Genomic DNA, 57,671 nt, shown 5'->3' with positions numbered 1-57,671 from the left:
CACTGGGCAACCCAGCCAACCGTCCGGGCCAGAGCAAAGAGCACGGTAAACATGCTTGTCGGGAAGCCAAGCGCCTGTAGAATGATACCGGAGTAGAAATCAACGTTCGGGAAGAGCTTCTTCTCGATGAAGTATGGATCATTCAGGGCGATCTTTTCGAGTTCCATCGCGAGCTTGAGCATCGGCTCATCCTTGATGCCTAGCTCATCAAGAACATCATAGCACGTCTGCTGCATGACCTTCGCGCGCGGATCGTAGTTTTTATAGACCCGATGCCCGAAGCCCATCAGACGGAAGGGGTCGTCCTTGTCTTTTGCCTTGGCAATGAATTCCTGCACCCGATCGACGCTGCCAATCTGCCTGAGCATGGTGAGCACAGCCTCGTTTGCGCCGCCATGAGCCGGGCCCCAGAGACAGGCGATACCCGCCGCGATACAGGCGAACGGATTGGCACCAGATGATCCGGCAAGACGCACCGTCGACGTGGAGGCGTTCTGTTCATGGTCCGCATGGAGGATGAAAATTCGGTCCATGGCCCGGGCAATGGTGGGCGACAGCTTGTAGCGCTCTGCGGGTACGCTGAACGTCATATGCAGGAAGTTTTCCGCATAGGACATGTCATTGCTCGGATAGATAAAAGGCTGGCCAACGGAGTATTTATAGGCCATTGCCGCAATTGTCGGCATCTTCGCGATCAGGCGGTAGCTGGCGATCATCCGCTGTTTCGGGTCCGTAATATCCGTGCTGTCATGATAGAAGGCGGACAGGGCGCCAACCACACCGACCATAATGGCCATCGGATGCGCATCGCGACGGAAGCCGCGATAGAACTGTGTCAACTGCTCATGCAGCATCGTATGATAGGTGATATCGTGGGAAAATTTATCCTTCTGCGGCTGTGTCGGCAATTCGCCTTTCAACAGCAGATAGCAGACTTCCATAAAGTCACTTTTCTCCGCCAGTTCCTCGATCTTGTAGCCACGATGCATCAGTATGCCAGCATCACCGTCGATATAGGTAATTGCGGAGTCACAGGATGCCGTCGACGTAAAGCCTGGATCATAGGTGAAATGACCTGTATCGGCATATAGCTTGCGAACGTCAATAACAGACGGTCCAACGGTGCCCGCAATCAGGGGCAGGCTGAGCGTGTCGTCGCTCCCTTCTGACAGGGTGACGTTGCCGGTAACAGTAGAGCTACTCATTCATCCACTTCCTTTATATTTTTCAGGCTGGGTGCGCCCGTAATATTGATAAAATTCCGGGTGGAATTTTTTCTTTTTTTTATGACGTTTTCACTGGAGCGCTTGCCCCCGGCGCAGTATCTCAAGTGATAGCCGCATCCCGAATACGTCCGATTGACTGCTCCCGTCCAAGGACGTCCAGAACGTCAAAGATACCGGGCGAAACTGTGGTTCCTGTCAACACTGCCCTCAAGGGTTGCGCGATTTTCCCCAGTTTGAGGCTTTCCGCCTCTGCCGTCGCCCGAACGGCCGCTTCCAAGTCCTCTGCGTTCCAGTTCTCCAGCGCCTCCAATCGATCCGCCAGCCGCATCAGAACAGCGCTGGCTTCTTCGGTTATCAGGCTTTTGGCTTTCTCGTCCAGCGCAAGTGGCCGCTCGGCGATGAGGAACAGGGAACTCTCCGCTAGGGAGTTTACAGATTTTGCGCGTTCTTTCAAGCCATTCATGGCTTTTTCTATTAATTTCAGTTGATTAGAGCTTATATCCTGACCGGTTTTTTCGGCTAGTATCGGCGCCACGAGCCACGTCAGATAGGTGTCATCTGCCTCTCGAATATAGATGCCATTAAGGTTTTCCAGCTTTGCAAAATCGAAGCGGGCCGCCGATTTTCCAATATTTTCAAGGTTGAACCAGTCAATCGCCTCGGCCGTCGAAATCACCTCATCGTCTCCGTGGGACCAGCCCAGCCGCAATAGGTAATTCCGTAATGCCTCGGGCAAATATCCCATTTCGCGATAGGCATCAACGCCGAGTGCGCCATGCCGTTTTGAAAGCTTCGCGCCATCCGGACCGTGAATCAGCGGGATGTGGCTATAGCGGGGAACAGACCATCCGATCGCCTCGATCAATTGCTGCTGCCGCGCCGCGTTGGTGAGGTGGTCGTCGCCGCGGATAATATCTGTGACTCCCATGTCATGATCATCCACCACCACGGAAAGCATATAGGTCGGCGTTCCATCTGCCCGGAGCAGGATCATGTCATCAAGCTGTGCATTGGCGAAAGTAACGTCACCCTGAACGAGATCCCTGACCACAGTCTCGCCGTCATTGGGGGATTTGAACCGGACGACGGGATCTACACCCGCTGGCGCCTCTGCCGGATCCTTATCCCGCCAGCGTCCGTCATAGATTGGCGGGCGGCCTTCCGCCCGTGCGGTTTCGCGCATTTCAGCGAGCTCTTCACGGGAAGCATAGCAATAATAGGCTTTTCCTGTGGCCAGCAATTCTTGCGCAACCTCCGCATGACGCTCCCGCCGGGAAAACTGGAATACCGGCTCCTCGTCCCAATCGAGCCCGAGCCAGGCCAGGCCATCCAGAATAGCCTCGATTGCGGCATCAGTTGATCTTTCCCGATCTGTATCTTCGATCCGGAGAAGAAATTTTCCTTTGTGATGGCGGGCATAAAGCCAGTTGAAGAGGGCCGTCCGGGCGCCGCCTATATGCAGGAAGCCAGTGGGTGAGGGAGCGAAACGTGTTACGACAGTCATAAGAATTTACTTTACATTCCGTTCGATTATAAATTTGAGCCGGATGATCACAAAAAACAGGCTTTTGTACCCTTTGTCATGGCGGAGGGCAAGTATGCCGTTGGAAGGTTCGCGCCGTGGCACTGTTGAGTAGGCACAATCTGGAAGAGCTGCCCGACCAGTTTCGGCGCGAACGGTCGCGCTGGTTTCTCTGGTTTCCAGTGGCCATCGGTTTCGGCATCGCCTTTTACTTTGCACTTCCGGCGGAACCGGACCCTGTATGGCTGGCGGTTCCCCTCCTGCCGGGGCTCGGCTTGCTTTGGCTGAGGGAAAGACCAGAAAGTGGATATGTCTGGATCCTCGGTATATTTTTGCTTGTCTCACTCGGCTTTTCAGCGGCGATCATCCGGACGCAGATCGTTGATGCGCCGATCTTGCAGAAAAAAGCAGTGACGGAGCTGCGCGCGAGCGTGCTCGAAAAATCGACCGGGTATAACGCAGCCCGGTTTCTCCTCGGGGACATTATTCTCTCGGGCCAGGAGGATTTTCCCAAGCTCCACCGCATCCGGCTTTCGTCGCGTACCAACTTCGAGGAAGTCAGGCCGGGGCAGATCATTCGCGTAAAGGCGGTGCTATTGCCCCCACCGGAGCCAGCCTATCCCGGCGGCTATGATTTTCAGCGTCATTCCTATTACCAATCCATCGGCGCGGTCGGGTATAGCATCAGCTCTTTTGAAATACTCGGGGAGAAACGCGATTTTTTCTCGCGCATTCGCCAGCTATCCTCTGGGATTCGGGCGCGAATCGCTGATTTTGTTATGGACAATGCCCCGCAACAAAACGCCGGGTTTATCATTGCCATTATGACAGGAGATAAGTCGGCGATCCCGGAGGAGCAGCTCGACAACATGCGCTTTTCGGGACTGGCGCATTTGCTCGCAATTTCCGGGATGCATATGGGGATGATTGGCGGACTTATTTTTTTCGCTGTTCGCCTCTTGTTGGTGCTTATACCCTATGTAGGGCTTCATTATCCGATCAAGAAGATTGCCGCAATAGTCGCTCTTCTGGGGCTTGCCGGATATCTGTTCGTAAGCGGGATGAGCGTTTCAGCCGTTCGGGCCTTCATCATGATCTCCGCGCTGTTTGTTGCAATCTGCTTTGACCGGACAGCCCTTTCGTTACGCATGGTGGCGATGGCGGCGGTGATCATCCTGATTTTATATCCGGAAAGCCTTGTCACGGCGAGTTTCCAGATGTCCTTTGCCGCCGTCTTCGCCCTTATCTCTCTCTATGAGCAGCTGGGCCCCTGGCTTGGCCGGGTTGCAAGAAGCGGCGGGATCATTCGCCGCAGTATTGCGTATCTTATCGGCATTGTCCTGACATCCCTTGTGGCCGGGCTTGCGACAGCGCCCTTCGCGCTCTATCACTTCGGGCAAGTGGCCGCCTACAGTCTGATTGCCAATTTTCTCGCCGTTCCCTTGATGGGTCTGTGGGTGATGCCGGGTGTTATCCTCGCCTTTATCTGCTATCCGTTTGGCTTCTCTTTTCCGCTTGTTATCGTTGGAAGTGGCGTTGACATGATCCTGCGAGTGGCGGCGGAGACCGCCTCCTGGCCCGAGGCAGTGCAGTTTCTGGGCTCCTTCTCTGTCGTGCAGCTGATTGCGATTACCGTTATTGGTCTCTGGTATATCATCTGGCGTCAACCGATACGCTGGCTCGCGCTCCCGATGCTGGGGATACTTTTTCTCTCCTTTCTGTTCAACCGTTCGCCGGATATCCTGATTTCCGAAAGCGGCAATCTCTACGCAGTTAAGAATGTGGAAGGAGAAACCTATCTTTCCACTCGCCGGGCCGATCGGTTTGAAGCAGAACGCTGGCGGCTGGTGATGGGGGAGGAAGTCGCAGACGAGCCATTGCCGGAACTCTCTTGTGATCCCTATGGATGTGTCTATCGGAAGGGGGCCGATGTCATCGCCTTTCCGGTAACGATGGCGGGCGTTGAGGCGGATTGTAAACGGGCCGATATCATCATAAGCCGCATCCCCGCGCCGGAGGATTGCAGCGCGGCACGATTGATCATCGACAAGTTTGATTTATGGCGGAACGGGGCACATAGCCTCTATTTTGATCCATCCGGACAAATCCTTGTCGATACCAATAATGGACTCCGGGGGAACAGGCCGTGGGTACCGCTCCGTTATCGCAAGAGCCCGGAGAGCAAGGCGGACTAAATCACGAAGGTTTAGTACTTTCGGAAGAGGCCAACAAGATGGCCCTGCACCTTGACTTGATCCGGACCGAAGATGCGCGTTTCATAATCCGGATTGGCGGCCTCCAGAGCGATCGAGCCTCCCTTGCGCCGGAGCCTTTTCAGAGTCACTTCAAAATCATCGATCAGGGCGACGACAATCTTGCCATTTTCCGCCGTTTCGCTTTCGCGGATTATCACGGTATCGCCATCATGGATACCGGCATCAATCATCGAATCACCAGCCACTTCAAGGCAGTAATGCCGACCGGACGCCAGCATGCCTGCAGGTACATCCACAAAACTGCTCGGGTCGCTCAAGGCCTCGATCGCCGTACCGGCGGCAATCCGGCCATACAGCGGCAGGTTCAGGATACCTTCGCGTTCATTCTCGGGGGCAGGGGCCTTGTTGGCATTCGCCTGACGGCTCAGCCCTTTGGCGAAATTCACCTCAACAAGGTTGTCATCAGCAACGGCGTCCCGCTCATCGCTGGCGATCTTGTTCCTGAGGTCGTCGGGCAGCTTCAACACTTCAAGCGCGCGGGCGCGGTGAGGCAGGCGACGGATAAACCCGCGCTCCGTCAGCCCCGTGATCAAGCGGTGAATGCCGGATTTCGATTTCAGATCAAGCGCTTCCTTCATTTCATCGAAGGACGGCGAGACTCCACGACTTTCCAGGCATTCATGAATATAGAGAAGAAGCTGATGCTGTTTTTTTGTCAGCATGATCAAAACCACCGTAAAGAACAAATCAAAAACATTCCAAATGTTCTACAAAAGTTCTTTTCTCGCGTCAAGGGAAAAGCTCCCGGTTTTGCAATCGGTTCAGATGGACGGATAACGGCGGCTGAGCGGGATGATATCCACTTCGGACCCCTCAGGCAGCGCAGCCGCAAAAGGCGCACGGACAACCAGGCAATCGGCAAGAGACAGCGGCGAGAGCATGGAACTGTCCTGCTTGTCAAATAGCCGGATGACCGGCAGGCCGCTCGTCTCTTCGGTGATGACGGCACGCATATAATCTTCCCGCTGGTCATTTTCCTTCAACGCATGGGTGAGGATGGCGCGTTGGCGGGGAGGGGTCCGCGGGGTGAGGTCGTTTAACGCATCGATGGCGGGGATCAGGAAGAGAAAGCTGCAGATCAGGCTGGAAACCGGATTTCCCGGCATGCCCAGCATGGGTATCCCGGCAAAATTGCCAAACATCAGCGGTTTGCCGGGCCGCATGGCGATCCGCCAGAAATCAACACTTAAGCCCTCCTTGCCGAGCACAGGCTGGATCAGGTCGTGATCGCCAACGGAGGCCCCGCCGAGGGTGATGAGCATATCCGCTGACTTGGCGTTCATGACTTTTTCACGGAGGGACTCTGCGTTATCCTGCGCGATCCCGAGGTCGAGCGCTTCACCGCCGGCGGCCTCAATCAGGGCGGCAATGGCAAGGCTGTTGGAAGAAATAATCTGGTTAGGGCCAAGCGGCTCCCCGGGCCGGACCAGTTCGTCTCCCGTCGATAAGAGAGCGATTTTCGGCTTGCGCCTGACCGTGATCCAGGGAATATCCATCGCCGCCAGCAGCCCGATATCCCGTGGCGTCAGGATGGTCGGGGCCTTTATCCCAATGTCACCGGCGCTGAAATCAAGGCCCGCAGGCCGGACATATGTCCCCTTTGCCGCACCTTCCTTAACCGTCACGGTTTCGGCATCGAATTCCGTATCTTCCTGAATAATGATGGTATCGGTACCGGAGGGGAGCGCTGCGCCGGTGAAAATGCGGACTGCTTCGCCGGTCCCGACGGTATTATCGTAGGAGCCGCCCGCAGGCACTTCCCCGACAATTTTGAGGCTGGCCGGAATTGTTCCAAGATCGGCGGCCTTGACTGCAAAGCCATCCATTGCAGACAGGTCGGCAGGTGGTTGGGTCCGGCGAGAGCGAACATTTTCTGCCAGCACGCGCCCTGCGGCCGCCTGAAGGGAGATGACTTCCGTCCCGACAGCGCGGATCTCCTTCAGGATGTTCTTGCGGGCTTCCTCTACCGAGATCATGACGCGTTATAAGTTCCTGACTTGCCGCCACTTTTATGCAGTAGCTTCGTCTCGACAATGGTCATGCCGCGATCGACGGCCTTGCACATGTCATAAATGGTGAGGGCCGCGATGGAGGCAGCGGTGAGGGCCTCCATCTCGACACCGGTGCGGCCTTTAAGCTTGCAGGTCGCCTGTGTTTCGATACGGCTGTTGTCTTCATCGATAATAAACTCGACACTCACCTTGCTGAGCGCGAGTGGATGGCAGAGCGGAATCAGGTCGGCGGTTTTCTTGGCGGCCATAATGCCAGCGAGGCGGGCGACTCCCAGAACATCTCCTTTATTGGCCTTCCCCTCCCGAATAAGCGCCAGGGTTTCCGGCGCCATTTCAATGCTTGCTGTTGCCGTGGCTTCACGTTCGGTGATGTCCTTGTCACCGACATCGACCATTTGAGCGGCGCCTTTCTTGTCGAAATGAGTGAGACCGCTCATGGTACCTCCTTAACTCCGGGTCAGCAGGGACCGCACGGCGGCGGCGACATCTGCTTGCCGCATCAGGGATTCGCCGACAAGGAAAATACCGCAACCGGCCTTTTCCATCCGGGCCAGATCGGCGGGCGTATAGAGGCCGCTTTCACTGACCGCGAGACATCCCTCCGGCAGAGCTCCCGCCAGCTCCTCCGTCGTGGCGATATCCACATTGAGGGTTTTCAAGTTGCGATTATTGATGCCGATTAACGGACTTTTGAGCCTGACCGCACGATCGAGTTCGCTGCGATCATGAACCTCGATCAGAACATCCATGCCCCACTCATGCGCCGCCGCTTCCAGCTCCTGTGCCTCCGTATCGTCAAGGGCCGCCATGATCAAGAGGATACAATCCGCGCCGAGGGCACGTGCCTCGGTAATCTGATAGGGATCCAACATGAAATCCTTGCGAAGGACGGGAAGGGAGACAGCGCCGCGCGCCGTAACCAGATAATCATCCGAACCCTGAAAATAGGGAATATCGGTGAGCACCGAAAGGCAGGTGGCTCCGCCTTTCTCATAGGCTTTTGCGAGGATTGGCGGGTCAAAATCCTCGCGGATCAGCCCTTTCGAAGGCGAGGCTTTCTTGATTTCCGCGATCAGCCCATACTCACCGGCATCCCGGCGTTTCTTGAGGGCGCGAATAAATCCGCGCGGGGGCTCCGAAGCTTTCGCCGCTGCCTCGATGTCGGAGAGCATTACGCGATCCTTGCAGTCGCGAATATGCTGGCGCTTGTCATCACAGATTTTTGCGAGAATACTCATACCACTTCAACCGTTTCATTGGAAATCCGTTTTAGGGTTTCAAATGCGTTCAGCGCTGCGCCCGTATCAATTGACTGCCTGGCAAGCTCGATCCCCTCGGCCACAGTATCGCATTTTCCGCCGATCATAATGGCCGCGCCGGCATTCAGCAGGGCCACATCCCGATAGGGGCCGGGATCGCCGTTCAGCAATGCCGTCAGGGCTTCTGCATTTCTTTCCGGTGTTCCGCCTTTGAGCGCCTCGATCGGAACTTTTTTGAGGCCGAATTGTTCAGGAGTGACTTCAAATTCCGTTATCTCGCCGTTCTTCAACTCCACAACGTTGGAGGGGCCGGTGGTCGTCAGTTCATCGAGGCCGTCAGCCCCTTCCATGATCCAGACATGGGTCGATCCGAGTTTTCGGAGCGTCTCCGCCATCGGGCGCATCCAGCGCGGGAGATATACCCCGATCAACTGGCGTTTGACGTTGGCCGGGTTGGACATGACGCCGAGCAGATTGAAAATCGTGCGAATACCAAGTTCACTCCGCGTCGGGCCGACATGTCGCATGGCACCATGATGGCGATAGGCGACCATAAAGCCGATGCCGGCTTCACGTATCGCGCGTTCGGTCAAGGCGAAGTCGCATTCCGTATTGATACCGAGAACAGCCTGCACATCCGCGGTACCCGAGCGGGAAGAGGCAGCCTTGTTGCCATGCTTGGCGACCGGAACTCCAGCGCCTGCTGTAACGAATGCCGCCGCTGTGGAAATATTGAGGGTGCCGTGGCCATCACCGCCTGTTCCGACCACATCGACGGCATTTTCTGGAGCTGTGATATAGGTGGCTTTCTCACGGAGAACGGAGACGCCGCCGACCAATTCCTCCACGGTCTCGCCGCGCAGATGCAGGCCCATCAGGAAGGCGCCCATTTGCGCAGGCGTGGCATCGCCGGACAGGATGATGTTAAAGGCAGTTTTCGCCTCATCCACGGTCAGGGTTTTGCCGGACGCGATTTTTGCAATCAGCGTCTTGAACTCAGGCTGGACGCTGTTCATGCGGCCGCCTTGCTGTCCGGTCGCGTCAAGTTCAGGAAATTCTGCAGTAATGCATGGCCATGCTCGGATGCGATGCTCTCGGGATGGAACTGCACACCGTGCAGCGGCAGTGCTTTATGGCTGAGCCCCATGATGACGCCATCTTCGGTGGTTGCCGTGACCTCCAGAGTATTCGGGACCGTCGCTGGATCAACGGTAAGGGAGTGATAGCGTGTTGCGATAAAGCGGTTCGGGAGTTTCTCAAATAGGCCGGAACCGGAATGCACAATCTCGGACGTCTTGCCATGCATCAACTCATTGGCGCGAACGACCTTCCCTCCGAACACCTGGCCAATAGTCTGATGGCCGAGGCAGACGCCCAGAAGCGGCGTTCCGCTCATGCTTGCCCGTTTGACCACCTCAAGGCAAATGCCCGCCCTGTCCGGATCACACGGACCAGGAGAGAGAACAATCCCTTCCGGATTTTCATCAAAGACTGCATCTACAGAGACGACATTATTTCGGTAAACTTTTACGTCCGCGCCCAATTCTCCAAGAAAATGGACCAGATTATACGTAAAGCTATCGTAGTTATCGATTAACGTAATCATATCAATATTATATCATACTTTCTTATTGTCATGGCGGAGTTATTTGCCGTCACAGTCAACGATCCCGCAGGTTCGACTAGCAGTTTCTCCTTTTTCGCCATAAAATCAAGAGAGCAAAAGTCCTTTTCCGTTTTCATATCGCCATTTTTATGCCTTGTTTACCATATTGAAGTAGAATTAACATAAGCAAGTAACGGCATCGTATCGCGAAGGGGTCATTTTTCATGCCATCCCGGAATATGGGAAAAAGCAAGCCGACATTATTGTCGTGGGCGAGCCGTGTGACGGAAGCTCCGGCGCGGATCGCCATTCTGTGCGTGGCGGTGCTGTTCATCAGTGTCAGTGGCGGCATCCTGATCGGCAAGCTTTTTGGTCCCCAATCTCAAGAAATCGAGTTGCAGGTGGTGAACGCTCTCGCGATGCCAATTGAGGCTGAGAAGCCGGTTGCCGCTACTAGAGTGTTTGTACCGGAAAGTCCGTATGCCTATAATGACTACCCGGTTGAGGCGAGAACAGAAGAGATACCACTGGTAACGGCAGCGCTTCCTATCGAGCGCGAGGCCGTAGAGACGATGAAGCCCGATCCCGTAATTGAAACGCTAGCGGTCGAAAAGTTAACCTCAGAGCAGCCAGCCTGGAAACGGTATGCTGCCCTTGCACCGCCCTTGCAGGACAAACCGCTGATCGCCATTGTTATCGACGATGTCGGCCTGAGTCACCAGCGCGTGGAAGAACTGAATGCGCTTCCGGCGCTATTGACCCTTGCTTATCTGCCTTACGCACCGTCGCTTCAGAGGAAGGTTGAATTGACCCGCCGGGAAGGGAATGAGGTCATGCTGCATCTTCCGATGGAGCCATCTTCGCCTGATGCAGACCCGGGCCCGGATGCTTTACTGACGGGTCTTGATATAGAGGAACTCCGCCGGAGAACCATCCGTAATCTGGACAGCTTTAGCGGTTATGTCGGCGTTAACAACCACATGGGGAGCCGCTTTACAGCCGATGGCGAGGCTATGGCTGTCGTTATGGACATTATGGCGGCCCGGGGATTGCTGTTTCTCGATTCCAAGACGACCTCTGCCTCCACCGGATACCGTCTCGCCGTCGAACGGGGTATGCCGTCCGTTAAACGGGATATTTTCATCGATCACGTTATTGAGGATGAGGCGATCCTGAAGCAGCTTGCGAAAGTGGAGGTTATTGCAGAACGTTCCGGCGTCGCGATTGCCATAGGACATCCACATCCGGCAACAATTCGGGCTTTAAAAAAATGGTTGCCGGAGGCGAAAAAGAAGGGCTTTCTTTTTGTACCGGTGAGCGCCGTTACAGCGCTCACCTTCAAAGGATAACGCGCTGAGCTGTCCTAACGGTTTCGGCCGCTACTGGAGGCATAGCGCACAGCCTCCTGTGCGGCACGGACAAGAGCCTTGGCCTTATTGACGGTCTCCTGATACTCAGCTTCCGGATCGCTATCGGCAACGACACCGCCGCCCGCCTGAATATAAACCTTGTTGTCTTTCACCAGCGCTGTACGTAGTGCGATACAGGTATCCATCGAACCGTTGGCGGAGATATAGCCGACAGCGCCCGCATAGATACCGCGGCGGCTTTTCTCAAGCTCGTCAATAATTTCCATTGCCCGGACCTTGGGCGCGCCGGAAACGGTGCCTGCCGGAAAACCGGCTTTCAGCGCATCGATTGCAGTCAGCCCTTCGGCGATCTCCCCTTCCACGTTGGAGACGATGTGCATGACATGGGAGTAATTCTCGATGTCCATCTTCTCCGTGACTTTTACGCTTCCGATCTTGGCGACACGTCCAACGTCATTACGACCCAGATCGAGTAGCATGAGATGCTCGGCCAGCTCTTTTGGATCCGATAGCAAATCCTCGGCGAGTGCGGCGTCCTCGGCGGCGGTGGTCCCGCGTGGGCGTGTGCCGGCAATCGGCCGGACTGTTACCTTGCCATCGCGCAAGCGGACAAGGATTTCCGGACTTGATCCGACAATCGAGAATTCCCCGAAGTTGAGGTAGAACATAAAGGGGGAGGGATTTGTGCGTCTTAGCGCCCGGTAAAGCGCGAGAGAGGGAAGCTCGAACGGTAGCTCGAAGCGCTGCGACGGCACAACCTGGAAGATGTCTCCGGCGCGAATATATTCCTTCGCCCTCTCGACCATGTCGTAATACTCGGCCTTGGTCGTGTTTGACGTTGGTTCGGGTAGATCGAGATTTCCAGCATCGAGAGACGCCGCATGCGGCAAGCTGCGCTCGAAATCCTGTACCGCATCGGAAAGTCGCTCCGCGGCGTGGTTATAGGCATTCTGCGCGGATCGATCGTCCCCAGACCAGATCGGCGTAATGATCGTGACCAGATCGAGGATGGAATCAAAGATCGCCATGACCGTCGGGCGAATGAACATCCCTTCCGGTACTTTCAGGTGGTCAGGGTTGCCATCCGGTATCTTCTCCATTAGCCGGACGGTGTCATAAGACATATAGCCTACCAGACCGGCCGCCATCGGTGGCAGGTTCGGTGGCAGGTCAATATGGCTTTCGTCGATCAGCGCCTGCAGGTTTTCCAGTACTGGCTGATCGCAGGCGACGAAAGCGTCGGGATCGAAGCGGGCCATCCGGTTGATCCGTGCCTCATTCCCGTCACAGCGCCAGATCAGGTCCGGTTTGAGGCCGATGATTGAATAGCGTCCACGGACGGCACCGCCTTCAACGGATTCGAGCAGGAAGGAGTTGGCCTGTCCTTCGGCGAGCTTCATCATCGCAGAGACAGGGGTTTCAAGATCGGCGACCAGCGTCGTCCAGAGTATCTGGGACTGCCCGCTGTCGTGTTTCTCCTTGAAGTCGGCAAAGCTGGGTTGGATGGACATCTTTTAAAAATATTCCTGGATCAGCTCTTCCTTGACGGAAATACCGATATCTTTTTGAAGGTAATTTTCATATTCCGTCAGAATGCCGGTCTTTATGCTGGCTGTGATCTGCTCGGTCATCTGTGTGAACGCGTCTTGGTCGGTTGCAGGATCGGCCGGAATGATATCGGCAACGCCATAAACAAGAGTACCATCACCTGCCTTGTTAGCATTCACGCCATAGGCGCCGGTCTGAAGGTCGAACAGTCCGTCACGGGCAATTGGGGATAATTCCTCGGCGCTGCCAACTCTCAGAATGGGCTTTGATGTCTGGATCGTCAAACCCTGTTCATTCGCCACAGTCTCGAGCGTTTTACCGCCATTAAGCTCGACGAGGAGAGCTTCTGCTTTCTTTCTGGCTTCCTCATGCCGCCAGTTGTCCTGCCAATCCTGTATTGCCTGCTCCCTGACTTCAGCAAGGGACTTAACAGCAGCGGCCTCGATGTCCGTGACAGTGACCGCGTAGTATCCGCCCCCGTTGGCCTCGCTCACTTCCGGCTCATCCTGTGGACTGCGGGCGAAGGCTTCCGTCAGGAACCCCGTAACGTCGGGCAGCTCTGCGGCTTTCCCGGATTTGTCATTGCCGCTGGCATCAATCCAGTCGGTTGTGATGATATTAAGGTCGAGCGTTTTCGCCGCTTCATCGAGTTTAGAGCCGCCTGCGAATTCATCTTCAAGCCTGGTGGCCCGTTCATACAGCAATTCCTGAGCCTGTCCGAGCTGGATATCTTTCTTCAATTGTTCCTGGACTTCCGCGAACTCACGGGTTTCGCCGGGCTGGATTTCAGACACTGTCGCGAGATGCCAGCCCAGAACCGTTTTTATCGGCGCTGTCACGCCATCCTTTTCAAGGCTGAAAATCGGATCCTGCAATTCGGGCAGAAGATCGGTAGGTGCCATCAGGCCAAGATCAATATCGGCGGTCGTCAGTTGTAGATCCGCCATGGCCACATTGGCGAAATCCTCGCCTTCCGCAATTTTCTTGCGAGCAGCGATAGCGGCTTCCTCGGTTTCGAAAATCATTTGCTGGACATGCCGTTGTTCCGGCGTGTCCAGCTGATCTTTGCGGGCTTCGAACTCTGCTCTGAGTTCCTCCTCCGAAATATCCGTTGCCGCTGCGACGGCTTCTGGGGTGAGAAGGACATAGCTGAGTTTGCGATACTCGGGCGCGGAGTAATTTTCCGGCGCTGCTTCGATTAATGCCTCGAGTTCCTCATCCGTCGGGGCCGGGGCGAAGCCGATGCTGCTATCTTTAATGTCGATATATTCCGCTGTCCGCTTTTCTGCAAGAAACGCATAAAAGGTATCGACAAGGACATCCGGAGCCTTGCTGACACCCAGCGGGAGTGTACCGAAAAGCTGATCGCCGGTGATATCGTTGCGGACAATCTCGATATACTCTCCCTCGCTGTAGCCATTGCGGGAGAGGAACTGCTCGAATAGAAAGCGGTCAAACTGTCCTGCCTGGTTCTGGAACGCAGGTTGACTCTGGATCATCCTGCGCACGGCTTCATCATTGGCGCTGAGACCGAGCGTCTTGGTCTTCTCATCGACGAGGGCGCGGGAGGCGATCTGATTGATTGTCATCTGCGCGAGCCCGAACTGACGCGCCTGCTCCTGTGTAAGCTGCGTATTAAAACGCTGCGACAGCAGATTGAGATTGCGCTGGTAGTCGCGCTGGAACTCACCAAGGGAGACAGAGGTATCGCCGACCTCGATCACATTGCCGCCGACGGAACTGGACAGCATATCACCGCCAATTCCCCAAACGCCGAAACTCGCGACAAGAAGAAGTAACAAACCTTTTGCGAGCCATCCGCTGGCTCCTTTTCGCATCGCGTGAAGCATATTTGTTGTCTACCAAAACCAGTTCGAATTAAAAATTACATATCCAAGGCCGCACCTCCGGCACAGCGCGCCAGATTATAGGGACGGGGCGGGGCGGGGCAACATGGAATTTTGCAAAGCGGTATCTTTCTTGGATAAAAAATGGCATATGATCGTGAAAATGCAATAATTACCCCTATATGTTTCATGTTTCGAGGAAAATAGATGTCAAAGCAAAGACGCCCGTTGATTGCCGGGAACTGGAAAATGAATGGTCTGGTGGGGTCCGCCACACCGGAATTGCAGGAACTTGTAAAGCGCGCGGGTGACCATCCTGACCCGAAGTGCGATATACTGATCTGCCCGCCTGCCACCCTGCTTTATGAAATGGTGTCCCTTGCGGAGGGAAGCGCCGTCAAAATTGGCGGTCAGAATTGTCACGCAAATGAGAGTGGCGCCCATACCGGCGACATCTCCGCTGAAATGCTGAAGGATGCCGGCGCGGAATATTGCATTGTCGGTCACTCCGAACGCCGCGCCGATCACGGTGAGAGCAATGCGGTAGTAAAAGCGAAGGCGGAGGCGGCCTTGCGCGCTGGCCTGATTGCCATTGTCTGTGTCGGCGAAACCCTGGTTGAGCGGGAAGGGGACAAGACCCTCGACGTTATCAGTGACCAGGTCCGGAATTCCCTGCCCGGCGGTGCAACGGCAAGCAATACCGTCATTGCCTATGAGCCGGTTTGGGCAATCGGCACGGGCAAGACACCGACGCCGGAGAATGTTGCCGACGTTCACGCCCATATCCGCAAGGAACTGGGATCGATGATGGGCGATTCGGATTCTGTCCGTGTGCTTTATGGCGGGTCGGTCAAGGGCAGCAATGCGGCGGAACTGATGGCGGTTGAAAATGTCGATGGAGCATTGGTCGGCGGCGCGAGTTTGAAGGCGGTTGATTTCTGGCCGATCGTGAGTACCTGTATTTGAGATTCAACCGTCTGGATTGAATTCAATCTGTTCAATACTACATGTCACTGGTCCTGCTATAACCCAAGGGGAATCAGAGAATGAAGATTTTCAGTCGGATTACGGCTATAGCACCTCTTCTTGTCATCGCAATTTTCGTAAGCGGGATGACGCCAAAGAATACGGAGAACAATAAGTTTCTGCCAGATGGTGAAGTCAAGGCGGAATCTTTGATCGGCGCTCCGCCGGAATTAGGGTCGCCGGAATTCAATCAGCAGATGGCTGTCGTGATGTGGATGCAGAAGATTCGCACGCCGGAAGAGGTTGCCTTTGTTGAAAAGCCTCTGAATTTCGACCGGTTCGCACCAATTCTGGGGCATGATCTCGATAGTGTTGATCGGGTCGCGCTTGAAGAAACGCTGGATAAGGCCATCGATCAGGTAAGGCAGGACTATGATGCGGTCAAGGGCAGGTATGATTATCCGCGTCCCTTTCAGGTCAGCGATGCAGTGACTCCAGTTGGCGATGCACGGCCTGTCGCCTCCTATCCAAGCGGGCACGCCATACGGGCAACAGTCTATGCGCGCCTGCTGGCATATATTTTTCCGGAGCGTGAAGCGGAACTATCGGAGTTAGCCAGACAGATTGGTTATGGGCGCGTTACTGCCGGCGTACATTATCCGATGGACATCATTTCGGGTCAGTTGCTGGGCAATGCCTATGCGGACGTCATATTGAGGCAGCCATCCTTCCAGGAAGCGGTCATGCGGATTCGCGGCATAAAGGAGTAGGGCTCTTGTTCCTTTCTGATGAGTACGCGTAACTAGTCTCTGGTAATCTGGTTGAGTTTCGTGTAGAAGCCCAGCAATTGTTGATGAAACGGGCGGCGAGGGCCGCCGGAATATCGGGATTTTAGAAGTATGGAAACTGTCCTGCTGGTCATTCATGTTATGATCGCGATCGTTTTGGTCGGGGTAGTCTTGTTGCAACGGTCCGAAGGCGGTGCACTGGGTATCGGCGGCGGTGGCGGCGGAGGCGGCGCGATGAGCAGCCGCGGAGCTGCCAACCTGCTGACCCGGACGACAGCCGTCCTCGCGGCTGGCTTTATGCTGACAAGTGTCCTGCTCGCGATCGTGAGCGGTACGCATTCAGAGCCGACGTCCATTCTCGATGTCCCCGCGACAACCACGGACGCGCCGGAAAGCACGGCGCCCGCCGTCCCGGCGGCCCCGGCTGAGCCCTCGGCTCCATTGTCCGAATAATCGGACATTTTACAAAAAATATCGGAGGCGGCGTAAAAGCCGCCTCTTTTACTTCACGGCGAATAAAGAATTGGTTATAACGTAACTCCATGGCTCGGTTCATTTTCATTACCGGTGGTGTGGTTTCCTCGCTCGGCAAAGGCCTTGCCGGGGCGGCGCTGGCTTCTCTCCTGCAGGCGCGCGGCTTCAAAGTACGGCTTCGGAAACTGGACCCCTATATCAACGTCGATCCCGGCACCATGAATCCTTACGAACATGGTGAATGCTATGTCACCGACGACGGGGCTGAAACGGATCTCGATCTCGGTCATTATGAGCGATTCACCGGTGTACCCTCCCGCCAGAGCGACAATGTGACGACGGGGCGGATATACCAGACGGTGATCCGCAAGGAACGTCGCGGGGACTATCTCGGCGGAACGGTTCAGGTCATTCCCCATATCACCAATGCGATCAAGGAATTTGCGACGGATAACCTTGAGGATGAGGATTTTGTCCTTGTCGAAATCGGCGGCACCGTCGGCGATATTGAGGGGCTGCCGTTTCTGGAAGCTATTCGTCAGCTGGGGTATGAGCTGCAGAATGATGCGGTCTTTGTACATCTGACACTGGTGCCGTACATCGCCGCTGCGAAGGAGCTCAAGACCAAACCAACACAGCATTCGGTAAAGGAACTTCGCTCAATTGGCATCCAGCCGGACATCCTTCTCTGCAGGAGCGAGCAGCCAATCCCTGCCGGTCAGCGCCGGAAAATGGGGCTCTTCTGTAATGTTCCGGAAGAAGCGGTTATCCAGGCGCTGGATGTGCGCACGATCTATGAAGTGCCGCTCAGCTATCACAAGGAAGGCTTTGATGAACAGGTGCTGAAAGCGTTCGGGATTGATGATGCGCCGCAGCCCGACCTTTCAAAGTGGGAGAATATTGTTGATCGCGTCCTGCATCCGGAAGGTGAGGTGACCATTGCGGTTGTCGGTAAATATATTGAGCTTCAGGACGCCTATAAATCCCTGACCGAAGCGTTGATCCATGGCGGGATCGCAAACAAGGTGCGGGTCAAGATTACCTGGCTGGAATCAGAATTGTTTGAAGCCGACGGTGTGTCCCCGGCCAGCGTTCTTGAAGATGCGCATGCCATTCTGGTGCCCGGCGGATTTGGTGAACGCGGCGCGGAGGGAAAAATCCGCGCGGTCCAATATGCCCGCGAAGAGAATATTCCCTACTTCGGAATATGCTTTGGAATGCAGATGGCGGTCATTGAAGGATGCCGTAATCTTGCTGGAATGCCGAATGCAGGCACGTCCGAATTTGGCCTGTATGAGCCCAATGTCGTTGGCCTGATGACGGAATGGACGCGCGGAAACGTAACGGAGACACGCAGTGCCGATGACGATCTCGGTGGGACCATGCGGCTCGGCGCTTATCCTTGCGATCTTGTCGCCGATACAAAAGTCAGCGAGATTTATGGCGTGTCCCATATCGATGAGCGTCACCGTCATCGTTTTGAAGTCAATATCGCCTACAAGGATGTTCTGGAGAAGGTGGGATATAAATTCTCCGGCCTTTCGCCAGATGGGGAATTACCAGAGATCGTCGAAATTACAGATCATCCTTGGTTTATTGGCGTTCAGTTCCATCCAGAGTTAAAATCAAAACCCTTCGCGCCGCATCCGCTGTTTGAGAGTTTTATCGAGGCGGCGGTCAAGAAATCACGATTGGTATAGACATGACTGAAACCCATCACGTCCAGATTGGCGACTTTACCGTTGGCAACGATTTACCCATCGCCCTGATCGCGGGACCATGCCAGATGGAAAGCATGATCCATGCGATGGATATGGCGGGCCGCCTGCATGAGATGACACAGAAACTCGGCATCCCATTGGTTTACAAAACCTCCTTTGACAAGGCGAACCGCACATCGCATACGGCGGAGCGCGGCCTTGGCCTCGAAGGCGCGATCCCGGTCTTTGAAAGAATTCGCAGTGAATTCGGCATTCCCGTGCTGACGGATGTGCATCTGCCGGAACATTGTGCGGCCTTGGGCGATGCGGTGGATGTTCTGCAGATACCGGCCTTTCTGTGTCGCCAGACGGATCTTCTTGTTGCTGCCGCAAAAACCGGCAAAGTGATCAATGTCAAAAAGGGTCAGTTCCTGGCCCCATGGGATATGAAGAATGTTGCGAACAAGTTGATCAGCGCCGGGAACAACCGGATCTTGCTGACGGAACGCGGCGCGAGCTTCGGCTATAACACACTTGTCACGGACATGCGCAGCCTTGCCATTATGGCAGAACAGACCGGTCAACCTATTGTTTTTGATGCGACCCATTCCGTGCAGCAGCCGGGCGGGCAGGGCACGACATCGGGCGGCCAGCGGGAATTCGTGCCGGTGCTGGCGCGGGCCGCTGTCTCCGTCGGCGTTGCCATGGTTTTCATGGAAACCCACCAGGACCCGGATAACGCACCCTCCGACGGACCAAATATGGTACCCATCGACCAGATGGAGGCCCTGCTTACCACACTGAAAAAATTCGATACTCTTGCCAAAAATCTCTAAAAAATACAGGAACCCAGTCGTATGAGTGCAATTCTTGATATTACCGGTCGTGAAATTCTGGACAGCCGCGGCAACCCTACGGTTGAAGTCGATGTTCTTCTGGAAAGCGGGGCATTTGGCCGTGCGGCGGTGCCCTCTGGTGCGTCGACCGGCGCGCATGAGGCCGTGGAGCTGCGCGATGGCGACAAGTCCCGCTACGGCGGCAAGGGCGTCCTGAAGGCGGTTGAGGCTGTTAATGGCGAGATATTCGATATTCTCTCCGGCCGCGATGCGGATGACCAGATTGCACTCGATAGGGCGATGCTGGCGCTTGACGGGACCGAGAACAAGGGCCGCCTTGGGGCGAATGCGATCCTTGGTGTCAGCCTCGCGCTTGCTCGCGCTGCGGCGGAAGATTGCGGATTGCCGCTTTATCGCTATATCGGTGGCGCCTCGGCCCGGACATTGCCGGTGCCGATGATGAATATCATCAATGGTGGAGAGCATGCAGATAACCCCATCGATATTCAGGAATTCATGATCATGCCGGTTTCCGCCGACACCTGCGCGGATGCGATCCGGATGGGATCGGAAGTGTTCCAAACCCTTAAGAAGGAACTTTCCAAGGCAGGCCACAATACCAATGTCGGCGACGAGGGTGGCTTCGCACCGAATATTGCAAGTACGCGCGATGCCCTTGATTTCATTATGAAATCCATTGAAGGTGCGGGTTACAAGCCGGGTGAGGATATTTATCTCGCGCTGGATGCGGCCTCGACCGAGTTCTTCAAGGACGGCAAGTATCACCTCAAGGGTGAGGATAAAATTCTTTCGTCGGGTGAAATGGCGGACTACTATGCGGCGCTGGTCGGTGATTATCCGATCATCTCGATTGAGGACGGCATGAGCGAAGATGATTGGGCAGGCTGGAAAACGCTGACCGAGAAAATCGGCAGCAAGGTTCAGCTTGTCGGGGACGATCTATTCGTGACCAACCCGAAACGGCTCGCCGACGGCATTTCGCAAGGCGTAGCCAACTCCATCCTGGTGAAGGTCAACCAGATCGGCTCGCTCACGGAAACGCTGGAAGCGGTCGAAATGGCCCACAAAGCGCGTTATACGGCGGTGATGTCGCATCGCTCCGGCGAGACGGAAGACTCCACCATCGCCGATCTCGCGGTTGCCACCAACTGCGGGCAGATCAAGACGGGCAGCCTCAGCCGCTCTGACCGCCTTGCAAAATACAATCAACTCATCCGAATTGAAGAAGAGCTTGGCGATGCCGCGGAATATGCGGGCCGCAGCATTTTGAAAGGCTAGAAGTCAGCCACCGGATAGCTTTTACCGGCGGATATCGCGAAAACCACGCAGGACCACTATGTATGCCATGCGCCCCGTTTCGACGCGGAACGGGCAATGGTATGTGCCTGTTCTATTTTACAATTCAAAATTGAAAAATAGATATTTAAAGCTATCTAATATAGATATTTAAAACTTTGATATTTGGAGGCTGATGATGACGCATGAACTCTCTTCGCAGGGCGCAAATTTCATTAAGCATTTCGAGGGGGAACGGCTAACCGCCTATGATGACGGAACAGGGGTCATGACCATCGGTTATGGCCATACGGGTGATGTAAAGGTCGGAGAGACGATCACCCAGGCCCAGGCGAACAGCTATTTCACGGAAGATGTGAAATGGGCGGTGGATACGGTCAATAATGCGGTGAAAGTTGATCTCAAGCAGAGCCAGTTCGACGCTTTGGTATCCTTTACCTACAATGTCGGGGAGGAAGCTTTTAAATCGTCAACATTACTCAAAAAGCTGAATGAAAGCGATTATAACGCTGTTCCAGCGGAACTAGATCGATGGATTTATGCGGGGGATAAAAAAGGCGCGTTAGCCGATATTGCGCGTTGGACCCATCTCGGTAGTGGTAAAGAGGTCTCGCCCGTCCTAAAGGAACGGCGGGAGAAAGAGGGTAAGCTTTTCGCCGAGGGGAAATATACTTGAGGGTATCGTCCCTAATTTCCGCAATTTCAGTCTATTATGATGTTTTTCGCAACTAAATTGTCCGGAGGGCAATTTAACGGTTGACCTCGACTCCGCTATTTGATTCACTCACTTCATGAACGTCAGCCATGAAATACGCAAGCGCGCGAAAGCCGGAGCCGGACCCATACTGGGAATACTTGCTGTTGCCTATTTCAGCTATCATCTTGTTGAAGGGGATCGGGGCCTTTTCGCCTATCTGAAACTTCAGCATGCGATTGACCGGGCGGAAGCCATTTACCAGCTTACCGAGAACGAGAAACAGGCGCTTGAAAAGCGGGTTGCCTTGCTGCGACCGGAGAATCTCGATGTCGATATGCTGGAAGAGCGCAGTCGTGACGTTTTAGGGCTTGCTCACCCTGACGAGATCGTCATTTACAGAAAATAGTCAGGCGATAGTCTGTTTTGTTTTTTTTATATCCCGTTTTATATTTATTATTATTATTGTTTATTGCGTGCGTTCAGTTGAAATTTTGCATTTCGTGCGCCTGAAAATATTAACTGATTTTCGGTTTATTTTGCATGTGCGAAGTAATTTTCTAAAATATTAACTGATATAAAGTTAATCTATAAATACAGCTTGTCTAAGTCGACCTGTTCATACACATTCTGATGCAGTCACAACGCGCATCGGACAGGGCAGGGATACCTTCGATGCCCACATCAATGGGAGACACCATGGCACGTCAAGCTGCGAAGAAGCCTGCGCCTGCGACCAAGAAGTCGAGCACAGGTGCCCGCAAGGCCAAGCCGAAATTCTCAAAAGAGGTCATTGAGAAGTTTTACTGGGACATGCTTCTGATCCGCCGGTTCGAAGAGAAGGCCGGACAGATCTATGGCATGGGCCTGATTGGCGGCTTTTGCCACTTGTATATTGGGCAGGAGGCCGTTGTCGTCGGTATGAAGTCGGCGATCACGGATGATGACGCGGTCATTACCTCTTATCGCGATCACGGCCATATGCTGGCCTGCGGCATGGATCCGAAAGGCGTCATGGCCGAGCTTACCGGACGCGAGGGCGGCTATTCCAAAGGAAAGGGCGGCTCCATGCATATGTTCAGCAAGGAAAAGAACTTTTATGGCGGCCACGGTATCGTCGGCGCCTGTGTGCCGCTCGGGACCGGGCTCGCGTTCAGCCAGAAATACCAGGGCACGAAAGAAATCACCCTCTGCTATATGGGCGATGGCACGGTCAACCAGGGCCAGGTCTATGAGAGCTTCAATATGGCGGAACTTTGGAACCTGCCGGTGGTATATGTCATTGAAAATAACGAATATGCCATGGGAACATCGGTCAAGCGGTCTTCCGCGCAGACAGAGCTCTATAAGCGCGGTGATAGCTTTAATGTTCCCGGCGAACAGGTTGATGGCATGGATGTTTTCGCCGTCGCTGAGGCAGGAAAGAAAGCCGTCGACTGGGTTCGTTCCGGAAAGGGGCCTTATATTCTTGAAATGAAAACCTACCGTTATCGCGGACATTCCATGTCTGATCCGGCGAAATATCGCTCGAAAGAGGAGGTCAACAAGAAACGCGCGGAACATGATCCGATAGATCACCTGCGCCAGACCATTCTCGATGACAAAATCCACACCGAAGATGAGCTCAAGGAAATCGACCGCGAGATCAAGGCAATTATCGCTGATGCTGTCGAATTTGCCCAGGACAGTCCGGAACCGAAACCGGAAGAGCTTTACACGGATGTTTTGGCATAAGTGCCGATCAGGTTGGGAAGGACGAGATAAATGCCAACAGAAATTTTGATGCCCGCGCTATCGCCGACGATGACCGAGGGCAAACTGGCCCGCTGGATGGTTAAGGAGGGCGACACGGTTAGTTCCGGGGACGTGCTGGCCGAGATCGAGACCGACAAGGCGACCATGGAAGTGGAAGCGGTCGATGAGGGAAAAATCGGCAAGATCCTGATCGAGGGAGAGACGGAGAATGTTGCCGTCAATACCCCGATTGCGGTTCTCCTCGAAGAAGGGGAGGATGAAAGCGATCTTGATGATTTCACTCCCAGTGCCCCGTCCTCTGCGTCCAAATCATCTGACGAGGAGGAAACGGAGGAGGATAGCGACGGGAAGGAAGAAGAGGAGCGTGCTCCGTCTCCGGCCTCACGCGGGGGTTCGAAAACGCCGGACGCCTATGATGCCAGCGGGGAAATCCCGGAAGGCACCGAGATGACCAAGATGACGGTCCGTGAAGCGCTTCGCGATGCCATGGCGGAGGAAATGCGTGAGGATGAGCGTGTTTTCGTCATGGGTGAGGAAGTCGCCGAATATCAGGGCGCCTACAAGGTGACGCAAGGGTTGCTCGATGAATTCGGCGCGCGCCGCGTGATTGATACCCCGATTACCGAGCATGGTTTCGCCGGTGTCGGTGTCGGCGCGGCCTTTCATGGGCTGCGGCCCATCGTTGAGTTCATGACATTTAACTTTGCCATGCAAGCCATTGACCAGATTGTCAATTCCGCCGCCAAGACCCGCTATATGTCGGGCGGACAGATGGGAAGCCCGATCGTGTTCCGTGGCCCCAATGGGGCGGCATCTCGCGTGGCGGCGCAGCATTCCCAATGCTATGCGTCCTGGTATTCCCATGTGCCGGGGCTGATTGTGATTGCGCCGCATACGGCGGCGGATGCCAAGGGTCTCCTGAAGGCCGCCATCCGCAATCCGAACCCGGTGATTTTCTTGGAGAATGAAATTCTCTACGGACAGAGTTTCGAGGTGCCGGTGATGGATGATTTTGTTTTGCCCATCGGCAAGGCGAAGATTGAACGCTCCGGTGACGATGTGACTATTGTCTCCTTTGGCATGGGAATGCGGTATTCGCTGGAGGCAGCGGACAAGCTCGCTGAGGAGGATATCTCGGCCGAGGTGATCGACCTTCGCACCATCCGGCCGATGGATATGGACACCGTGCTGGCCTCGGTTCGCAAGACGAACCGGTGTGTCACGGTTGAGGAAGGCTGGCCACAGAGTGGCGTTGGCGCGGAAATCACGGCGCAGATCATGCATCACGCGTTCGACTATCTTGATGCGCCGGTTCTTCGCGTGTCGGGAAAAGATGTGCCGATGCCCTATGCCGCCAATCTTGAAAAACTGGCGCTTCCGCATGCCGATGAGGTTGTGGCGGCGGCTAAATCTGTCTGTTATCGCGATTAAAGGGGGCGAAAATGCCAATTACCATCACCATGCCAGCCCTCTCACCGACGATGACCGAAGGGACGCTGGCCAACTGGCAAATGAAAGAGGGCGATACTGTCTCCTCCGGGGACGTGTTGGCTGAGATTGAAACTGACAAGGCGACCATGGAAGTCGAGGCGGTGGACGAAGGAACGCTCGCCAAGATCCTGATTGAGGGCGGCACCGAAAATGTTGCCGTGAATACGCCGATCGCAATCCTGCTGGAAGAGGGGGAGGATGAATCCGCCCTTGACGACTTCGATGCAGGATCGGCACCGGCGCCGGAGAAGGAGGCATCGGACGAACCCGAAAAGGAAGAAGCGCCAAAGAAGAAGGCTGGCGAAGATAAATCCGAACCGGCGACGGATGAAGCCGCGCCGGAAGTCAAGGGTAGCAGTGGCCCGGCCCCGGTCTCAAAGAAAGGGGAGCGCATCTTTTCAAGCCCACTCGCTCGCCGGATAGCGGCGAATGAAGGGCTTGACCTCAAAGCAATCAAAGGAACCGGACCGCATGGCCGGATCGTCAAGGCGGACGTAGAAAAGGCAATTGCCTCGGGAACGGCCAAGGCAGACAAGGAGGCACCCAAGGCGGCTGCTTCCGCACCTGCCTCACAGCCGCAGGCAACAACACCGCCACCGGAAGGGAATTATGAAGAAATTCCGCTCTCCAGTATGCGCAAGACAATTGCCCGGCGGCTGAGCGAGGCCAAGCAGACGATCCCGCATTTCTATCTGACCATTGAATGCGAGCTCGAAAATCTGCTGGCGATGCGCAAGGAACTGAATGGCCGGTCTGATGAGTATAAGATCTCGGTCAATGACTTCGTCATCCGGGCGTCTGCGCTTGCGCTCAAGAAACTGCCTTCGGCCAATGCCATCTGGGGCGGCGACAAGATTCTTCAGTATAAGGACTTTGATATTTCCGTTGCCGTGGCGATTGACGGCGGTTTGATCACGCCGGTTGTCCGCCATGCCGACCAGAAAGGTCTCGCCGGGATTTCCAACGAAATGAAGGAACTTGCGGGCAAGGCAAAAGCAGGCAAGCTGATGCCGGAGGAATATCAGGGCGGCTGTTTCTCGATTTCCAATCTCGGTATGTACGGGATCAAGGAATTTTCTGCTGTAATCAATCCGCCGCAATCAGCAATTCTTGCGGTTGGGGCCGGAGAATTACGCCCGGTTGTAAAAGACGGAGCGCTTGCCATGGCGACGATGATGAGCGTGACACTCTCTTGCGATCATCGCGTCATTGATGGCGCCATGGGGGCGGAATTACTTAAATATTTCAAGGGGTATATTGAAGAGCCCCTGACCATGATGCTGTGAGGAGCCGGATATGAGCGAGACGAAATTTGACCTGGTCGTTGTCGGGTCCGGCCCTGGCGGATATGTGGCGGCAATTCGTGCGGCGCAGCTTGGGCTAAAAACCGCGGTTGTCGAGCGGGAACACCTCGGCGGCATCTGCCTGAACTGGGGTTGTATTCCCACAAAGGCGCTTCTGCGGACCGCTGATGTCTATACCCTGATCAAGCATGCGGAAACATTCGGCATCAAGGTCGAGGGCGCCTCCGTCGATCTCAAGAAAACCGTGGACCGGTCCCGTCAGGTGGCCGGTCAGCTTTCCGGTGGGGTCAAGCATCTTCTGAAGAAGCATAAGGTCACGGTCATCGATGGGCATGGTAAGCTGAAAGGCGGCGGAAAGCTCGAAGTGACCAAGGATGATAAAGTCGTCATAACGGTGGATGCCAAGCATATCATTCTCGCGACCGGCGCGCGGGCCAGGACATTGCCGGGGCTTGAACCGGATGGCAAGCTGATCTGGACTTATAAGGAAGCATTGGTGCCGGATGTTATGCCGAAGAAGCTGCTGGTTGTCGGCTCCGGCGCGATTGGGATCGAATTTGCGAGCTTTTTCAATGCCCTCGGATCCGAAGTTACCGTTGTCGAGGTGATGGATCGCATCCTGCCGGTGGAAGACGCCGAGATTTCCTCCCTTGCGGAGAAAGCCTTCAAGAAACAGGGCATGACCATCCACAAGGGAACGACAGTCTCCGAATTGAAGAAGTCTGGAGGCAAAGTCACGGCCACCTTCAAGGACAAGAAGGACAAAAGCTCGACGGATACATTCGATCGCGTCATCCTCGCCGTCGGTATTGTCGGCAATGTCGAGAACATCGGCCTCGAAGATTCAAAGGTGAAAGTCGAGAAAACTCATGTCGTAGTGGATGAATTTTCGCGCACCGGGGAGCCCGGCGTTTATGCTATTGGCGATTTGACCGGTCCACCCTGGCTCGCGCACAAGGCCTCCCATGAAGGGGTAATCTGCGTTGAGAAAATTGCCGGCGAGAAGGATGTGCATCCGCTAAATACGTCAAATATACCGGGTTGCACCTATTGCAATCCGCAGGTTGCCTCCGTCGGCATGACGGAAGCGGCGGCGAAAGAAAAGGGCTATGACGTCAAGGTCGGCCGCTTTCCTTTCATTGGAAACGGCAAGGCAATAGCGCTCGGCGAGCCGGAAGGTCTGGTCAAGACGGTATTCGATGCCAAAACGGGAGAATTGCTGGGCGCCCATATGATCGGCGCGGAAGTGACCGAACTCATTCAGGGGTTCGACATCGCGAAAACACTGGAAGCGACCGAGCTTGACCTGATGCATACGGTCTTCCCGCACCCAACAATATCGGAGGCCATGCATGAATCCGTGCTTGACGCCTATGGCAAGGTGATCCACATCTAGTTTAATTCTCTGCCAGTCTACAGGGAGAAACGATGGTAAGGTTGAGTTATGAATGAGACAGCATCGATAAAGCGTGTTCGTCATCCGGAAAAGGTGAACCGGCCGGACAACCCGATACAGCGCAAGCCCGCCTGGATCCGGGTGAAGGCGCCTGTCTCGAAAACCTACAACGAGACGCGCGAGTTGATGCGCGGCCTTAACCTCACTACGGTCTGCGAGGAGGCGGCCTGTCCCAATATCGGTGAATGCTGGGCAAAAAAACATGCGACGATGATGATCATGGGTGAAATTTGCACCCGCGCCTGCGCCTTCTGCAATGTGTCGACCGGTAAGCCCAATGCCCTAGATCCTTTCGAGCCGGTCAACGTGGCAACGGCTGTCAAGACGCTCGGCCTCAATCATGTCGTGATCACCTCCGTTGACCGCGATGACCTGAAAGACGGTGGCGCACAGCATTTCGCCGAGGTTATCACGGCCATTCGCGAAGCAACGCCGGAAACGACGATCGAAATTCTAACGCCGGATTTTCTCAAGAAACCCGGTGCGTTAGAAGTCGTTGTTGCGGCAAAGCCTGATGTCTTCAACCATAACCTTGAGACGGTACCGAAGCTTTATCCCTCCGTCCGTCCTGGCGCCCGCTATTATCATTCCCTCCGTCTGCTGGAACGGGTGAAGGAGCTTGATCCGACCATGTTCACCAAATCGGGCCTGATGGTCGGACTTGGCGAGGAGAGGGAGGAAGTCTCCCAGGTCATGGATGACATGCGCGTTGCGAATATCGATTTCATTACGATTGGCCAGTATCTCCAACCAACGGTCAAGCATCATGCCCTTCATCGCTTTGTGACGCCGGATGAATTTGCAGTTCTCGAAAAGCAGGCCTATGCTAAAGGCTTCCTGATGGTTTCCGCCTCGCCGCTGACCCGCTCAAGTCATCATGCGGGTGAGGATTTCGCCAAGCTGAAGGCAGCGCGCGAGCGGACCAATGGCAAGAACTGACCAGTCAAGCGAGTACGGAATAAAGTAGAGTATGCCAACACACGCGGAACAGCGGGTTCTCCCTTATAGTCCAAAGCAGATGTTTGATCTGGTGGCGGAAATCGACAGGTATGACGAATTCCTCCCCTGGTGCGTCGGCGCGCGCATTAAGGAGCGAAAAGAGAATATTGTGCTGGCCGATCTCGTGATCGGCTTCAAGCTGTTCCGGGAGAAATTCACGTCTAAAGTGACGCTGGATGAAGAACATATGCGGATTGATGTTGAGTATATGGACGGACCCTTCCGCTATCTCAACAATCACTGGCAATTCAACGAACACCCGAAAGGGTGTGAAATCGATTTTTTTGTCGATTTCGAGTTCCGCTCAATGATCCTGCAAAAGACGATCGGGATGCTCTTTAACGAAGCGGTGACCCGCATGATCTCGGCCTTTGAAACCCGCGCGAAAGAACTATACGGGATCAAGTCTGTTGAGGATCAATCCGTCAGCGGCTAGCCGCCGCGAAGAGCATTTCAAGTGCCGTCTTTACCGTGGCGATGCGAACTTCAGACCGGCCTATATCCCCATATTCCATCTTTCGGTGCTCCGCGACGCCCTCTTCCGTGGCAACGGCAAAATGAACCAAGCCGACCGGCTTTCCGGGACCGCCACCACCGGGGCCGGCAATACCGGTTACGGCGACAGTAATATTCGCGCCTGCGGTTTTTAGGGCCCCTAACGCCATTTCCCGCGCCGTTTCCTCCGATACCGCACCGAAGCTTCGCAATGTCTCCGTGCTGACACCGATAACACGCGCCTTTGCCTTGTTGCTGTAGGTGATAAAGCCGCGATCGAACACGTCGGAGGAACCGGCGATATCCGTGAGCGCCCCGCCAATCAGTCCGCCGGTGCAGGATTCCGCCGTCGCCAGCTGCCATTTTTTTGCGCGGCATTTTTCCAGCACCTCGGTTGCCAGCTTTTCGATGTCTCCGCTAAAAATTCCCATCATATACCCTTTTTATTATAACGATCAGGACGGCGGCAATCAGCCCCGCCACATAGTCATCGATCATGACGCCGAAAGCGCCTTTCACTTTTAGGTCCAGCCAGCCAATGGGCCAGGGCTTCCAGATGTCAAGGAGCCTGAAGAGAAGGAAGGTCACCAATATCATCACGGGGGTAAGCGCCGCCGCATGAAGCGCGAGCCAGATTCCCGCGACTTCGTCAATGACCACTTCGCCCGGATCGGTTTTCCCGGTGCGCTCCAGATAGATTTTCGTGCTCCACCAGCCGACACCGAAGGCAATCAGCGAGGCCACGCCAAGCGCCGGTGCACCGAGATAATGAAAGATCAAAATACCAAACGGCAGTGCCGCGAGGGAACCGACCGTTCCCGGTGCCTTGGGAGACAGGCCGCTCCAGAACCAGGTGGAAAGAATAACCGCCGGATGCCAGAGGGAGAGGGGGGCGATTTTTTGGCTCATTCAGGCAGCCTCACCGTTGCGACCGCCTGCGCGGCGATGCCTTCTCCGCGGCCGGTGAAGCCGAGCTTTTCCGTCGTTGTCCCTTTGACGCTGACCCGGTCGCTTTGAATTTTCAGGATATCGGCAATTTTCTCTGTCATGGCCGCGCGGTGCGGACCGATTTTCGGCTCTTCGCAGATGATGGTCAGATCGACATGGCTGATCACGCCGCCTTTCTCCGCGACGAGGCGGGCGGCATGGGAGATAAATCTCTCGGACGCCGCGCCTTTCCATACAGGATCCGAGGGCGGGAAATGAACGCCGATATCTCCGGCGGCAACAGCGCCCAGCAAGGCGTCCGTCAGGGCATGCAGCGCCACATCCGCATCGGAATGGCCTTTCAGTTTTTTCCTATAGGGGATTTCAACGCCGCCAAGCCAGACACTTTCGCCGGCCTCGAAGGCGTGAACATCAAAACCATAGCCAGTGCGGATATCCCCGAGAGATTTGAGGATATGCCGCTCCGCCGCCGCCATATCCGCCGCAGTGGTGATCTTGAAATTGAGGGCTTCCCCCTCAACTATTGACACACCTAGACCCGCGCGAGCGGCAAGGGCTGTATCATCTGTCAAATTCTCGCCGTCAAAGGCCCGGTGCGCTGCCAGAATAGCCGCAAAAGCAAAGCCCTGCGGTGTCTGCGCAGCGACAATTTCATCGCGATTGACGGAGCCGGTAATCTGTCCATCGGAAAATGTCTTCAGACTGTCCGTAAGGGGGAGCGTCGGCAACACAGCCTGCCCGGTTTCCAGCATCTCTAGGCACCGGCTGATCAATGCGGTGCTTACGAAGGGCCGCGCGGCATCATGAATTAGCACAAAATCTGGTGACAAATCAGTCAGGCTCTCCAACCCGTTGCGGACCGATTCTTGACGCGTCGCACCGCCCATTACCGCCGGCAGCACGTTGAGGTCTTTTGTTGCCTCGTCATAGAGCGCTAAGTCCGCATCGCTGATAACCACGCAAATATTGTCGATGGCTGGATGCTCAAGGAACGCATCGATGCTTCTCCTGAGTATGGTTTTTCCTGCAATCTCAATATATTGCTTGGGAAAGCTCATTCCGGTTCGGAGGCCTTTGCCGGCGGCGACGATGAGGGCGATGGTTGTCATGGCCCGACAATAGGTCGCGAAACCGGAAGGTTCAATAAAATTGACAGCTTACGAATGATTCTGTTGCAGTGCGGCAGAGACCGCACTATAGTGCCTAAATATTAGTCATATTTTTAATTGCATAATAAATGGTCATTACTATCGATTCAATTACGATCGACCCTCCGGTTTTTCTGGCACCTATGGCCGGTATCACAGACCTGCCTTTTCGTCGTCTGGTGACGCGGTACGGGGCCGGGATGGTGTTCTCGGAAATGGTGGCAAGCAAGGCCATGGTCGCGGAAACGCGGCGGTCTCTTCGTATCGTCCGCTCCGCGAATGATGACCAGCCAATGGCGGTCCAGCTTGCAGGCTGCGATCCGGAGATTATGGCCGAAGCGGCAAGGCTGAATGAGGAAATGGGCGCGAAGATCATCGATATCAATATGGGCTGCCCGGTAAAAAAGGTAACGGCCGGTATGGCGGGCTCCTCACTGATGCGCGATCTCGATCATGCCGGAAAGATACTCAAGGCGACGGTTAATGCCGTCAGCATACCGGTAACCCTTAAAATGCGGACGGGCTGGGACGAGGAGAGCCGCAATGCGCCGGAGCTTGCAAAAATCGCCGAGGATGCGGGCATCCGGATGCTGACGGTGCATGGCCGTACGCGATGCCAGTTCTTCAAAGGCGCGGCGGACTGGCGATATGTCGGCGAGGTCAAGGAGGCGGTGTCGCTGCCCGTTATCGTCAATGGGGATATCCAGACAGTTGAGGATGCGGTCGAGGCTCGGGCCCAGTCTGGTGCCGATGGTGTGATGATCGGACGGGGCAGCTATGGCCGGCCCTGGTTCGTGTCGCAGGTGGCGGAGCATTTCAAATCCGGGCAGACGCTGCCGGACCCGGATTTCGATGAGCAACGCTCCGTCCTTCTGGAGCATTATGACGCCCTGATCTCCCTTTACGGGGAAGAGGTTGGCGTCCGGGTCGCCAGGAAGCATCTGGGCTGGTATTCCGCGCGATTGCCGGGCGGCGAAACTTTTCGGCAGAAGGTCGTCCGCCTGACGGACCGGCATCAAGTGCGCGATGAGATAAACGTGTTTTACAATGACCTGCAATTGAAGGAAAGCGCATAACATGGCCCTGCCAAATCCCTTTAGCGGCGCAAAACGCAAGAAAACGGATGTGGATGCGCTGTCTGTGCTGAACGCTTTACCCGATCCGCTGATCGTGATTGATGACGACGGGTATATCTGCATGACCAACCCGGCGGGGGAGGAGTTTTTCGCCCTGTCGGCGAAAATGCTGACCCGGATGACGGTGGAGGAGATTGTTCCGTTCGACAGCCCGCTACTGGGCTTGGTGGAGCAGGTCCGGACCCTTGGGGATTGTGTTTCCGAATATAGCGTTGATCTTGGAACTCCCAAAACCGGCGTGAAGAATGTCAATTTGCAGGTCTCGCTGATGTACGGAACACCGAATGTGGTGGTCCAGATCGAGGAGCGGACCATTGCAGCCAAGATGGACCGGCAGCTTACCCATCGCGGCGCGGCGCGGTCTGTTACGGCGATGGCGATCATGCTGGCTCATGAGGTGAAAAACCCGCTCTCCGGCATTCGCGGATCGGCGCAGCTGTTGGAAATGAACGCGTCTGATGCCGACCGAGCACTGACCCGGCTGATTTGCGACGAGACGGACCGGATTTGCGCGCTTGTCGACCGCATGGAGGCGTTTTCGGATGACCGGCCGATCGACCGTGATGCCGTTAATATCCATGAGGTTCTGGAACATGTCCGGCGGGTGGCCGAGGCAGGCTTTGGTCGCAACATCACCTTTCGCGAAAATTACGACCCGTCGCTTCCCTTTGTGTATGGCAATCGCGACCAACTCGTTCAGGTGCTTTTAAACTTGGTGAAGAACGCGGCGGAGGCAACCCCGGAAGCTAGCGGGGAGATCACCTTGAGCACGGCCTATCGTCACGGTATCCGCCTTGCCGTTCCCGGCGCGCAGGAGAAGGTGCAACTGCCGCTGGAAGTCGGGATACACGACAACGGGCCCGGTATTCCGGAGGAAATCATGCCGCATATCTTCGATCCTTTTGTCACCACGAAGGCTGGCGGCAGCGGACTTGGCCTGGCTCTGGTGGCCAAGATTGTCGGGGATCATGGGGGTATCGTCGAGTTTGACACATCGGGAGAGGGTGGCAAGGCGCTGATCCGTCTGCCGGTTTACTACATTAATAAAACGGATACGGAATAATATGCCCGGCACAATTTTAGTCGCAGATGATGATCAGAGTATTCGCACTGTCCTAGAGCAGGCACTTGCACGGGCTAACTACGTTGTGCGCTCTACTGGCAACGCGGCTACGCTCTACAACTGGGTGCTGGAAGGATTGGGCGATATCATCTTGACCGATGTGGTTATGCCGGATGAAAACGGCCTCGATCTGCTGCCGCGTATCAAGAAAATCCGACCCGAACTGCCGGTTGTCGTGATGAGCGCACAGAACACCTTGCTGACGGCAATCAAGGCGACGGAGCGGGGGGCCTATGATTATCTGCCAAAGCCGTTTGATCTGAAGGTATTGCTTCAAGTGGTGGAAAGGGCACTTTCCAAGCCGAAGAAAGCCGCAAAACGTTCGGGCGCAGAAGAGGAGGATGAGACCAAAACGCCTCTGATCGGCCGATCTCCGGCAATGCAGGAGATATACCGGGTGCTGGCGCGCCTCATGGGAACAGATCTTACGGTGTTGGTATCGGGAGAAAGCGGCACCGGCAAGGAGCTTGTAGCACGCGCCCTTCACGAGTACGGCAAGCGTAAAGCGGGACCGTTTGTGCCGATCAACATGGCGGCCATTCCAAAGGAGCTTATTGAATCGGAGCTGTTCGGTCATGAGAAAGGCGCTTTTACCGGCGCGGATTCCCGTGCCATTGGCCGGTTTGAGCAGGCCCAGGGCGGGACATTGTTCCTCGATGAAATCGGGGATATGCCGATCGAGGCCCAGACCCGGCTTCTGCGTGTATTGCAACAAGGGGAATATACGACCGTCGGCGGACGGACGGCGATCCGGACAGATGTGCGGATTGTTGCCGCGACCAACCGGGACTTGCGGCAGTTCGTGCGGCAGGGGTTGTTCCGCGAGGATCTGTATTACCGATTGAACGTGGTACCGTTGCGCCTGCCGCCGCTGCGGGAGCGGGCGGAAGATATTCCCGACCTTGTCCGGCATTTTCTCGCCCAGGCGATGGAGGAGGGGCTGCCGGTCAAGAGTATTGATAAAGAATCATTAGAGGCGCTTAAAAAGCATAAATGGCCGGGCAATGTGCGGGAGCTTGAAAATCTTGTGCGCCGCCTTGCCGCCCTTTATTCAGACGACGTTATCAACCTTTCGGTCATCCAGCAGGAACTGCAGCCCCAGGAGATTGGCGATACAGAGGAAATTACCGGATCGGATGAAAGTCTCGGTATGGCGGTGGAGCGGCATGTCGCAAAATACTTTGCGGCGCATTCGGGCAGTCTGCCACCATCCGGGCTGTATGAGCGGGTGATCCGCGAGGTCGAAAGGCCGCTGTTGTCGCTGTCGCTGGAGGCAACCAACGGAAACCAGATCAAAGCGGCTGACTTGCTGGGGGTTAACCGGAATACCTTGCGTAAAAAAATCCGGGAGCTGGATATTCAGGTTGTGCGCGGGCTCAAGTGATGCTTAAATGCCACAATGTGGTATTTTGACCGTAAAGTTGAAAGTGATGCGAAATCCTTGGACCGTGATCGCGTCATGAACAAGCCGGTCGGAGGGGGTTGTGGTCGAGTCACAGCAAACTAAGGGAAAGCCGTCCTTCTCATTCATCCGCTGGACACGGAAGATCGGGTTGGGGCCGAAGACGTCTTTTTTCGTCGCGATGCTGGCCATCGCGAGCGGCATCGCAACATATGAATCCCTGACCATCGATAATCCGGCTTACACGCGTGTTTTGCTTATTGTTGATATTGTCATTGTCGTCATTCTGGCAGTAATCATCACGCATCGGTTGATCAGGACATGGCGCAAGGGACAGGTCGGCGGGGCAGGCAGCATGATGCATCGCCGTATCCTGCGACTGTTTTCCCTGATTGCCGTCGCACCGGCCCTTATGGTGGCGCTATTTTCGGCACTTTTCTTCAATATTTACTTCCAGCGGCATTTTTCCGATCCGGTGAATATGGCTGTGTCAGAATCGATCGCTGTCGCCGATGCCTATATCAAGGAGCATATCCAGAATATCCGTTCCGACGTGTTGGAAATGGCGGCGCAGATCAATAGTGCGCCGACACGGGTTCTTGAGAACCAGGGCTTGTTCGGCTCCTATCTCAGCGATCAGGTCATTGCCCGCAATCTGAGCGAGGCCGTGGTTATCGACGGGGCGCAGAATGTTATTGCCCAGTCTGATCTCAGCTTCGCCCTCGAGTTTGACAAGATCAGCCCGGCCTTGTTTGCAGAGGCGCGGGAGCGCGATGTAGTTATCAGCACGGAAGAAGGAGATGATCAGGTGCGCGCCCTGATCCGGCTGGATCGGATGTTGGACGGATTTCTGTATGTCGGGCGGTTTGTTGAACCGAGAGTGCTTGCGCATATGGAGCGAACCCGCATTGCCGCCGCAGAGTATGAAGAACTGAAAGAGGAAGGATTTGGCATCCAGATCCAGTTCGCCGTTATCTTCTTTATCATCGCCCTGATGGTTGTTCTGGCGGCCGTCTGGTTTGGGCTGGTGATCGCCTCCCGTATCGTCGGTCCGATCGAGAGCCTTGTGAAGGCGGCGGAACGGGTCCGGTCCGGCGATTTGACAGCAAAGGTCGATGAAAGCCGTGCCTATGATGAAATGGCCACCCTGAGCCGCGCCTTCAACCGAATGACCGATCAACTCGGTACCCAGCGTTATGAGTTGGAAATGACCAACGAAAAATTGGATGAACGGCGGCGTTTTACCGAGGCTGTGCTGTCTGGTGTCTCCTCTGGTGTTATCGGGCTGGATAAAAATGGGGTGATCAACCTGCCGAACCGCAAGGCAACGGAACTTCTCGGGCTCTCCAGTTCTGAATTGATCGGGTCATATTTTTCCGAGATACAGCCGCAAATGGCGGCACTGCTCGACGAAATACGGGAGAAGCCGTATCGCGTGGTGGAGCGGCAGATACAGCTTCAAGCCGGAGACGGGCATCGCCATCTTCTGGTGCGCGCCTCCGCGGAAATCTCCAGCGGCAGTATCCAGGGCTTTGTCGTGACCCTTGATGATATTACCGATCTCGTCTCGGCGCAGCGCATGGCCGCCTGGGGGGATATTGCCCGGCGTATCGCTCATGAAATCAAAAATCCGCTTACGCCGATCCAGCTCTCGGCAGAACGGATAAAGAGAAAATACGGGCGGCAAATTCTGGAGGATGTTGATGTCTTTAATCAATGTACAGACACAATCATCCGACAGGTCGGGGACATCGGCCAGATGGTCGACGAATTCTCGTCTTTCGCCCGGATGCCGACACCGGAATTCAAGCCTGAAGATATTAACGAACTTGTCGGGCAAGCGGTGTTTCTGCAGAAGATAGCCCATCCTGAAATCGAGTATGAGTTCAAAGCCCCGGCGACAGCGTTGACCTGCGCCTGTGATGCGTCGCAGGTCAACCGTGTTCTCACCAATCTACTGCAGAACAGCGCCGATGCCATAGACGGGCGGGAAGGCGATGGTGAAAAACTGCCAAAGGGACGTATCGAGGTCAATATCGAGACGACAAATGACGAGATCATTGTCGAGATTACGGACAATGGCCGCGGCCTTCCCAAGGAAAACCGTAGCCGATTGACCGAGCCTTATGTTACCCATCGCGAGAAGGGAACGGGTCTGGGACTTGCGATCGTCAACAAGATTATGGAGGAACATGGTGGCAGTCTCGCCATGATGGATACGCAAACTGGAATCGGAGCAAAGGTCAGGATTGCTTTTCCAATGAGTGAACCGAGTTTGAAAACGGGGAATGACTAAAAATGTCTGCTGACATTCTTATTGTAGATGACGAAGCCGATATTCGGGAACTTGTGGCGGGGATTCTTGAAGACGAAGGATATGAGACACGTATGGCCGCGAACAGCGATCAGTGTCTTGCTGAAATCGCGCATCGGCGGCCAAGCCTGATGATTCTTGATATTTGGCTGCGAGGTAGCAAACTGGACGGGATTGAAATACTGCAGGCCGTAAAGAAAGATCAGCCTGACCTGCCGATCCTGATGATTTCAGGTCATGGCAATATCGAGACGGCTGTACAGGCTATTAAGCTGGGAGCCTATGACTTTATCGAGAAACCATTCAAGGCGGAGCGGCTCATCCAGCTTGTCGACAGGGTGCTGGAAGCAATTCGGCTGCGCCGGGAAGTCGCGGAGCTTAAAACCCGGGGAAGCGAGCTAACAAATGAGCTGATCTGTAGGTCCCATGTCATGATCCAGCTCCAGCAAACGATCGAAAAAGTCGCCCCGACCAACAGCCGCGTCCTCATTACGGGGCCGTCGGGTGCCGGCAAGGAAGTCGTTGCCCGCCTGATTCATAGTCGTTCCAACAGAAGCTCGGGTCCGTTCGTCGTATTGAATGCAGCGACACTGGCGCCGGAACGGCTTGAAATACAGCTGTTCGGTGTAGAGGAAGGGCGGATGAATTCCGTCAAAGGTGGTCGGCGCGGCCTGTTGGAGCAGGCCCATGGCGGCACGCTTTTCCTTGATGAAATTGCCGATATGCCGATGGAGACACAAGGCAAGATTCTCAGGGTGCTGGTCGATCAGTCCTTTCAGCGGGTCGGCGGAACCGAAAAGATCAAAGTGGACGCACGGATTATTTCCTCTTCAAGCCGTGACCTGAAAGAGGAAATGACCAGTGGCCGCCTGCGGGAGGATCTCTATCATCGACTCGGTGTGGTCCCGATTTTTGTGCCATCCCTGAAAGAACGACCGGAGGATATCGGGCCGCTCGCCCGTTATTTTGTCGAGAGATTTTCAAAAAGCTCCGGCCTGCCGCTACGCAAAGTCGGTGAGGATGCGATTGCCACCTTGCAGGCCTCGTCCTGGCCGGGCAATGTCCGCCAGCTGAAAAATGTTATCGAGCAGATCATGATACTGGCAACGGATGACAAGACCGCGCCGATCACGGCCAATATGGTGCCGGCGGATGCAGGTTCGGCTCATTCTATCATGACGGGACAGAATGAGAACACGGAAATAATGGCGTTGCCTTTGCGTGAAGCGCGGGAACGGTTTGAGAAAGAGTATCTTGAAGCCCAAATCAATCGCTTTGGCGGAAATATTTCGCGTACCGCGTCATTTGTTGGTATGGAGAGGTCAGCTCTGCATCGCAAGCTGAAAACACTTGGTGTTAGCAATGGCGAACGGAAAAGAGTCTCGGACTAGGGGGCAATAGCTTTCGGAACCGGCAGTATATGAGGGGAAATTTGAGGCGATGAAAGTTATCGTTTGTGGCGCAGGCCAGGTCGGCTCGAATATCGCGCGTCAGCTCGCCCAGGAAAGCAATGACGTAACGCTGATCGATCAGTCCGCCGAACTTGTGCGAAAATTTGGCGACGAGCTGGATGTCCGCACGATGGTTGGCCATGCGTCCTATCCCGATGCACTGGAGCGGGCAGGGGCGTATGACGCGGATATGATCATTGCCGTCACCTACAGCGATGAAGTCAATATGGTCGCCTGCCAAATTGCTCATTCGATTTTCGATATACCGAAGAAAATAGCGCGTATCCGGGCGCAGCAATATACAAATCCGTTATGGGCGCATTTGTTCAGTCGTGAAAACCTGCCCATTGATGTCATTATTTCGCCGGAAATTGAGGTTGCGCACGCGATAGAGCGGCGGCTCAAGGTTCCTGGCGCCTTTGATACGGTGTCATTCGGCGACGGGAAAGTTCAGGTAATTGGTGTCCGGCTGGATGAAAACTGTCCGATCGTTAATACGCCGCTCAAGCAGCTAACGGAGCTTTTCCCTGACCTTAACGTCGTGGTTGTCGCTATATATCGTGATGGGAAGATGATTGTTCCTGCCAGCGGGGATCAGATGTTTCCGGACGATGAAGTCTATTTCGCCGCAGACACCGATCATGTAGCCCGTGCCATGCCGTTGTTCGGTCATGAAGAGCAGGAGGCCCGCAGCATTGTCATTGTCGGCGGGGGAAATATCGGACTGCATCTTGCGAAGTATGTTGAGAAGAACATGCGGAACGTCTCGCTAAAGCTGATCGAGAATAACCGTGCCCGCGCGGAGAAAATTACCGAAGAACTGGACCGGACGGTCGTCCTTCATGGCAGTGCGATAGATCCGGAGCTTCTGCAGGAGGCCAACGCGGCGCGGGCCGAGACGATTGTGGCGCTGACCAATGATGACCAGGTGAATATCCTGTCGTCCCTGCTGGCAAAAGGGCAGGGCACGAAAACCGCTGTTACCCTCATCAATAATCCGGTTTTTGGCAATCTCGTCACATCGCTCGGCATCGAGGTAGTGGTTGATCCGCGGGCGACGACGGTGTCGGAAATCCTCCGTCATATCCGCCGCGGCCGTATCCGCGGTCTGCATTCATTCCGCGACGGCGCTGCAGAGGTAGTGGAAGGAGATGCGCTTGAAACCTCACTGCTGGTCGGGAAGCCACTTCGCGATATCAAGCTGCCGCCGGGAACCATCATCGGAGCCGTCATCAAGGGGAACAGAGTTGAAATACCGCGCGGTGAAACCGTTATACAGGAGGACGACCGGGTAATCATTCTCGGTCTTCAGGAATCCATTCACAAGGTTGAGGAAATGTTTTCCGTCGGCCTGGAATTTTTCTAAGACCGATGTTATTTGCACCTGTCTTTACCTTTCTGGGCTGGGCTCTGGGATTCCTGGCGGCTCTAATGCTGGTGCCGATGGCTTTCGCCCTGGCGCAGGGGCAGGCAGGGCTTGCCGCCAGCTTTGTCGTGTCGGCGATCGTGACACTGTTCTTCGGCGGCGGCATGGTTCTCGCCATGCGGCGGGAAATGACAATATTGGGGCGACGGGAGACTTTCTTCGCGGCGACCTTAATCTGGATCGTGCTTCCGGCGTTTGCCGCCTTGCCCTTCTATCTGAGCGATGCCATCCCCTCGGCGACCAATTCTTACTTTGAGGCCATATCCGGCTTCACTACAAACGGCGCGACTGTTATCGATGATCTTGATATTCAGACGCGGGCCATCCTGCTGTGGCGGAGCCTCATCCAATGGGCGGGCGGGTTTTCGATCATTGTCTTCCTTTCTGCCCTGGCGAGTGCCTTCAATCTACCGGGAAACAATCCTCTCACCCGGGCGCTCGCCAAGAGCAGCCGCCGTCAGGTCTCGCGTCGTTTTGGTTACGCAGTGCTCTCCCTGTTGAAGATATATGGCCTGCTGACGGCCATTTGCATTGTTGCGCTTTGGTTTTCCGGTATGTCGGCCTTTGATGCGCTGTGCTACGCCTTCAGTACCCTGTCGACCGGCGGGTTTGTGACGTCAAATACAGCCGGAACCGCGTTCGCCAGCCGTGGGATTGAAGTTGTACTGATGATTTTCATGGTGATCGGCGCCGTCAATTTCTCTCTCCACTGGTCATTCTTCAATGGCGATCGGCAATCCTATTTCAAGGACTCAGAATATCGCTATCTGCTGGTGGTGATCGTGCTGGGCAGCCTGTTTGTTTTCTTCCTGATGATGACCCAGACGGATATGAGCATTCCCGATACCTTGCGATATGCAGTTTTCAATACTGTCTCCGCCGTGACGACAACGGGGTATAACATGCCGCTTGTCTCCGGCAGCGGTCAGTATTATTGGCCGATCGGGGCGCTCCTTGTGATCCTGGTTCTAATCACCATTGGCGGTTCGACCGGCTCGACGGCTGGGGGAATCAAGCTCATGCGCCTCAGTATTCTAATGAAGGTGTCAAATTCGGAAATCAATCGTCTCAGTTTTCCAAGCAGCGTTTTTCCGCTGACATATGGTGATCAGCGTATCTCACGTGAGCAGATACTCTCCGCCTGGAGTTTTTTCGTTCTGTATTGTGGTACCCTTGTCGTGGTGACGCTGCTGCTCGCCTTCAATGGGCTCGATCTGCAGTCGTCGGTTTCTCTTGCGGTAACGAACCTCGCTAACGCGGGTTCAGCCGCCCAGCCCCTGATCACGGATGTGATTGTCGGTGAAGAGAATTTTATCAGCTACGGGGCCTTACCGAATTTTTCCAAATGGCTATTATGTGTCACTATGCTGGTGGGACGGCTGGAATTTTTTGCTGTGCTTTCCCTGCTCAACCCGGCCCTGTGGCGGCGTTAACGAAATAGGAAGAAGATGTCCAGAATTGCTTATGTAAACGGTCAGTATGTTCCGCACCGGACTGCCAGTGTTCATATTGAGGATCGCGGCTACCAGTTCGCCGACGGGGTCTATGAGGTGGTCACAATCTTCAATAACCGGATGATCGATGAAGAGGGGCATCTGGATCGTCTCTGGCGCAGTCTTGAAGAATTGAAGATGGATGCGCCGATGAAGCGCGCGCCGCTTAAAATGGTCATGCGCGAAGTGATCCGGCGCAACGGAATTGAAAACGGAATTATCTATTTGCAAGTGACGCGGGGTGTTGCCCCGCGCGATCATCCCTTCCCGAAGGATGTGGCCCCCGCACTGGTCATGACGGCAAAAAGACTGTCGATGGCAAAGGCGCAAAAAACGGCGGAGGCCGGCGTGAATGTCATTACCGTGCCGGATATCCGCTGGACCCGACGGGACATCAAATCGGTCTCCCTGTTGCCGAATGTACTGGCCAAGCAGGAAGCCAAGGAAAAGGGCGCGTATGAAGCGTTTCAGATTGATGAAGACGGCATGGTAACCGAGGGCAGTTCCACCAATGCCTGGATCGTTACGCAAGAGGGAAAGGTTGTTACCCGACCGACAAGTAATTCTATTCTGGCTGGTATCACGCGGGCATCGCTCCTGCGGGAGCTGAAAAAACATGATATTGAACTTGAGCTGCGAAGCTTCTCAAAAGAAGAACTGAATTCTGCACGCGAAGTGTTTCTGACCAGCAGCACGACTTATGTCATGCCTGTGGTAAAGGTAGATGATAAAATCATCGGAAATGGTCACCCGGGCATTGTTTCACAGCAACTCAGGGCTATTTACGAGAAATTCATGCAGGATATTTAACACAGTATTTTCGTAATTTTCAACTTTGACTGTGGTTTTTATGTCAAAGTCGTTATTTGTTGCAATTTAGGCGCGATAGTGCTTGTGTTTAGGGCGATAAATCCTTATGTCAGGGAAACTTTTTTGCCCTTTGTTTGCATAAGCCGTCAAATAGACCTTGATAGGATTATAAAAAGGCAAATCATTAGATTAATGACAGACGAGAGATAATTCGAGATGGCCGCTGAGAAGTCACAAAATGTACAGGATGTATTCCTGAACAAGGTACGCAAGGACAAGGTGCCAGTTACGGTATTTCTGGTTAATGGTGTAAAATTACAGGGTTCGATAAGCTGGTTTGATAACTTCAGCGTTCTGTTGCGCCGCGATGGACATGAGCAGCTTGTCTATAAGCACGCCATCTCGACGGTGATGCCCGCCGGACCTATTCAGCTTTTTGACCCGTCAGCCGAGAGCTGACCCTGACAAGGACCCTATGCTGCGCCTAAATTCCCCACATGGAAGTTAATTCAGAACGCGAGAACTTGCGTTCGGGGGAGGCGGCTCTGGTTCTGCACCCCTATATCAAGCGTTCAACCCAAACCAAGATTCGTGATCCGCAAAGTTGCCTCGAAGAAGCCGTCTCGCTCACGGCTGCCATTTCCCTTAATGTTGTTCATTCCGAGATTATCACTCTGAACAAGGCGCGGCCGGGCACATTGTTCGGAACCGGCAAGATTGACGAGCTGGGTGATTTCATCAAAAACTCGCATATTGATGTCGTGATCATCGACGGGCCGGTGACGCCCGTACAGCAACGCAACCTGGAGCGCCACTGGAAAGTCAAGATTGTCGACCGGACCGGATTGATTCTCGAAATCTTCGGGGAACGGGCGCAGACGAAGGAGGGCGCCCTGCAGGTTGAGCTTGCCCATCTCAGCTACCAGCGGACCCGTCTGGTGCGGTCATGGACCCATCTGGAACGACAGCGCGGCTCCCTGAGCTTTATTGGCGGTCCCGGTGAATCGCAGCTTGAAATCGACCGCCGGCTGATTGACGAGCGGATCACGAAAATCAAGCGGCAGCTTAGCTCGGTTGTCCAGACGCGGGAGCTGCACCGGGCGAAGCGCAAGAAGATACCTTACCCCATCGTTGCACTCGTCGGTTATACCAACGCCGGGAAATCGACCCTTTTCAATCGCATGACACAATCGGATGTCTTCGCGGAAGATCTTTTGTTTGCGACGCTTGACCCGACCATGCGGAAAATTACCCTACCGGGCGGGCAGCCGGTGATCCTCTCCGATACGGTCGGCTTTATTTCGGATTTGCCGACGGAGCTGGTCGCTGCCTTTCGCGCCACCCTGGAAGAGGTGCTGGAGGCGGACCTGATTGTTCACGTGCGCGACATTACCCATATCGACACGGGCGCGCAGCGGCAGGACGTGCTGGATGTTCTGAAGCGGCTCGGTGTCGATACGGATGACGAAGGCACTTATCTTGAAGTTTTGAACAAGATTGATGTGCTGGAACCTGAAGAGAAGGAAAAGCTCTATAACAGCACGGAGCGCGGGAAGGGGCAGGTTGCTATCTCGGCGATCACTGGGGAGGGCACGGAGACATTCCTCCGCCGGATAGAGGACTTGCTGACGGCCAGGCAGAAAGTATTGGAGCTTGAAATCCCGGCAGAGGACGGGGCAACGCTCTCCTGGATATACCGGAACGGGACCGTGCTGGAGCGAACCGATCAGGAAGACATAGTCCATATCGAGGCCAAATTCTCACCAGAGAACCTCGGGCGGCTCGAGAAAATTCTTAACAAAGATCTTTAACTATCTAATTTTATTTAGATTTATCTTCTTTTCGAATTTCGTTCCAGACGTCATCCATTTCCTCAAGAGAGCATTGGTCGAGGGATTTACCTCTAGAGGTGAGGCGTTGTTCCACCGTCTGGAAACGACGGGTGAATTTCCGGTTGGCGGATCGCAGGACAGTTTCGGGTTCCAGTTTCAGATGACGGCCCAGATTTGCCATCACGAACAACAGGTCGCCATATTCCTCGGCAATGCGTTCCTCGCTCCCGTCATTATCAATTTCGACGCGAAGTTCCGCCATTTCCTCCTCTATCTTCTCGAACACCGGTCGGATGGACGGCCAATCGAACCCGACCCGTCCGGCCCGGTTCTGTAGCTTGACTGCACGGGTGAGGGCGGGAAGGTTGCTCGCCACCCCATCAAGAGCGGACGGCGGAGTATCGGATGCTTCGCGTTTCAATACGCGCTCCCGTGCCTTCGTTTCCTCCCATGCGGTTGTCTGGGCTTCTGCCGTTGCGATGTCTTCATTGCCGAACACATGTGGATGGCGGCGGATCATTTTCTCCGAAATCGCCTTGATCACGTCGTTAAAATCGAAATCTCCAGCTTCCTTCGCCATCTGGGCATAGAAAACGACCTGAAACATCAAATCGCCGAGTTCGTCCTTCAGTTCCGCCATATCCCCCTTGGCGATGGCTTCCGCGACTTCGTAGGCTTCCTCGATGGTATGGGGGGCGATGGTCTCGAAATTCTGCTCAAGATCCCAGGGGCATCCGCCCTCTGGATTACGAAGCCGGGCCATGATATCCAGCAGTTGATCGATCGGGGCAGGGGTAACGGATTTGGTCATGTAACTTACTTTCGGGTACGAATTTCCGGCCAGGCCAGTTTACGGGATTTCCTTTCCCGCTGGCCATACGTATCATGAAAATACGACCCGAAAAACGAGAATGCCATGAATGACGGACAGGAACCAAAACCCAAAAAGCCGCGAAAACCGATCGAGCCGACGGAAAAATGGCTGCGGGATCAGGCGCTTCGGTACTTAAACCGCTTTCCGGCGACGCGTCGCAAGATGACTCGGCACCTGTTTGACAAGGCGATGCGCCATGCAGAGCATTTCGAGCTGTCCGAGACCGTCCTGAACGAACGCATCGCCGGGGTGATCGAGAAACTGGAGGCATCGGGCTTTATCAATGATACGGAGTTTGCCGCGAGCAAAGCGCGCGTGATGGCGCGGCAGGGGCGGTCGATAGCTCAGATTGGCGTGAAACTCCAGGAAATGGGGTTCGCGGAATCCGATCAGAGCCATGCGATTAAGGAACTCGGCACGGATACGACATTGCTTGACCGCAAGGCGGCGGCCCGGTTTGTGAAGCGACGCAGGTTTGGACCCTATAAGCCGGAAGAAACGCGAGAGGATCGCCGGGACAAGGAACTTACCTCGCTGGCACGTCAGGGCTTTTCCTATGATGTCGCAACCTCCGTCATAGATGCGGAGGACACGGAGAAGATTGAAGCGATCATTTTCGGAGACGATTAACTGGTTGGAACATCGAAGGCTCAATGGATAGGGAGGAGGATTTCGATGTATGATTCATATATCTAATTTTCGCATAATATATATTATGGAAAATATTGGATTATGAAATATCAAGCTTATAGCCGATATGGCTGGCCGAGAGGCCAACCCCCTCGTAGAAGCGGTGGGCATCAGGGCGGGATTTATCGGTGGTGAGCTGCAACAGTCGGCATTTGTTTGCACGAGCACGTTCTATTGCGTCCTTCATCAGAAGGTTTCCGATATTCTGGCCGCGCATGTCGCTGTCAACGCGGACGCCTTCGATTTGCGCGCGTGAAGATCCGCTGCGTGAAATGCCGTGGATCACCGTAAACTGATAGCAGCAAACAATGCGCTCGTTGATGATGCCAATAATATAGTCATTGCCCGGCTGGGTCTTCATGGCGTTGAAGGCATCCAGATAAACCTGCGGCAGCGGATCGCTCAGAACCTCTCGTGTGGATCCGAGCTGATCCTGAACGAGCAAGCGGACGATCTCGGGAAGATCTTCCTCGCGCGCTATCCTGAACTGCAGCCTGTCGTTCATTCAGGCCTCTATGACCATGCCGTCATAGGCCGGCTCGACGCCGTCGGGCAGTTCTTTCAGCAATGTCCGGTAATCGAGGTCGACATGCATATTCGTTAACACCGCGCGCCGCGGTTTAAGCCGGTCAATCCATTCGAGCGCGGTTTCCAGATTTACATGCGTCGGATGCGGTGTGTAGCGCATGGCATCGACGATCCAGGTATCAACGCCCTCGAGAATTTCAAAGCCACGGTCGTCGAGATTGACCAGATCATTGGAATAGCCGATGGGCCCCATGCGAAAGCCGAGACTGGTGATGCTGCCGTGATCCTGATCGAAGGGAAGAAAGTTAATATCGCCAATCGTAAACGGTCCGGTGATCAGATGTTCAGCTAAGATGGCAGGATAAGGATTCCCTTCAAGTTGCCGGAAACAATAATCAAATCTCCGCATCAATATGTCGAGGGTTTTCTTGTCACTCCAAACGTTAACGCGCTCGCGATTGCGGATAGCAAGGACGCGGAGTTCGTCTATTCCATGGCACTGATCGGCGTGTTCGTGGGTCCAGACGACGCCATCAACCCGGCTGACATCCGCATCCAGAAGCTGTTCGCGAATGTCCGGTGATGTATCGATCAGGACAGTCGTGTCCTTCTCTTTCACCAGAATAGAACAGCGCCGACGCCGGTTTTTTGGCTCCTCCGGATCGCAGGCGCCCCAGTCATTTCCAATGCGCGGAACTCCGCCGGAGGTGCCGCATCCGAGTATCGTCACTTCCATTAAAGTTTCCGCTCTATTTTATTGAAAAGGTTAAAGAAATTGTCGGTGGTGATGGTCGCCAGCTGATCCGGCTCAAGGCCTTTCAGTTTTGCCACCTGGGCGGCGGTATGGGCGACGAAGGATGGTTCATTCGTCTTGCCGCGTTTGGGCACAGGTGCGAGATAAGGGCTGTCCGTCTCGACCAGCAGCTTTTCCACGGGGATACGGCTGACATGATCGCGGAGCTCTTCCGACGCCTTGAAGGTCACGATCCCGGAAATGGAGATATAGAAACCAATTTCCATTGATTTCTCAGCGACCTCCCATCCTGAACTAAAGCAATGGATTACTCCGGTAAAAGGCCCCTTCCCGTACTCTTCATGTAAAATCTTAACGGTATCATCGTCTGCGTCGCGGGTATGCACGATCAGTGGCAGTCCGGTTTCCCGCGCGGCCTCGATATGAAGACGAAAGGATTTCTGCTGCAACTCGCGCGGCGCATGCTCATAAAAATAATCAAGGCCGGTTTCGCCAATGCCGACGACCTTGGGATGCGCGGCCAATTCGATGAGCTTTGCCGCCGTTACTTCATCGCCCTCACTTTCCGCTTCATGCGGATGAACACCGACGGAGCAATGAATATCGTCATACTGCTCCGCGATCGCCCGGACAGCGTCAAACTCGCGGAGTTTTGTCCCGATGGTCAGCATATGTCCGACGCCGACCGCCCTCGCCCGCGCGACCACGTCGTCAAGCTCGCTGGAAAGCTGTTCAAAATTCAAATGGCAATGGCTATCGACTAACATCTGTCTTTCCGAATTATTGTGGCGGCTTACCTGCCCATGCGTTCTACATTCAAAAACAGGTTGAGGACAACCTGTTTACGATCAAGGTTGATGACGTCTGCCCTTTTTATCAGGTCATTCCCGCTTTCCCAAATTTCAACCCAGTCAGCGGGCGAATGCCGGGAAACCATTTTTTTCATGATGTCCGCTTCTCCGGGAACCAGATTGCCGTCACTGAAATTATCGCTGGCGGCGCGGACCAGACGGGTCAGCCACCAGGGGTAAAGCTCGCAGATTGTGCGATAGCCTGCCTCCCCGTCCTTCAGGCCGCTCTTGTCCGCAAGTGTATGCAGTTTCTCGGCGTTGAGCACCGGATAGTTCCTGAAGATATCGAGGATATCGGCGAAAATTTCAAGGCCGCCCGCCTCCAGCAGCCTGAGCGCCATGCCAGGGCTTCCCTCCGCCAGCGTCAGGAGCATGTCCAGCTGGTCAGGGGAAATCGTCTCGCTGTAGGGCGCGAGAAACCGTCGCATGTCATCATCGCTGAGCGGTCGTAGCGCCAGTTGACGACAGCGTGAGCGGATTGTCGGCAGCAGACTTGCCGGTGTATGGGAGAGCAAGAGGAAAAGCGTTTTCTTCGGCGGTTCTTCGAGTATTTTCAGGATCGCATTGGCGGCGTTCTGGTTCATTTCATCGACCGGATCGACGATAACGATGCGCCAGCTTCCTTCAGAGGCGGTCAACTGGAAAAACTGGTTGAGGGCACGAACATCATCGACGCGGATAACGCTGAAAAACTTTTTGTTTTTTACGTCATATTGCCGCCTGAGTACCGCGAGGCCCGGATGTGATCCGGCGCGGATCAGCGCGAGTGCCGGATCGCCCTCGGGAACATCAAGGCTGTCCGGCGGTCCGAACAGGCCACCGCCCCCCTCTCCCTGCTGGCTCAGCAGAAATTTGGCCGCGCGGTAGGCGAAACTTGCCTTGCCGACGCCTTTTGCTCCCGTAATGAGCCAGGCATGATGAAACCGGCCACTTAGATAGTTTTCAAGGAAGCGCTTTTCCGCCGCATCATGGCCGATGAGCTCCATGCGGTCCTGCGGATGCGGATATCCCTCCAGCTTGTCAGAGACCGGTAAATCCGTCATGGCAACAGGCGCGCGGCGACTGTCTCGCGCAGCTCCTTCTGGATGGCATCGACAGACCGGGTCGCGTCGATCAGGACGCAGCGGTCCGGATTTTTCCGGGCGATATCGAGAAAGCCGTCCCGCAGGCGTTCGTGAAAGGACAGGGTCATTTTCTCGAAGCGGTCTTCGTCATGGGTGCGGCCCATGGTGCGCTTCAGCCCCTCCTCCGCCGGAATATCGAAGATGAAGGTAAGGTCCGGCGCGAAACTGCCGACGGCGAAGTCGTGGATTCGCTGTACAGCCTCTTCGCCTAGCTGATTGCCATACCCCTGATAGGCCATGGTTGAATCGGCGAAGCGATCGGAGATAACCCAGCGGTCTTCGTCGAGTGCTGGCCAGATCGTCAGTCGGAGGTGGTTCCTGCGGGAGGCATAGAAAAGCAAAGTCTCGCCGATAGCATCCCAGCGATCCGGATCCCCGGTCAGGATCAGTTCACGAATTTCATCTGCGCCCGGTGCGCCTCCGGGCTCCCGTGTCAGCAAAGTCTCTATGGACTGGGCCTCAAGGAACTCGGCAAGAAGACGGCTTTGCGTGGATTTCCCACTGCCATCGCCCCCTTCCAGCGTAATGAACTTTCCGCCTTTGCGCTTCGCGCACTGCATCGGAGCCACTGCCGCCCTAATTGGCGGAAGGACCGAAGACGAGATACTCGACTGCGGAGGTTAGGCGCTTGAACGTGCCGGGGCGAGAGATATCCTCCATCGCGACCAAGGGCACGGCAATGGTCTCGATTTCGGGGCCGGAAACCACGAGCTGCGCCACCGGCGTTCCCTTGATTATTGGAGCCGGGATGGGTTCGTTATAGACGACCTTGACGGTCATGGACTTGCGGGCCTGACGGGACAGGGTGACGGTGAGATCGGATTCCACGGTCAGCGGCACCACATCCTTGTCGCCGAGCCAGACCCGGGCGTTATCGACAATGTCACCGGACTTGAAAAGCGCATAGTTGTTAAACTCGCGAAAGGCCCATTCCATCAACCGCTCGGATTCGCGGCTTCTCTCCTTCGCATTTTCAAGGCCGTTGACGACGAGGATAATGCGTCGCCCGTCCCGCTCCGACGAACCGACAAGGCCATAGCCGGATTCTTCGGTATGTCCTGTTTTAAGGCCGTCCGCGCCATTGTCTTTATAGAGAAGCGGGTTCCGGTTGCCCTGCTTGATATCGCTGAAGGTGAAATCCTTCTCGGCAAAGATGGTATAATATTCCGGAAAGTCCTGAATGATATGCTTTGCCAGGAGGGCAAGTTCCCGCGCTGTCATCTTGTGGTTCGGATCGGGCCAGCCGGTGGCGTTCCTGAAGGTGCTTTTCTCAAGTCCGAGTTCCCGAGCCCGCGAGGTCATCGCCTCGGCAAACCCCTCTTCCGATCCGCCAAGCCCTTCGGCCACCACGATACAGGCGTCATTGCCGGACTGGACAATAATGCCGCGCAGCAAATCTCCGATGCTGACGCGGGTATCGACTTCGACAAACATCTTGGAGCCGCCCTTTTTCCAGGCCTTCTCGCTGACCGGCAGGGTGTCTTCCATATTGAGCGTGCCGTCCTTCAGCCACTCGAACACCATGGTAATGGTCATCAACTTGCTCATGGAGGCTGGAGACATAAGCTGGTCGGCATTCTTCTCCAGCAGAACGGCACCCGTATTCATATCGAAGATAAACGCTTCCCGGGCCGCGGTTTCAATTGGGTCCGCAGCGGCAGTCCCTGCAATCAAGAACAGCGAAAGGAAAAGGGCGGAAAAAAATCGGAAGGAGGAGGTCCAGAAATTCATGGCGGTCGGGCTTTCAGTCATTCTCTTTTCAGGTTTCTCGCAGTAAATTCGAGTTATCGGGTGATTTCTATCATTAATGCGTGTTTTTGGCCAGTTTAAGGCTTGCCTACTCGATCACAATCCGAGCTTCCGTATGACCATTATTGATCAGGTCCGCCAGCAGCTGGTCCGCCTTATCAATATCCGGTACCGGACCGACCCGCACGCGATAGAAATCCTGTCCGTTGACCAGAACCTGACTGACTTTCGTCGGGCCGAGTGACGACAGACGTGCACTCAGGATATTGGCGTTATTGAAATCAACGAAAGCGCCGGCCTGTATGAAAATATCACTCTGAGTAATCGGCTGAACGCTGACAGTCGGGGTTGGTGCGCTATAGGCGGACGCCGATGTTACCTGCGTTTCGGCAACGGCGGCGGCCGGTGCTGGCAAGGCTTCAATTTTAGGTGCTGGCGCCTGCTTAACGCCAGCGGGCGGCGCCAGGGTATCGGCAACGACGGTAGCCTGCGGTGCAGCGGCAACATTATTCTTTTCCGTCAAGGGAGTTTTGGGTTTGGCGATAATGGTCTGATCCCCATTTCCACCGTTAATCACCTGCACTCGGACTTTTGCCGTTCCCTTCTTGACGATGCCCAGCATTTGCGCAGAACGATAGGAAAGGTCAATAATGCGGGAATGCGCGAAGGGGCCACGGTCATTCACCGTCACGATGATTGACCGGCCATTTTCAAGATTGGTCACCCGCACATCGGTTGGCAGGGGCAATGTCTTGTGCGCCGCCGTCAGCTTATGCATGTCATACACGGCGCCGTTCGCCGTGCGGCGGCCGTGAAACGGCTCCCCATACCAGGAAGCAATCCCCGTCTCGTCATAGGCATTGTCGACTTTCGGGTAGTACCAGATGCCGTCCACCTGATAAGGATTGCCGAGTTTCGGAGTGCCACGATCCACATCGTTTGGTCCGACGGCGGCGGTGTCTTTTCCCGCGGCATGGTATTTCTTCGCGCCATAACTGAGCAGACTGACCTCGGAGCAGCCCGCCAGCAGCAGGGCGGTGGTGACGAGGACAATCAGTCCGGACTGTTGGTTCAATTTCGCCATATTACTTATACCTTTTACGCTACGCACTTCATCTCTCTTACCCATCCCCGATCAGGTCGGCAAGATGGCCGACGGACATTGCAAAATAGGTGGACCGGTTCCATTTAAGGATGGTTCGGTAATTGTTATAGACCAGAAATGTCTGCCCGTTGCCGCCCTTCGGCTGGACCAGCGATCCAACCAGCTGGCGCGAGGGTAAGGCGGATCCGTCGATTTTACGAACGCCAAGGGCTTCCCATTCCGCCATCGGTTTGGCGATTTTAAGGTCGATCAGGGACAGGTCGAAATTCTTGGGCAAAGTGACCTCCCTGCCCCACGTCTGGTCGCCCTGCCAGCCGGATTTCGACAGATAGTTCGCAGCAGAGGCAAAAACGTCAGCCTTGGTTGTCCAGATATCACGGCGGCCATCTTCATCATAATCAATGGCGAAATTGACGAAGCTTGACGGCATGAACTGCGATTGTCCCATCGCACCGGCCCAGGAACCCTTCATATCGGCAAGTGCGATATGGTTGTCATCAAGGATCTTGAGGGCGAGCAACAGCTCCTTTCGAAAATATTCCGCCCGGCGATTGTCATAGGCAAGCGTGGTGAGTGCGTCAATGACGCTGAACCCGCCGGTATATTTACCGTAACGTGTCTCCACCCCCCACAGTGCAACGATGAAACGTGGCTGCACCCCGAACTCCCGCCCGACTTCTTCCAGTATGGCGCGGTTTTGGTTGAGCATGGCCTTGCCCGAGTCAACGAGCGACTGCGGCAGGCGCTGTGCCATATATTCCTGGAATGTCTGGACGGTCTCGGGTTGTTTGCGGTCTAGTTTGACGACTTTTTCAATGAGTTTCACGTCCGCGAAGGCGCTGTCGAGGATGGCCTGGCTGATCCCGCCTTCCCGCGCTTCTGTTTTCAGCTTAGTCAGCCACTGATCGAATGGCTCCTTCGCGGCGAACCCCGGTGTTGCGATAGCCGTCAAAAAAATGCCGAACAGGGTGAAGAGAATAAAACGCGCAGGTTTCTTGGCCATTGGTACTCCATTTTACTGATCCACCCTTTTTGCCACAAACCCCGCGGATTCGCAACGCTTTCAGACATAAAAGTCTTGATTTTCGACGGCGGCCATGCCCGGCGACAGAATTATCGATTTCCCTATCAAACATATTGACAGGCCAGAGCGGGAACTTTAAACGATCAGGACCGTTTGCGGCCTTGAATTGCGTCTTGCCGATGCCATTTTGAAAGCGCCGCCCCGCGGAGGGTTGGCAGAGCGGTTGAATGCACTGGTCTTGAAAACCAGCAAGGGTGCAAGCCCTTCCGGGGTTCGAATCCCCGACCCTCCGCCATTTGCTTTAAAATCAATGCATTAGATACCTAGTTTTGATGGTGGCACATTGAAGTGAGCCATTTATCCATGCATATATCTACCTACCTGATGCTTTCCAGACACAACGTCTTCTATTTCCGTTGGCCTATTCCTAAGGCCCTCCATCCTTACAATAAATGCACGCATATTAGAGTGTCTCTGGATACGAGAGATAATCGCCTTGCCATGCAATTGTCACGGTGGTTATCATACTGGGCTGATGAATTGCTGAGTAGCGTTGCCAATAAAAATATGAAATATCACGAAATAAGAACCCTGCTTAAGTCGCATTTCGCAAGCCTCCTAGAGCAACGGAAGTCGTCTATGGCTGATAAAGGACGCCTGAGCGGGCTCGAGCTAAACGTCCTAAGATCGAGTATTTTAACATCCGACGCACCAGAAATATTCAACCATACGGCTAACGACGAAAAGCCGCCTGTGGACCGTCTGATCGCCCTGTATGGGCTTCCCGTCTCTCAAGGCAGTGATACCTATAAAACTATGGAAACGGAGTTCAGGAGCTCTTACAAAGCTTATTGCCAACATGTTCTTGACTATGACAAGTCGATGGAAGAATACGACCTCTCAAGCCCTGCTGAGCCTTCCCGCCCACCATCCTCAAGCGAAGGTATGGACACCCCTCTCAGTGAGCTTGTCAGGCGGTTTGTGGAAGAGAGAATAAGGGGCGGCAATTGGACAAAAAAGTCAGAGAAGGAATATCGGGCAATCTTTAGTTTACTGCTTGCCATTTTGGGTGCTGACATCGCCTGTAGTTCTATTACATCCAAGAGTGCCCAGAAGGTGAAGAGCACTTTGCAGCAGGTGCCCAAGAACATTAATTCTAACCCCAAAACAAGGGGGCTTAAGTTTGAAGATGCTATCACGGTTGTGGGTGTAGAACGGATGCATGTGAAAACAATTAATAAACATCTCAATGCATGCCACGGCTTATTCAAGTGGGCTGAAAAGAACGGGTATGTCTCTAAGAACGTATTTACCGGCCTTACCATCAAGCTCAAGAAATCAGGTGATGGGGAACGGACAGCATTCTCTAAGGATCAGATTGGCAAGATACTCAGTGCGATCCTGAAAGATGAAACCAGCGCAATTAAGAAAGAATATCAAAGATGGGGACCCCTCATTGCTATCTATTCAGGGGCACGCCTCAACGAGATTGCACAGTTGCAACTTGGTGATGTCAGACAAGTAGACGGTTTATGGTGCTTTGACATTAATGAGAAAGCTGATGGGGTAAGGCTCAAGACTTCCTCTGCAACACGCCTAATCCCCATCCATTCTGAGTTGCTTGAACTCGGCTTCTTAGAGCATGCCGAAAGGTTAAAGAAGTCAGGTAAGCAAAGGTTGCTGCATGAGCTATCCCTTAGTCAGGGAACCGGGTACGGGCGAAATCTAAGCCGATGGTTTAATGGTCCGTTCTTGAAGGCTGTGGGCATGAGTGGCCAAGGTTTGGTGTTTCATAGCTTTCGCCACACGATGGTCACGAACTTGCTTCAATCCGGCGTCGCTGAACCTCTCGTTAAAGCTATCGTAGGGCACGCTCAAGAAGGCGTAACGCAACAAGTATATTTTGGTGATGGATATACGGTTGCTCAAAAGAAAGAAGCAATAGAACGTTTGAGCTTTGGTTTAGAAAATGAGGGTTTAAAATGACACTAGAAGAAATATTAGTGTTATTTGTAGTAACAATTGCAGACATACCAACTATCATAACAGTGGTCGTAATTTTTTGCTTCCGAAACCTGCTGATTTCACTAGCCGTGCCAGTAGTGGTCACAATCCTATTCACACTAATTCAGAACGGGCACTACGATACTGAACAGTTAACTATAATTAGGCTGGCCGGTCAGCTGCTTGTCGCTGCGGCTACCATGAGAGCTGTTGTGATTTGGATGTCGCCAACTGACTGGTTCGAAAAACGCGTTCGTTTCCTTTTGTACTCAATTGCAGGAATAAAAGAAGCAAGCTGGATTTGGAAAGTTCGTCGAAACAGTTTTCTCGAAGAGTTTCGGGGCCTCTGGAAGCCCATATTCTATGGCTCCGGCGGGATTGGGATAATTATAGGATTGTCGGTATTTCTGTTTATCCTAATATTTAAAGATACAGATGAACAATGGAATGTTTATTTTCTTGGGGTTGGCTCGGCGCTGGCTATTTTTGTCGGTATATTCGGTGGGATATCTTCAATGTTTTTCGTGTTTCTCGAGGTTCCGATAGTAGTCGCTGAAGAAGTCGGATGTTTCATCTATTCCATATATAAGGCTCTAGTTAATGGCGGTGCAAACAAGCTAAAAAATAGAGCTACAGCAGGTATAACTGCAATTAAAGACGATAGCACCAGCTTTGCTGTCTGGGCAAAAAAGGGGTTTGAAGATGAGACTAGCCGAACTCATAAACAGAACGATGGAATAGATTTCGTGGAGTACAAAAAAAGGTACTTTGAAGAAGTTAAGCGACAAGACCCTGACAGCGTGGTTGAAGGAATGCACTGGTTGGAGTTCGCAGATGAAGAAGGTACGAAGAGGGCTTACGGCGATGGTGTGGACCCTAAGAAACTGGCTGAAATAGTCCTAAGTAGCACCAAAATTAAGGATATAAACGGATGATTAAGGACGAGCAGCTAAGAGAAGAAGCTATGGCTGCGGCTAACTATGATGACCAGTCACGTAAAATAAATCAACCGTCTCGATCTATCTTTTGGTCGCGTGATATTGCGTCACCTTTATTTGAGATAGTTCTCCAAAATATATGTAATGAGATTGAGGGCAAAGAGGAACGCTCCAAAAAACGTTCTATAAGAGCGCATCATGGTTTTACTCGCATGGTAAAGGCTCTGGTGCTTGACCTATATGTAGCCCGAAAGTCAAATAAGCGAATGCAGCTTGGGTTGCCGTTAAACAAGAATGAGTACAGCCCTACTAACAACTACCACAGGATGGTCAGTTTTTATCAGTCAGTGGCTCTTTCCTATATGGATGTCCAGTCAGCCTATAAAGGACTAGAAGCCTGCGGATATTTAAGAACAGAAAAGAAAGGGCATTTCGACAAGGAGAAGGGTAAAGGTAAGCGGACCCGCATTAGAGCAACTCAGAAACTGATGTCGGCACTGGAAGAGCAGGCCCATATTACTCTGTGGCAGATACGGCAATTAGAAGGGTGCAACAATATTGTTCTCAAGGATGAAAATAAAGATATCATTCCTTACGAGCATAATAGTCAAACAACGAAAATGTCGGAAAATTTAGAACGTATCAATAGGCACCTATCAACTTTTTGGATTGATTTATATTTGAAAGATACAGAGTTTGAAGCCTTGAGACGGCACGTTTGGAACAGGCATTTGGAAGATGAAGAAGCCCTGCCGTCAATAGATGTTAGTGCGCGTACGCTGAGACGGATCTTTAACAATAGCAGTTGGAACGAAGGTGGCCGTTTTTATGGCGCATGGTGGCTAGGAATTCCCAAAGAATACAGGAAATACATTCATATCAATGGTAAGCAAACAGTAGAACTCGATTACTCAGGAATGCATCCGGCTTTGGTGTATGCAGAGGTTGGCGTTACCCCTCCCCTAGATCCATATGATATGGGTTTGGAAAATGTTGTCCGTGATGTTAAGAAAGTTGCCTTTAATTCGCTGGTGAATGCTTCTAACAAGAATATCAAACAGCACAGCGACTTTAACGAGATGGACGCCGGTTGCTCATGGCAAGAACTATTGGAAGCTATCATAGATGCGCACTCTCCTATTAGGGAGTATTTTGGCTCCGGGTTTGGTTTGCAATTACAGAAAAAGGACGCTGATATAGCAGAAAAAGTCATGCTTAGATTTGCTGACATGCAATATGCGTGTCTACCAGTGCATGATAGCTTTCTTGTGCACCATGCTTTAGCTGACGAGCTTAGGGAATATATGGAACACTACTATATGGAGGTTGCCGGAGCTATGGCCAAGGTAGACGGCAAGTCGATCCTCACCTATGACGCACCTGTAGAGCATAAATTTGTAGATATGGGCAATGTTGAGGAAATGTTATCTGGAGGTGAATATAGAGAATATACAAATAGGCAATATCAGTGGTATTCATATATAGACAACATGAACATTACATAGATTTTGGTAATAATACTTACAAATTATACTTGAATGAACTTACAGATAGCTATTAATATAAGTAATATTATTCTATGCCATATATTCATTAGTAATTTATTATATACCATATATTTCCCACTCGTTACTAAGTCGATTAAGAAATAAATTTCATAAAATCAATAGCTTATATTTATCGATTGCAGACAAAACAGATACGCTGCTGTTGTCAGACTGCAAGGATGAGCCTCCCTCCATAGGGGATGGTTATTATGTCTGGGCGCAATAGAAGGTCAGCAGCTTTTCTCATTTTTGCAGCGGGCCAAGATAAGGTTGGTATTTTCCTTGATATGCCCTGCTCACAACGAAGCACATTGATTCAATCAGATATGGATTCCTAGAGTGCCATCTATCGTACCCTATCGGATATTCTACAATAATCTCGCCGACTGAAGTCGTGCGGGCTAAGAGGTGGTCGCGGAAAATCGGACCAGTTGCTAAGATGAATCGCCCTTAAGAAGA

At 54.0% G+C, this 57,671-nt stretch carries 52 protein-coding genes and 1 tRNA gene (1 of these 53 running past the window's edge); 31 read left to right on the top strand and 22 right to left on the bottom strand.

Translation table 11 applies throughout. The features are described 5' to 3' along the window. Together gltA and gltX are read right to left on the bottom strand one after the other, a co-directional pair. Positions 1 to 1,205, bottom strand: the 5' portion of a protein-coding gene (gene gltA, locus AACZ19_RS13185) for a citrate synthase (RefSeq protein ID WP_339634717.1). It extends 100 nt beyond the left edge of the window; 1,205 of the gene's 1,305 nt are visible here — the first part of the coding sequence; its start codon is at positions 1,203 to 1,205; the stop codon falls past the left edge of the window. 121 nt (positions 1,206 to 1,326) lie between these two features. Continuing rightward, a complete protein-coding gene (gene gltX, locus AACZ19_RS13180; protein ID WP_339634715.1) occupies positions 1,327 to 2,730 on the bottom strand; it encodes a glutamate--tRNA ligase in 1,404 nt (467 codons plus the stop codon). Between the two features lie 116 nt (positions 2,731 to 2,846). On the opposite strand from gltX, the gene AACZ19_RS13175 reads away from it, so the two are divergent. After that, positions 2,847 to 4,943, top strand: a complete 2,097-nt coding sequence (locus AACZ19_RS13175; RefSeq protein ID WP_339634713.1) for a ComEC/Rec2 family competence protein — start codon at positions 2,847 to 2,849, stop codon at positions 4,941 to 4,943. A gap of 11 nt (positions 4,944 to 4,954) precedes the next feature. Here AACZ19_RS13175 and lexA read toward each other — a convergent pair whose 3' ends face one another. The 6 genes from lexA to AACZ19_RS13145 form a co-directional block, all read right to left on the bottom strand. After that, the gene (gene lexA, locus AACZ19_RS13170) at positions 4,955 to 5,686 is read right to left on the bottom strand and encodes a transcriptional repressor LexA (RefSeq protein ID WP_339634711.1); all 732 of its coding nucleotides are present in this window, start codon (positions 5,684 to 5,686) and stop codon (positions 4,955 to 4,957) included. 99 nt (positions 5,687 to 5,785) lie between these two features. Then, complete coding sequence (gene glp / locus AACZ19_RS13165) at positions 5,786 to 7,000, bottom strand: gephyrin-like molybdotransferase Glp (protein ID WP_339634709.1); 1,215 nt, start codon at positions 6,998 to 7,000, stop codon at positions 5,786 to 5,788. Next, positions 6,997 to 7,473: a cyclic pyranopterin monophosphate synthase MoaC gene (gene moaC / locus AACZ19_RS13160; RefSeq protein WP_339634707.1), complete on the bottom strand. Its 477-nt coding sequence runs from the start codon at positions 7,471 to 7,473 to the stop codon at positions 6,997 to 6,999. Before moaC ends, glp begins: the two co-directional genes overlap by 4 nt. 9 nt (positions 7,474 to 7,482) lie before the next feature. Beyond that, entirely contained in the window at positions 7,483 to 8,274 is a 792-nt protein-coding gene (gene trpC, locus AACZ19_RS13155; protein ID WP_339634705.1) for an indole-3-glycerol phosphate synthase TrpC, read from the bottom strand. Further along, positions 8,271 to 9,311, bottom strand: coding sequence for an anthranilate phosphoribosyltransferase (trpD, locus tag AACZ19_RS13150; protein WP_339634703.1), 1,041 nt, complete (start codon positions 9,309 to 9,311; stop codon positions 8,271 to 8,273). The genes trpC and trpD overlap by 4 nt, the downstream gene beginning before the upstream one ends. Continuing rightward, positions 9,308 to 9,901: an aminodeoxychorismate/anthranilate synthase component II gene (locus tag AACZ19_RS13145; RefSeq protein WP_339634701.1), complete on the bottom strand. Its 594-nt coding sequence runs from the start codon at positions 9,899 to 9,901 to the stop codon at positions 9,308 to 9,310. Before AACZ19_RS13145 ends, trpD begins: the two co-directional genes overlap by 4 nt. A gap of 224 nt (positions 9,902 to 10,125) precedes the next feature. Here AACZ19_RS13145 and AACZ19_RS13140 point away from each other — a divergent pair, with 224 nt between their 5' ends. Further along, the gene (locus AACZ19_RS13140; RefSeq protein WP_339634699.1) at positions 10,126 to 11,250 is read left to right on the top strand and encodes a divergent polysaccharide deacetylase family protein; all 1,125 of its coding nucleotides are present in this window, start codon (positions 10,126 to 10,128) and stop codon (positions 11,248 to 11,250) included. A gap of 14 nt (positions 11,251 to 11,264) precedes the next feature. On the opposite strand, the gene trpE is transcribed toward AACZ19_RS13140, so the two are convergent. Beyond that, complete coding sequence (trpE, locus tag AACZ19_RS13135) at positions 11,265 to 12,782, bottom strand: anthranilate synthase component I (protein WP_339634697.1); 1,518 nt, start codon at positions 12,780 to 12,782, stop codon at positions 11,265 to 11,267. A 3-nt stretch (positions 12,783 to 12,785) separates the two neighbouring features. Further along, positions 12,786 to 14,657, bottom strand: coding sequence for a SurA N-terminal domain-containing protein (locus tag AACZ19_RS13130; RefSeq protein WP_339634695.1), 1,872 nt, complete (start codon positions 14,655 to 14,657; stop codon positions 12,786 to 12,788). A gap of 216 nt (positions 14,658 to 14,873) precedes the next feature. Between AACZ19_RS13130 and tpiA the strand changes: the two genes are divergently transcribed. The 14 genes from tpiA (at position 14,874) to AACZ19_RS13060 (ending at position 28,882) form a co-directional block, all read left to right on the top strand. Further along, positions 14,874 to 15,632 (top strand): triose-phosphate isomerase, encoded by a 759-nt coding sequence (gene tpiA / locus AACZ19_RS13125; protein ID WP_339634693.1) that lies wholly within the window; start codon positions 14,874 to 14,876, stop codon positions 15,630 to 15,632. Between the two features lie 80 nt (positions 15,633 to 15,712). Continuing rightward, on the top strand, positions 15,713 to 16,402 hold the full coding sequence (locus tag AACZ19_RS13120; protein WP_339634691.1) for a phosphatase PAP2 family protein: 690 nt from the start codon (positions 15,713 to 15,715) through the stop codon (positions 16,400 to 16,402). Between the two features lie 129 nt (positions 16,403 to 16,531). Further along, positions 16,532 to 16,873: a preprotein translocase subunit SecG gene (gene secG / locus AACZ19_RS13115; RefSeq protein WP_339634689.1), complete on the top strand. Its 342-nt coding sequence runs from the start codon at positions 16,532 to 16,534 to the stop codon at positions 16,871 to 16,873. Positions 16,874 to 16,962: 89 nt separating this feature from the next. Further along, positions 16,963 to 18,594 (top strand): CTP synthase, encoded by a 1,632-nt coding sequence (locus AACZ19_RS13110; RefSeq protein WP_339634687.1) that lies wholly within the window; start codon positions 16,963 to 16,965, stop codon positions 18,592 to 18,594. Positions 18,595 to 18,596: 2 nt separating this feature from the next. After that, positions 18,597 to 19,430: a 3-deoxy-8-phosphooctulonate synthase gene (kdsA, locus tag AACZ19_RS13105; protein ID WP_339634685.1), complete on the top strand. Its 834-nt coding sequence runs from the start codon at positions 18,597 to 18,599 to the stop codon at positions 19,428 to 19,430. Positions 19,431 to 19,451: 21 nt separating this feature from the next. After that, positions 19,452 to 20,729, top strand: coding sequence for a phosphopyruvate hydratase (gene eno, locus AACZ19_RS13100; RefSeq protein ID WP_339634683.1), 1,278 nt, complete (start codon positions 19,452 to 19,454; stop codon positions 20,727 to 20,729). 193 nt (positions 20,730 to 20,922) lie between these two features. Then, positions 20,923 to 21,423: a lysozyme gene (locus tag AACZ19_RS13095; RefSeq protein WP_339634681.1), complete on the top strand. Its 501-nt coding sequence runs from the start codon at positions 20,923 to 20,925 to the stop codon at positions 21,421 to 21,423. Between the two features lie 115 nt (positions 21,424 to 21,538). Then, entirely contained in the window at positions 21,539 to 21,850 is a 312-nt protein-coding gene (locus AACZ19_RS13090) for a septum formation initiator family protein (RefSeq protein WP_339634679.1), read from the top strand. Positions 21,851 to 22,140: 290 nt separating this feature from the next. Then, positions 22,141 to 23,175, top strand: a complete 1,035-nt coding sequence (pdhA, locus tag AACZ19_RS13085; protein WP_339634677.1) for a pyruvate dehydrogenase (acetyl-transferring) E1 component subunit alpha — start codon at positions 22,141 to 22,143, stop codon at positions 23,173 to 23,175. A gap of 30 nt (positions 23,176 to 23,205) precedes the next feature. After that, complete coding sequence (locus AACZ19_RS13080) at positions 23,206 to 24,627, top strand: pyruvate dehydrogenase complex E1 component subunit beta (RefSeq protein ID WP_339634675.1); 1,422 nt, start codon at positions 23,206 to 23,208, stop codon at positions 24,625 to 24,627. An 11-nt stretch (positions 24,628 to 24,638) separates the two neighbouring features. Next, positions 24,639 to 25,973, top strand: coding sequence for a pyruvate dehydrogenase complex dihydrolipoamide acetyltransferase (locus AACZ19_RS13075; RefSeq protein WP_339634673.1), 1,335 nt, complete (start codon positions 24,639 to 24,641; stop codon positions 25,971 to 25,973). Between the two features lie 10 nt (positions 25,974 to 25,983). Continuing rightward, positions 25,984 to 27,387: a dihydrolipoyl dehydrogenase gene (gene lpdA, locus AACZ19_RS13070; protein ID WP_339634671.1), complete on the top strand. Its 1,404-nt coding sequence runs from the start codon at positions 25,984 to 25,986 to the stop codon at positions 27,385 to 27,387. 48 nt (positions 27,388 to 27,435) lie between these two features. Further along, positions 27,436 to 28,386, top strand: coding sequence for a lipoyl synthase (lipA, locus tag AACZ19_RS13065; RefSeq protein ID WP_339634669.1), 951 nt, complete (start codon positions 27,436 to 27,438; stop codon positions 28,384 to 28,386). 31 nt (positions 28,387 to 28,417) lie between these two features. Further along, entirely contained in the window at positions 28,418 to 28,882 is a 465-nt protein-coding gene (locus AACZ19_RS13060; RefSeq protein ID WP_339634667.1) for a type II toxin-antitoxin system RatA family toxin, read from the top strand. Here the strand turns inward: AACZ19_RS13060 and AACZ19_RS13055 are convergent. Genes AACZ19_RS13055 through AACZ19_RS13045 form a run of 3 tightly spaced genes read right to left on the bottom strand, consistent with a single transcriptional unit; the run spans position 28,872 to position 30,998 of the window. Continuing rightward, the gene (locus tag AACZ19_RS13055) at positions 28,872 to 29,372 is read right to left on the bottom strand and encodes a CinA family protein (RefSeq protein ID WP_339634665.1); all 501 of its coding nucleotides are present in this window, start codon (positions 29,370 to 29,372) and stop codon (positions 28,872 to 28,874) included. The genes AACZ19_RS13060 and AACZ19_RS13055 overlap by 11 nt on opposite strands. Further along, positions 29,359 to 29,850 carry a phosphatidylglycerophosphatase A gene (locus AACZ19_RS13050; protein ID WP_339634664.1) on the bottom strand — a complete coding sequence of 164 codons (492 nt, stop codon included), beginning with the start codon at positions 29,848 to 29,850 and terminating at the stop codon, positions 29,359 to 29,361. The genes AACZ19_RS13055 and AACZ19_RS13050 overlap by 14 nt, the downstream gene beginning before the upstream one ends. Next, complete coding sequence (locus tag AACZ19_RS13045) at positions 29,847 to 30,998, bottom strand: bifunctional 2-C-methyl-D-erythritol 4-phosphate cytidylyltransferase/2-C-methyl-D-erythritol 2,4-cyclodiphosphate synthase (protein ID WP_339634662.1); 1,152 nt, start codon at positions 30,996 to 30,998, stop codon at positions 29,847 to 29,849. Before AACZ19_RS13045 ends, AACZ19_RS13050 begins: the two co-directional genes overlap by 4 nt. A 128-nt stretch (positions 30,999 to 31,126) precedes the next feature. Between AACZ19_RS13045 and dusB the strand changes: the two genes are divergently transcribed. From dusB to hflX, 10 genes are all read left to right on the top strand, one after another. Continuing rightward, positions 31,127 to 32,113: a tRNA dihydrouridine synthase DusB gene (dusB, locus tag AACZ19_RS13040; RefSeq protein WP_339634660.1), complete on the top strand. Its 987-nt coding sequence runs from the start codon at positions 31,127 to 31,129 to the stop codon at positions 32,111 to 32,113. Position 32,114: 1 nt separating this feature from the next. Beyond that, positions 32,115 to 33,236, top strand: coding sequence for an ATP-binding protein (locus AACZ19_RS13035; RefSeq protein WP_339634658.1), 1,122 nt, complete (start codon positions 32,115 to 32,117; stop codon positions 33,234 to 33,236). A gap of 1 nt (position 33,237) precedes the next feature. After that, positions 33,238 to 34,680, top strand: coding sequence for a nitrogen regulation protein NR(I) (ntrC, locus tag AACZ19_RS13030; RefSeq protein WP_339634657.1), 1,443 nt, complete (start codon positions 33,238 to 33,240; stop codon positions 34,678 to 34,680). 100 nt (positions 34,681 to 34,780) lie between these two features. Then, positions 34,781 to 36,994 carry a PAS domain-containing sensor histidine kinase gene (locus tag AACZ19_RS13025; protein ID WP_339634655.1) on the top strand — a complete coding sequence of 738 codons (2,214 nt, stop codon included), beginning with the start codon at positions 34,781 to 34,783 and terminating at the stop codon, positions 36,992 to 36,994. Positions 36,995 to 36,996: 2 nt separating this feature from the next. Next, complete coding sequence (locus AACZ19_RS13020; RefSeq protein ID WP_339634652.1) at positions 36,997 to 38,403, top strand: sigma-54 dependent transcriptional regulator; 1,407 nt, start codon at positions 36,997 to 36,999, stop codon at positions 38,401 to 38,403. 49 nt (positions 38,404 to 38,452) lie between these two features. After that, positions 38,453 to 39,829: a Trk system potassium transporter TrkA gene (gene trkA / locus AACZ19_RS13015; protein ID WP_339634649.1), complete on the top strand. Its 1,377-nt coding sequence runs from the start codon at positions 38,453 to 38,455 to the stop codon at positions 39,827 to 39,829. 5 nt (positions 39,830 to 39,834) lie between these two features. Next, positions 39,835 to 41,322: a potassium transporter TrkG gene (locus AACZ19_RS13010; RefSeq protein WP_339634646.1), complete on the top strand. Its 1,488-nt coding sequence runs from the start codon at positions 39,835 to 39,837 to the stop codon at positions 41,320 to 41,322. A 15-nt stretch (positions 41,323 to 41,337) separates the two neighbouring features. Next, positions 41,338 to 42,192: a D-amino-acid transaminase gene (locus AACZ19_RS13005; protein WP_339634643.1), complete on the top strand. Its 855-nt coding sequence runs from the start codon at positions 41,338 to 41,340 to the stop codon at positions 42,190 to 42,192. Between the two features lie 216 nt (positions 42,193 to 42,408). Then, positions 42,409 to 42,651, top strand: coding sequence for an RNA chaperone Hfq (gene hfq / locus AACZ19_RS13000; protein WP_339634640.1), 243 nt, complete (start codon positions 42,409 to 42,411; stop codon positions 42,649 to 42,651). 38 nt (positions 42,652 to 42,689) lie between these two features. Further along, complete coding sequence (gene hflX / locus AACZ19_RS12995) at positions 42,690 to 44,003, top strand: GTPase HflX (RefSeq protein ID WP_339634637.1); 1,314 nt, start codon at positions 42,690 to 42,692, stop codon at positions 44,001 to 44,003. A gap of 10 nt (positions 44,004 to 44,013) precedes the next feature. Here the strand turns inward: hflX and mazG are convergent, their stop codons facing one another. Beyond that, positions 44,014 to 44,835, bottom strand: coding sequence for a nucleoside triphosphate pyrophosphohydrolase (gene mazG, locus AACZ19_RS12990; protein ID WP_339634634.1), 822 nt, complete (start codon positions 44,833 to 44,835; stop codon positions 44,014 to 44,016). Between the two features lie 105 nt (positions 44,836 to 44,940). Between mazG and AACZ19_RS12985 the strand changes: the two genes are divergently transcribed. Beyond that, positions 44,941 to 45,528, top strand: a complete 588-nt coding sequence (locus tag AACZ19_RS12985) for a RecX family transcriptional regulator (RefSeq protein WP_339634631.1) — start codon at positions 44,941 to 44,943, stop codon at positions 45,526 to 45,528. Between the two features lie 100 nt (positions 45,529 to 45,628). Here the strand turns inward: AACZ19_RS12985 and AACZ19_RS12980 are convergent, their stop codons facing one another. The 8 genes from AACZ19_RS12980 to AACZ19_RS12945 all read right to left on the bottom strand — a co-directional run bounded on the left by AACZ19_RS12980 (position 45,629) and on the right by AACZ19_RS12945 (position 52,702). Continuing rightward, the gene (locus AACZ19_RS12980) at positions 45,629 to 46,093 is read right to left on the bottom strand and encodes a GNAT family N-acetyltransferase (protein WP_339634628.1); all 465 of its coding nucleotides are present in this window, start codon (positions 46,091 to 46,093) and stop codon (positions 45,629 to 45,631) included. Further along, positions 46,094 to 46,852 (bottom strand): MBL fold metallo-hydrolase, encoded by a 759-nt coding sequence (locus AACZ19_RS12975; RefSeq protein ID WP_339634625.1) that lies wholly within the window; start codon positions 46,850 to 46,852, stop codon positions 46,094 to 46,096. Further along, the gene (locus AACZ19_RS12970) at positions 46,852 to 47,637 is read right to left on the bottom strand and encodes a TatD family hydrolase (RefSeq protein ID WP_339634622.1); all 786 of its coding nucleotides are present in this window, start codon (positions 47,635 to 47,637) and stop codon (positions 46,852 to 46,854) included. Before AACZ19_RS12970 ends, AACZ19_RS12975 begins: the two co-directional genes overlap by 1 nt. Positions 47,638 to 47,663: 26 nt before the next feature. After that, positions 47,664 to 48,764: a DNA polymerase III subunit delta' gene (locus AACZ19_RS12965; RefSeq protein ID WP_339634619.1), complete on the bottom strand. Its 1,101-nt coding sequence runs from the start codon at positions 48,762 to 48,764 to the stop codon at positions 47,664 to 47,666. Next, entirely contained in the window at positions 48,761 to 49,405 is a 645-nt protein-coding gene (gene tmk, locus AACZ19_RS12960; RefSeq protein WP_339634616.1) for a dTMP kinase, read from the bottom strand. The genes AACZ19_RS12965 and tmk overlap by 4 nt, the downstream gene beginning before the upstream one ends. A gap of 16 nt (positions 49,406 to 49,421) precedes the next feature. Continuing rightward, entirely contained in the window at positions 49,422 to 50,597 is a 1,176-nt protein-coding gene (locus tag AACZ19_RS12955; RefSeq protein ID WP_339634613.1) for a D-alanyl-D-alanine carboxypeptidase family protein, read from the bottom strand. A gap of 85 nt (positions 50,598 to 50,682) precedes the next feature. Continuing rightward, the gene (locus tag AACZ19_RS12950; protein ID WP_339634610.1) at positions 50,683 to 51,678 is read right to left on the bottom strand and encodes a septal ring lytic transglycosylase RlpA family protein; all 996 of its coding nucleotides are present in this window, start codon (positions 51,676 to 51,678) and stop codon (positions 50,683 to 50,685) included. Between the two features lie 37 nt (positions 51,679 to 51,715). After that, complete coding sequence (locus AACZ19_RS12945; RefSeq protein ID WP_339634607.1) at positions 51,716 to 52,702, bottom strand: lytic murein transglycosylase; 987 nt, start codon at positions 52,700 to 52,702, stop codon at positions 51,716 to 51,718. A 226-nt stretch (positions 52,703 to 52,928) separates the two neighbouring features. Here AACZ19_RS12945 and AACZ19_RS12940 point away from each other — a divergent pair. From AACZ19_RS12940 to AACZ19_RS12925, 4 genes are all read left to right on the top strand, one after another. Next, positions 52,929 to 53,018, top strand: a tRNA-Ser gene (locus AACZ19_RS12940). A 344-nt stretch (positions 53,019 to 53,362) separates the two neighbouring features. Further along, positions 53,363 to 54,709: a site-specific integrase gene (locus AACZ19_RS12935; RefSeq protein WP_339634604.1), complete on the top strand. Its 1,347-nt coding sequence runs from the start codon at positions 53,363 to 53,365 to the stop codon at positions 54,707 to 54,709. Further along, positions 54,706 to 55,662, top strand: a complete 957-nt coding sequence (locus tag AACZ19_RS12930) for a hypothetical protein (protein WP_339634601.1) — start codon at positions 54,706 to 54,708, stop codon at positions 55,660 to 55,662. Before AACZ19_RS12935 ends, AACZ19_RS12930 begins: the two co-directional genes overlap by 4 nt. Beyond that, a complete protein-coding gene (locus AACZ19_RS12925) occupies positions 55,659 to 57,170 on the top strand; it encodes a hypothetical protein (RefSeq protein WP_339634598.1) in 1,512 nt (503 codons plus the stop codon). Before AACZ19_RS12930 ends, AACZ19_RS12925 begins: the two co-directional genes overlap by 4 nt. The last annotated feature ends 501 nt before the right edge of the window (positions 57,171 to 57,671 follow it).

Source organism: uncultured Sneathiella sp. (assembly GCF_963973085.1).
Taxonomy (GTDB): Bacteria; Pseudomonadota; Alphaproteobacteria; order Sneathiellales; family Sneathiellaceae; genus Sneathiella.
Note: the sequence above shows the minus strand (reverse complement) of the source record. Positions and strands in the feature narration are given on the sequence as shown.

Coding starts and splice junctions, on each gene's coding strand:
- AACZ19_RS12965 (WP_339634619.1), bottom strand. CDS start 48,764: ATGACGGATTTACCGGTCTCTGACAAGCTGGAGGGATATCCGCATCCG.
- AACZ19_RS12950 (WP_339634610.1), bottom strand. CDS start 51,678: ATGGCGAAATTGAACCAACAGTCCGGACTGATTGTCCTCGTCACCACC.
- AACZ19_RS13045 (WP_339634662.1), bottom strand. CDS start 30,998: ATGACAACCATCGCCCTCATCGTCGCCGCCGGCAAAGGCCTCCGAACC.
- AACZ19_RS13090 (WP_339634679.1), top strand. CDS start 21,539: ATGAACGTCAGCCATGAAATACGCAAGCGCGCGAAAGCCGGAGCCGGA.
- dusB (WP_339634660.1), top strand. CDS start 31,127: ATGGTCATTACTATCGATTCAATTACGATCGACCCTCCGGTTTTTCTG.
- AACZ19_RS13035 (WP_339634658.1), top strand. CDS start 32,115: ATGGCCCTGCCAAATCCCTTTAGCGGCGCAAAACGCAAGAAAACGGAT.
- AACZ19_RS12935 (WP_339634604.1), top strand. CDS start 53,363: ATGGCTGATAAAGGACGCCTGAGCGGGCTCGAGCTAAACGTCCTAAGA.
- gltX (WP_339634715.1), bottom strand. CDS start 2,730: ATGACTGTCGTAACACGTTTCGCTCCCTCACCCACTGGCTTCCTGCAT.
- hfq (WP_339634640.1), top strand. CDS start 42,409: ATGGCCGCTGAGAAGTCACAAAATGTACAGGATGTATTCCTGAACAAG.
- trpC (WP_339634705.1), bottom strand. CDS start 8,274: ATGAGTATTCTCGCAAAAATCTGTGATGACAAGCGCCAGCATATTCGC.
- AACZ19_RS13055 (WP_339634665.1), bottom strand. CDS start 29,372: ATGGGAATTTTTAGCGGAGACATCGAAAAGCTGGCAACCGAGGTGCTG.
- AACZ19_RS12945 (WP_339634607.1), bottom strand. CDS start 52,702: ATGGCCAAGAAACCTGCGCGTTTTATTCTCTTCACCCTGTTCGGCATT.
- trpD (WP_339634703.1), bottom strand. CDS start 9,311: ATGAACAGCGTCCAGCCTGAGTTCAAGACGCTGATTGCAAAAATCGCG.
- AACZ19_RS13145 (WP_339634701.1), bottom strand. CDS start 9,901: ATGATTACGTTAATCGATAACTACGATAGCTTTACGTATAATCTGGTC.
- tpiA (WP_339634693.1), top strand. CDS start 14,874: ATGTCAAAGCAAAGACGCCCGTTGATTGCCGGGAACTGGAAAATGAAT.
- AACZ19_RS13080 (WP_339634675.1), top strand. CDS start 23,206: ATGCCAACAGAAATTTTGATGCCCGCGCTATCGCCGACGATGACCGAG.
- AACZ19_RS13120 (WP_339634691.1), top strand. CDS start 15,713: ATGAAGATTTTCAGTCGGATTACGGCTATAGCACCTCTTCTTGTCATC.
- lexA (WP_339634711.1), bottom strand. CDS start 5,686: ATGCTGACAAAAAAACAGCATCAGCTTCTTCTCTATATTCATGAATGC.
- AACZ19_RS13020 (WP_339634652.1), top strand. CDS start 36,997: ATGTCTGCTGACATTCTTATTGTAGATGACGAAGCCGATATTCGGGAA.
- AACZ19_RS13060 (WP_339634667.1), top strand. CDS start 28,418: ATGCCAACACACGCGGAACAGCGGGTTCTCCCTTATAGTCCAAAGCAG.
- trkA (WP_339634649.1), top strand. CDS start 38,453: ATGAAAGTTATCGTTTGTGGCGCAGGCCAGGTCGGCTCGAATATCGCG.
- hflX (WP_339634637.1), top strand. CDS start 42,690: ATGGAAGTTAATTCAGAACGCGAGAACTTGCGTTCGGGGGAGGCGGCT.
- AACZ19_RS13110 (WP_339634687.1), top strand. CDS start 16,963: ATGGCTCGGTTCATTTTCATTACCGGTGGTGTGGTTTCCTCGCTCGGC.
- trpE (WP_339634697.1), bottom strand. CDS start 12,782: ATGTCCATCCAACCCAGCTTTGCCGACTTCAAGGAGAAACACGACAGC.
- lipA (WP_339634669.1), top strand. CDS start 27,436: ATGAATGAGACAGCATCGATAAAGCGTGTTCGTCATCCGGAAAAGGTG.
- lpdA (WP_339634671.1), top strand. CDS start 25,984: ATGAGCGAGACGAAATTTGACCTGGTCGTTGTCGGGTCCGGCCCTGGC.
- ntrC (WP_339634657.1), top strand. CDS start 33,238: ATGCCCGGCACAATTTTAGTCGCAGATGATGATCAGAGTATTCGCACT.
- eno (WP_339634683.1), top strand. CDS start 19,452: ATGAGTGCAATTCTTGATATTACCGGTCGTGAAATTCTGGACAGCCGC.
- secG (WP_339634689.1), top strand. CDS start 16,532: ATGGAAACTGTCCTGCTGGTCATTCATGTTATGATCGCGATCGTTTTG.
- AACZ19_RS13050 (WP_339634664.1), bottom strand. CDS start 29,850: ATGAGCCAAAAAATCGCCCCCCTCTCCCTCTGGCATCCGGCGGTTATT.
- AACZ19_RS13005 (WP_339634643.1), top strand. CDS start 41,338: ATGTCCAGAATTGCTTATGTAAACGGTCAGTATGTTCCGCACCGGACT.
- AACZ19_RS13130 (WP_339634695.1), bottom strand. CDS start 14,657: ATGCGAAAAGGAGCCAGCGGATGGCTCGCAAAAGGTTTGTTACTTCTT.
- AACZ19_RS12980 (WP_339634628.1), bottom strand. CDS start 46,093: ATGAACGACAGGCTGCAGTTCAGGATAGCGCGCGAGGAAGATCTTCCC.
- AACZ19_RS13075 (WP_339634673.1), top strand. CDS start 24,639: ATGCCAATTACCATCACCATGCCAGCCCTCTCACCGACGATGACCGAA.
- mazG (WP_339634634.1), bottom strand. CDS start 44,835: ATGACCAAATCCGTTACCCCTGCCCCGATCGATCAACTGCTGGATATC.
- AACZ19_RS12975 (WP_339634625.1), bottom strand. CDS start 46,852: ATGGAAGTGACGATACTCGGATGCGGCACCTCCGGCGGAGTTCCGCGC.
- AACZ19_RS13095 (WP_339634681.1), top strand. CDS start 20,923: ATGATGACGCATGAACTCTCTTCGCAGGGCGCAAATTTCATTAAGCAT.
- AACZ19_RS12955 (WP_339634613.1), bottom strand. CDS start 50,597: ATGACTGAAAGCCCGACCGCCATGAATTTCTGGACCTCCTCCTTCCGA.
- AACZ19_RS12930 (WP_339634601.1), top strand. CDS start 54,706: ATGACACTAGAAGAAATATTAGTGTTATTTGTAGTAACAATTGCAGAC.
- AACZ19_RS12985 (WP_339634631.1), top strand. CDS start 44,941: ATGAATGACGGACAGGAACCAAAACCCAAAAAGCCGCGAAAACCGATC.
- glp (WP_339634709.1), bottom strand. CDS start 7,000: ATGATCTCGGTAGAGGAAGCCCGCAAGAACATCCTGAAGGAGATCCGC.
- AACZ19_RS12970 (WP_339634622.1), bottom strand. CDS start 47,637: ATGTTAGTCGATAGCCATTGCCATTTGAATTTTGAACAGCTTTCCAGC.
- tmk (WP_339634616.1), bottom strand. CDS start 49,405: ATGCAGTGCGCGAAGCGCAAAGGCGGAAAGTTCATTACGCTGGAAGGG.
- AACZ19_RS12925 (WP_339634598.1), top strand. CDS start 55,659: ATGATTAAGGACGAGCAGCTAAGAGAAGAAGCTATGGCTGCGGCTAAC.
- AACZ19_RS13010 (WP_339634646.1), top strand. CDS start 39,835: ATGTTATTTGCACCTGTCTTTACCTTTCTGGGCTGGGCTCTGGGATTC.
- AACZ19_RS13140 (WP_339634699.1), top strand. CDS start 10,126: ATGCCATCCCGGAATATGGGAAAAAGCAAGCCGACATTATTGTCGTGG.
- moaC (WP_339634707.1), bottom strand. CDS start 7,473: ATGAGCGGTCTCACTCATTTCGACAAGAAAGGCGCCGCTCAAATGGTC.
- kdsA (WP_339634685.1), top strand. CDS start 18,597: ATGACTGAAACCCATCACGTCCAGATTGGCGACTTTACCGTTGGCAAC.
- pdhA (WP_339634677.1), top strand. CDS start 22,141: ATGGCACGTCAAGCTGCGAAGAAGCCTGCGCCTGCGACCAAGAAGTCG.